We start from the raw sequence: 51,919 nt of genomic DNA, 5'->3' as shown, positions 1-51,919 counted from the left end.
CAAATTACTTTGGGTTCAGATATTAAGGTCTGATCCTTTAGCTGAATGACTCTCAATCCTCCCAATGAATGGAGGGATAATAACGAGAGCGGTAAGATCGTTGCACCAAACCCCGATGAAACGAGACCAAGTAACATAATTAAATCCTGACATTCGCACAGTATATTTGGTTCTATATCTAACCGTTGAAATTCATTGACAATTTGTCCATACGCACCTAAACCATAGTTTGGTCGCAGAAGAATCAATGGCAAATCGATGATTTCCTCTAACCAGCATTGTTCTGATCCACTCCACGTCCATTTTTCAGGCAAAACAAGCACATATGGGTCACTTTCCAATGTCATTTGAGAGATACTTTTTTCTGTTATTGGACTATTTGTTATCGCGATCTCAATCTGACGTTTAGATAACATTTTTAAGAGATGAATCGTTTCACCTTCCCATACTTTGAAAGTAAGACCAGGATTTTTCACACGAATATCTACCACCTTAGAAAGAATTAAAGATGCACAATAAAGATTGGATCCAACAGATAAAATCCCACTGGCGTCTTTCCTCAATTCTTGAACTTCAACCATTGTTTCATCAAGTTTATTTAAAAGTTCTTTTGCTCGAAGAAGTAATCTTTCCCCCTCCAAGGTTAAATTAAGACTTTTGTTATCTCGATCAAATAAAATGACGCCTAGCTCTTCTTCCATTTGTTTGAGTTGTCGGCTCAAAGGGGGTTGAGCAATATTTAATTTCTTTGCAGCGGTCGTGATCTTACCTTCTTCTGCTATAGTTACAAAGTATTTTAACTGTCGAATATCCAAGATGAACCTCCATCATACCCAAAAGATATAGTAAAAAGATAAAACAGATATTTTAAGTATTGATAAATTAAGTTTACACTAAGATGTAGTGTAATTCATAAGTTGAAGGAGTGTGACTTTGTTGTTCAAGAAAAATATCATACAATTTCCAAAGCTTTTATCGGTTGGGAATATATCGAATGGATTTGTGGCCTGGCTTTTTGGTTCAGCAGGACCATTATTAATTGTTTTACAAGCTGCTGCAAAAGGTCATTTGTCTGGTAGTATAACCAGCTCATGGATTTTCGCCATTTATGGAATGGGGGGACTCCTAACGCTCATCGTCTCCTTATATTATGGGCAACCCATAGGCTATGCCTTTTCAATACCTGGAGCCATTCTTGTCGGCTCAAGCTTAACCCATTATTCTTTCAACCAAGTGGTTGGTGCCTATATTATAACCGGGATCCTTATTTTTCTTTTAGGATTATCTGGCCTTGTTACAAAATTGATGAAGGCTTTGCCTATGCCAGTTATGATGGGGATGGTGTCAGGCGTCTTACTTCCTTTCGGAACTGAAATGATCGGCTCGGTTGTAAAAAATCCTTTACTCAACGGAATCCCGTTACTTGTCTTTCTTGCTCTTTCTTTTTTCTTACGATTTTCAAAAAAGTTTCCGCCTATATTAGGGGCGATCATTGCAGCAATTCTTTGTCTTAAATTTTTGCCGAACGTTTCTGTACAGCATCTCCATATAACAATGGGCATTCCCCATTTTATCATCCCATCATTTAATTTTTCCGTTGTAGGGGAACTTGTCATTCCATTACTCTTAACGGTTTTTGCCATACAAAATGCCCAAGGGATTGCTATGTTAGAGACCCATGGGTATCGTCCACCGATCAATGCCATGAGCAATTGGAGCGGAATCGGTACCATTATAAATGCTTTTTTTGGGGGCCACCCAGCCTGTATTGCAGGTCCCATGACGGGCTTACTTGTTAATAAAGAATCAGGCAAACTTGAACATAGGTATGTCGCTGCTATTGTATTAGGAGTATTATCCTGTCTATTAGCTCTATTCTCTCCAATAGCTTCGCAAATTCCACATGTCATTCCTGCCTCATTAATTCAATTACTAGGTGGCGTCGCCATGATTAGTGTACTGGTTGACTCTTTGAAAATGAGTTTCTCTGGTCCATTCAAATCAGGCGCCCTCTTTTCCTTTATAATCACAATCTCTGGGATCTCTATTCTCCATATTGGAGCGCCATTCTGGGGTCTGGTTGGAGGTACCTTGGCCACCGTATTCTTGGATAAACAAGATTTTTATAAATCCGAATCAAGTGACCAAAACAATGAAACTAACTTGAGTGAAGCTCTTTACAAGGACAAAATTTCCTAACACCGTTTCTTAAGACCTCGGATACATCTCATGACAAAAAAATGACACCTAGACATAGTGCAGTCTAGGTGTCATTTATTTCTTTGTATAAAATAAAAACCTCATTTCCCATCCCAATTCGCATAGCTCAATTGCACACTGGAAAACTATCTGCAAGAATTTAGTATTGTAGTATCAATTAATAAAATTAGAGCTTAGTTACTATAAATAATTAATCCCCCTAGAATTCCCGGTCAATTTAAGTGGCGGCTTTATGCATACCTTCATTACTTTGTCCTCAGCCCTTTCAATTTAGTATAATTGATATAGCGAAATTATTGATTGGAGAACCAATCTAGCGTGAAAAGGAAAACAATCCTGTGTTATTGAGCCCATAACGCTTATGCAAAAACTAAACCTTTGTACCACTTTACCGATTAATTACTGTTTGATAATAGGCTCACCAAGGGCTTGGAATGTTAAATCTTTCTCAAAAAAATATAGAAAGTAAAAAAGGAGAAATTGCGATGTCTGAGGCATATCAAGTGATAAGTTTCGTAGAAAATCAAAATATGAAAATTGAGGTTTTGGAGTATCAAAAATTAGGCGGGAATGATAATTTTTCTGTTGCTGAAAAGTTATTTTTTGCGCAAAAATCAAACATTAAATTAAGACAAGTAAGGATTACACTTAAAAACAGCTCCCTTACAGCTGAATCCGGTGCACTACAGTTTATGAAAGGGAATATTTCGTTAAAAAGTTTAGGAGGAACTAGTGCTAAAGGTTTCTTAAAAGGAATAGCCTCCAGTGTTTTAGCCAATGAATCCATGATTAAACCACAATACCATGGTAGCGGAATTATTTATTTAGAACCAAGTTTTAAACACTTTATGATCGTTGAACTTAATAACGAAGAAATCATTGCGGATAAGGGTCTTTTTTATTGCTGTGAATCGACTGTTTCTACCTCTGTTCAAGCAATGAAAAATATTTCTTCTGCCATTGCTGGAGGTGAAGGATTATTTCAAACAAAAGTATCTGGAAACGGATATTGCGTATTTGAAATTCCTGTTCCAGAAGATGAACTTGTGGAGTTTGAACTTCAAAATGAAATGGTTCAAGTAGATGGGAATTTCACACTTTTCCGAGTTGGAAATATTGATTTTACCGTTGAGAAATCATCAAAAAGCATTTTCGGTTCTGTTGCATCCGGCGAAGGTCTGCTTCAAACATTTAGAGGTACCGGGAAAGTCTTTATCGCACCAACGTTACCTGTTTATGAAAAGTTAGGATATATTTTAAACCAAGTGCCGTCATCAAAATAAAAAGGATTAGAAAGAAAAGAAAGCGACATGGACATACTCCTTCTGTTATTCAGCCGAACCGCCCATCCTTCTTCTCGCATCTCAAAACAGAGAAGTTGTATATAGAACAGTGTAAATCAGAAGTGGAGATACGACAAGCAATTGAGGATTATATCTATCACTATAATTACAAACGTATTCAAAAGAAATTCAATCAACGCGCGCCGATTGAATATCGACACGCGTTGGCTGCTTAGCTTTTTTATGCGGTCTACTTGACAGGGGTAAGACCATTTACTTATGGTACGGTTTACCGTAACAGATCTAATTGAGGTTCTTCCTTGTGTTTTTTCTTTCCTTGAGATTTCCAATTCAATAAATCCTACTTGTTTCACGTGAAACTTCTCAACTTACTCTATAATAACCACAAAATTATTGAAGAATCTCCACATAAGACATTTTCCGTAAATATCCCACTGGCAATGGAGTCTTAAAAGCAAATTGGGTGAATTGAACTAAGCTTCGATTCACCCAACTAATATGTTTTAGGTTATTAATATAAGATATCAATGATATTTTCTGAAAGACTGAAAATATAAGTATCTCATTTGTTCCCTCGAACTATTAATGGATCAAAATTGGACCAACTAATTCTTTTGGATTTTCCCCTAATGCTAACTTGCTAATGTTGACATAGGTTACTTGTTTATACTTTTTTAGAACCTGTTTTAATTCAGAGAATTTTTCGTCTGTTTTTAATTTCTCGATTTCACGATGGTAGATGGACATTACGTAGTCATCCAGGGACTTAGGGTAGAAATCACTTGTGTTTTCATCCATAATGACTGTGCCCATATACTGATATCCACAGTGCAATTGACGTGTTAGTTTTACGATATTGATAAATTTTTTATAAATAGAAGGTTTTGTTGCATGTAAGTTTTCGATAGCAATTTGTGCATTTTTCAATTCAGTGTAATTTGATTGTCTTATCATACTATCTTCCCCTTTGTTTCACTATTAATCCCATGGTTTATCTAGTGTAAGTCTGGCCACAAGTTCTTTATTTTGTGTTCTTTTTAACTTACGGATTTCTTCGCGCTCTTTTCCCGTTTCATAAAGAAATTTCTCTTCCTCTGTTTCTGGAATGACTCCAGGCACTTCCAACGGTCTTTTATTTCTATCTAGAGGGACGAAAGTAAAAAATGCAGTAGCAGCAATTCTTCGTTCCCCGGTTTCAAGATCCTCTGCAATCACTTTACAGAAAATTTCCATTGATTTTGTACCTGTATAGCTGACAAATGACTCGATACAAACTGAATCACTTTGTCGGATTGGTTTAATGAAATTAACGGAGTCTGTCGATGCAGTAACACATTCCTTTACCCGTGAATGCCTACGGGCGGAAAGCGTCGCGCAAGCATCCATCTTCTTCATCAGAACTCCACCAAATAATGTAGAATAATTGTTCAAATCGTTAATGAGCACTTGATCGGTTTGAACAACACGTGTTTTTTTTATTTTCTTTGCTTCCATTTATTTTCTCCCTATATATAAAATGTTTTTGAAGCGTTCGCTTCTCATACATCACAAAGGTGATTATAATATAACCACAGTGGAAAGGTACAATGCCAATAATATATGGAATTCATAACAAAACTATATGGAAGCGTTTTTGTCCTGAACATTAAAAGACAAGTAAAACTGTTCCAATATGAGGTGTACAACAACAATAACAGTTACAATACCAATACTTATTGCACTATTTAACACTCTTTCGTACAGGATTTAACAGGTACATTTTTATGTTTTATTACATCATATTCCAATTTAATTCTAGGTCCAGCACTAGAATTCATAAGAAAAACATGAAGAATAGAAAATTAACTGATCCTCATTTGTTCATTATTTCAGGAAATATCTAACTGGTTTAATTGAGATAACATCTCCCAACACTAAGAAAAGCGGAAGGTAAGTATGAAGAAATTGCTTAATATAGGGTGATAAAATGGAAGCCAAAAAAATTAGTGAAACGCGTGTAATTCATACCGATCAGGTGTTGCTTAATGATTTGAATAATTATGATACATTATTTGGCGGGGTTCTTATGAAGAAAATGGATGCATGCGCGACACTTTCGGCTCGCCGGCATTCACGAGTAAAACAATGTGTTACGGCATCGACAGACTCCGTTAATTTTCTTCACCCCATTCGGCAAAGCGATTCGGTCAGTATCGAATCATTTGTTTGCTATACAGGTAGAAGGTCGATGGAGATTTTCTGCAAAATAGTTGCTGAAGATCTTGAAACAGGGGAACGCAAAATTGCCGCTACAGCTTTCTTAACTTTCGTCCCTCTAGGTGAAAATAAAAGACCATTGGAAGTGCCAGAAGTTATTCCAGAAACAGACGAAGAAAAATATCTTTACGAAACCGGAAAAGAACGCGAAAAAATCCGTAGACTCAAAAGGGAGCAAAATAAAGAACTTGTATCCAGACTCTCACCGAAAAAAACATGTACTTAGGGGGTTGAAACATGTTAATCTCAGTAAATTATGAAGATTTGATTGACGCAAAAATGGCCATTGAACACTTAGGTGAAACAAAACCATCTATTTATCATATGTTCTTAAATATCATTGAACTAACTCGTAAACTTAATTTTGGATACCAATATATGGGAGCATTAATCATGGATGAAGACCCAAGCGAATTTAAGCCGGTAGGACAAGATGATTATATTTTGTCCGTCTATCAAAAGGAAATCGAAAAGTTAAAAAAGGACGAAAAATTTTCTGAACTAAAACAGTTGCTAAAAGAGTATGAACAAGTGAGTTATGCTAATATCAGCAAGTTAGCATTAGGAAACCCGCCAAGGGAACTAGCCGGTCCAACTGTGATTCATTAATAAAACGAGGCTGTGAGGAAATTCCCCCTCCCAGCCTCGTTTTGTTTGTAGACACGGCATAAAAATCCATTGCTGAAATCTTCTATCATAGATTATGAATCACGGTAAGGTTACTTCCGACAGCTTCACTTTTGCAAACCGGATAAATTCTTTCTCAACCTGTGACATGTACGCATCCGTTTTCCAGATCAATGCTAAACTCCATCGGATTGTCGGGTTGGTTATTGAGATTGTTTGAATATCATGTGTTAAATCCATACATATACTCTCAGGCAGCAAGGTAATACCCAGATTAGAAGCAACCATTTCTTGGATAAAATCTAATTGTGATGTTTCCGAAATAATGGTCGGTTGAAAACCAACTCCTCTGCATGCAGCAATAACCAGACTCCTTAATTCAAAATCTCGGTTAAACATAATAAAATTTTCTTCTTTCAGCTCTTGCAATGTCACTTCCTGTTTGCCGATAAAACGGTGGGAGGCGGGAATAACCAGTTTTAGTTTCTCATTAATAAACGTATAATAGTCAATACTTTCATTTTTGTCAGGGAGAAAGACAATACCAAAATCAAGTAAACCATTGATAATCTTCTGTTCAATTGGCTTTGATCCGTCCTCTTCCAATTGGAACGTAACTTCTGGATATTCTTGATGAAAAGAAGCAAGAAGTTTTGAGAAAAAAGTAGAATTGGTTACTGTAGGGAGCCCGATACGGATGTGTCCTTTTTTTAGCATTAACATCTTATCCATTTCCTCATCCAATTGCTGCAGCTGTTCTTCAATTTTTAATGCATGTTTTTTTAGGACACGTCCTGCATCGGTTAAGATCAACTTTTTCCTTGTTCGAACAAAAAGCTTTGTGCCAAGTTCGTCTTCCAATGATTTAATAGTTCTGCTGAGGGCAGGCTGCGTAATGAAAAGATTTTCTGCTGCACTGGTAAAACTACCAGTACGCGTAACTTCAATAAAAAATTGCAACTGTTTAATTTCCAATTATAATCAAACACCTTATTTTTCTTTTTTAAAGATAGACTAGTTTACCACAAATTTTTCTTTAAAGACAAGCACTTGTGTCATACCCAAAAGGGAAACATATTAAACCTTAAGCTTACTCATGAGCTGGCAGGCTTTTAATTAATTAATTTATATTAAAACCTCATTTATTTATGATACGGTTCATTCCGATTAATCCTAAACGCCCGATAAATCTGTTCTACTAAAATCAGCCTCATTAATTGGTGAGGGAAGGTCATTCGTGAAAAAGACAGCTGCTCATTTGAGCGTTTGATGACTTCATCACTCAAACCAAGCGAACCTCCAATCACAAAGGCAATCTTACTTTTCCCATAAGTAGCGAGCCTGTCTAAGTTTTTAGCCAGCTCCTCCGATGACTGAAGTTTTCCTTGAATCGCTAACGCAATCACATATGTATCTTGGCCGATCTTAGCTAAAATCCGTTCGCCTTCTTTATGCTTGACCTGCAGCATTTCCAGCTCACTTAATTCCTCAGGAGCCTTTTCATCTGCTACCTCTACCATTTCAACTTTTGCATAAGCAGATAATCTCTTTAGATATTCTTCAATTCCCTGCCGTAAATATTTCTCTTTTAACTTACCAACTGTTATGATCGAGATATTCACAATCCACAACCTTTTCAACTAAATTACAAACAGCTTACAAACAAGATATCCACAGAAGTTATCCACATATTCACATTTTTTATCCACATCTTGTATGGAATCATTTGTTCGCCACCATATATACAGCCCGTTTTTCGCAATATTCACAACTAGCAGTTGGATTATCCACAGATATTTGTGATAAAACTGGATATGTCTGATACTTATCCACAATATCATCTAATGCAATGTCAACGTGTTCTTCACAGCTATAGATCATTCTTACTCCTCACTTTCAAACAAAAATCATTATGATTATTTTTTGACCTCATCTATCATATCATACAAAAGAAAATGGGAAAGTGAATCGCCACTTCCCCAGATCAATGCTTATTCCAGTTTTTCGCCTGACAACGTTAAGGTAGTTTCTTTTAACTTTCCTTCACGATAATACTTTACCTTTAATTTCTCGCCGATTTTCTTTTCCTGATATAGATGTTTTCGAAGGTCGATTACATCATTTATTTTTTCCCCATCCATTTCCACAATCACATCCAGCTCTTTTAACCCTGCTTGGGCTGCTGGAGAATTGGCTACCACCTGGCGAAGGGCTACACCATAATTGACATCACGCGGTAATTTTAACGTTTGCTCTTGATAATACGCTGGTATTTCACTGACTGATTTTAAATCGACACCCATATACGGGCGTTTCACTACACCAAACTGTTCAAGGTCATCAATAATAGGTTTAGCCGAATTAATTGGGATGGAGAGACCAATTCCCTCAACGGCCTCCTGAGAAATTTTCATGGAATTTATTCCGATTACTTGTCCAGCCATATTGATTAACGCTCCGCCACTGTTACCAGGGTTAATCGCCGCATCCGTTTGTAATACCTCAGACTGCCAATCGACCACACCATCCTGATTGATATCCACTGGAATGGTCCGCTTCAGACCTGAAATAATCCCTTGGGTCACTGACCCAGAAAAAGTTGCCCCTAGCGGATTACCAATCGCAATAACGGGTTCTCCCATTTTCAAGCTGTCAGAATTTCCGAATTCCGCCACTTTTTTAATCTTCCCCGCATCAATTTCAAGCACAGCTAAGTCTGTCCATATATCACTGCCAAGCAGCTTTGCAGGAATTTTTGTTCCATCATCCAAGGTTACCTCTAGGCTCATCGCACCTTCTACAACATGATGGTTCGTCACGACATACGCTTTATTGCCTGCCTTTTTATAAATAACCCCTGAACCTGTCCCGGCTGATTCTTCTGAAGAATCACCACTATCCGACCAAAAGCTTGTAGATTGGATATTATTGATGCCAACAACAGCCGCGCCTGTTTTTTCAACAGCTTTTGTTGTATTTGTATTCACATCATATGAAACCTTTGTAACAACATTTTGTTGATTATCCGTATTATTCGTTTCAGCTGCTTGATTTTGATCTACAGCCAGTTTATAAGGCAATATTCCTTGCTTTGATAGAGTTGGGATGGAAAAAATCACTAGAATTGCCCCGATGATCGCACCAGCCAAGCCTGCAAAAAATACACCGCCTTTTCTGCCTCTCTGTTCACGATAGCGTCCTTGTGAATGATCATCATAATAGCCCATTAACACCATTCCCTTCTTCAAAAACATTTTCGCTCCTACTATCAATTATAATTGTTTTCCCTAAAATTACTAAATATAACAACCAACTAATAAAAAAATGAAGGTCTAAATGACCTCCATCTGATAAATTATACAGCTGTTAAAATGGTTGGGATTTTTGGATCCGTATCGTAAAGGTCAAACTGTTCACCGACCATTAAACCGCGGCTTTCTAAGGTTTGTGCAACCGCCATTTTCGCTAAATCCTTCATATTATTATCAAGGCTTAAATGGGCGAGATACACCCTTTTTGTCCGGTCACCGACCACATCACTCATGGCAAGGGCTGCATCTTCATTTGAAACATGTCCAACATCGCTTAAGATCCGACGCTTAATATTCCACGGATATCTGCCCATCCGCAGCATCTGCACATCATGATTGGATTCGAAGATGTAGACATCTGCATTTGAAATTGTACCCTTCATCCGGTCACTCACATAGCCCGTATCCGTAATCAGTACTAGTTTTTTTCCTGCATGATGAAACACATAAAACATGGGTTCTGCTGCGTCATGGGACACACCAAACGATTCAATATCTGTGGAACCAAAGCTCTTGACGGTTTCCATATTAAAAACAAATTTTTGCTCCGTAGGAATCACTCCTACAGAACTTTCCATGGCCCGCCATGTTTTCTCATTTGCAAAGACTGGCAAATGATATTTACGGGCGAGAACACCAATTCCCTTGATATGGTCACTGTGCTCATGTGTAACAAAAATGCCGGAAAGCTTGCTGATATCACGGTCAATCTGTCCAAAAAGGGACTCCATCTGTTTTCCGCTGAAACCGGCATCTACTAAAAAGGAATGTTCATCTGACTCTACATACAAGGCATTCCCTGTACTGCCGCTTGCTAGGATGCTATATCGTAACGACATTCTTTTTCACTCCACTTTACTATTTTCCTTGCTATTAAATTCAATGATCTGACCTTCAAATGCATTGACGAACAAACTTTCCTTATCATTTACCACGATACGCCAGGTTGGCGCCAATGCTTGGGATGCAGCAAGCTGAATAAGTGTTGAATAGCCAAGTTCAATTTTGGTGATTTTACTTTTTGGCTTTAATATACCTTTTTGATGCAGTGTTTCAATCGCCTTTAAAGGTGGAAGAAGCTCTTCCTTAGCCGTTAACTTTTGGACTTCTTCAAGATAGGTTTGCTGATAAGAAGTAATCTGATTATCCTCATTCACAGTAAACGTAATCATACCATTAATATTTTCATATAACGGATAGCTTTCATATTGTTGGAAGTAGGTAATCGTATGTTTCTTATCATCTTTTTCCCAAAATTGATAATGGTCACCGTAGAGAATATCTTCTTTTAAAAAAGAAGCTAGGTCAGCTGGTTGAAATTTAGAACCTAGCTGAATCGGATTATCCAGCGTGACCACAAGGGTTGAACTGGGCTCAACATTTGTGGCCCGCTGATCTTTCAATTTGGCCATATCTGCTTTTGTAAAGGTCTTAGGCTTAGCACTGAGATACTGATCTTTAATTGGGGTCTTAGGGAGCTCTACATATTTAATCTCATCTGCTTTTAATTTATCTTCAATGGAAGTCTCTGTTATGACCTCATATTTATTGGCATCCCGTATTTTCATGAATTGAAATAACAGATACACATCTAAGATCAAAAACGTAATAATAAAAATAGTTTTTATTTTACTCCAATCCATGTACGGTGCCACCTCCAAAGTCTCTCAGTGTAATCTGACCCCACGTTTTATCATATCGATAAAACCAAACAGGTTCTAAGAGAATCAGTTTATTCTCCTCCAAATCCCTTTCCATTCGATAGCCAAGGACTAGTTCTTCGAGGAGCTCAGGCTTAAAGTTCTTATTACTTTGTAAGAGCGTTAAAACTTCATGCCCTGAGGGAGGTGTAACTTTTTGCATTTCTGTTATTAATGGAAGGTCTAAAGTAATATTTGGGCGGACATATTTATTAATCTCGTCACGTCCCCATTCCTCGTTTATTTCTGAAAGTCCACTATCATTAAAGATAGGGTAGCCATCCGTACTGTATAAGCGAAAGGTAACAGATCGTTTGTATTCACTTTTAGAAACATAGCGAAACGGATCTGTCCAGCCGCCGTGTTCATTGACAAAATCAATACTTCTCTTAACTAAATCGTAGGAACTTTCAACAAAGCTATCGTCCGTTGTCGGATTGATATATTGCAGAATATTACTATCATAGTTAACTGTCATCTTACTAGAGTCATTCGTAAATTCCTCACCATGGGGTATCGAGCTTCTTTGAACAAAACTTGGATCGTCAAACAGAGCATCTTTGAATTCATCTGAATTAAGCGTTACAGGCAAATACTTATAGGTACTCATTTTAGTTTTATCCTCTGGGAGAAAGATCGTCCTTTTTTCAGATGCCTTATAGGCAAAAAACTTTGGATAATGAGCAGCATTTTTATAATATTCTCGATTAAACTCAGTTAAATTGGTTGCTAAAATATGACTCATATAGACCTGCTGAGATTCGGTGGAAGCAAAATAAACAATTCCGCTGCCTTTTTCCATATCATCCACATTGATGATAATCCGATTAAAATTGAAGGACGGAACTTTTTTTCCCTCGATATTTAAGACACTTCGATATAATTCAATTGGGACATCACCAGGAAAGATCAGTTCAGCTTTTCCGCTGCCCTGAATAAAACCATCTAGATTTCCAACCTTGTCGGTATATTTTTTCACATCAGTGATGGCCCAGCTGCTCATTTCCTTTATCAATTTTTCCAATTCATCTGGATTATTAGTCCCATAGTGCTGGCCCTTTACATGAAATAATACTTGATCAGGTCTGACAATTTTCGTCACTTCTTGTTTTTCATCCACTGTTACTTCTGCTACTGTCTTACTATTTTCCATGGTGTCATAGTTAGGCTGGTATGTCCAAAGATTCCACGTTAACAGAAGGCTCATTAAGACTAATATAGTTAATATTCCTGATTTAATATTCTCGTATCTCATGACCATTCATCCTCTTCAGACCGCTCGTATGGGAGTGAAAAGGAAATCTTTGTTCCTTTTCCTTCGGCACTTGTTGCCCAGATCGCCCCGCCATGAGCCTTAACCATTTCCTTAGCAATGGCAAGTCCTAGACCGGTACCACCCAATTTACGGGTCCTTGCCTTATCAACCCGGTAAAATCGGTCAAAGATTTTACCAATATTCTCTTTTGGAATTCCTACTCCTTGGTCAGAAACGCTGACGATAATTTTATCTTCTTTTTCTTTTATCGAAAAAGTAACCTGTCCGCCCTCAGGGGAATACTTTAAGGCGTTGGAAATAATGTTGTATAAAACCTGGGTCATTTTATCTTCATCTATTTCTACAAAGATTGCCTGAGCAGGAAGCTTTCGTTTAAAGGTTACATTTTGTTCTTTTGACATTTCAAACCGATCGATAATGCGGTCGTAAAAACCGACAAAGTTAACCCATTCCTTTGTCAGCTTGTAATCGGTACTATCCATTTTCGATAATTGGAGCAAATCATTGACAAGACGAATCATTCTTTCTGTTTCTGTTCTTGTTGTTTCTAAGAAGTTAGGAGCAATTTCTGGATCCTGCCATGCGCCATCTGCCAGTGCCTCTAAATAACTGCGCATAGTGGTAAGAGGTGTCCTTAATTCATGTGAAACATTGGCCACAAATTCTTTTCTCTCCGCATCAATCTTTTCTTGCTCGGTAATATCATGCAGTACACAAATTAAACCATTAACAAAGCCTGTCTCCTTTTGAATAATAGAGAAATTAGCTCTTAAAAAGTAGCGTTCCGATTTCGTACTATAATCTAAAATTAAGGAGTCATTTTCTTCAAGAAGGTCTTCAAATGTATTAGTATCATCTAAATCCAATAACTCAACAATTGGCTGAGATAAAACTGTTTCACGTGAAACATCCAGCATTTCGGCTGCTGGATCATTAATTAAAATGACACGGCCTTTCCGGTCAGTCGCAATAACCCCATCTGTCATGTAAGAAAGGACAGATGAAAGTTTCCTCCGTTCCCCTTCTGTCATGGCCTGGGCTTCCTGCAGCTTTTTTGTTAAGTGGTTAAAAGTAACAGCCAGCGTACCTATTTCATCCTGACCATATACCTTAACCTTACGTGAGAAATTCCCCTTTGCCATTGCCATTGCCTGCTTTTTCATATCGGCTATCGGCCTCGTAATGGTTTGGGCTAACAATATACCTAAAACTGCAGTAATTGATAAAGCAATCGCCGTACCAGTAGCAAAAATTCCATTAATGGTCTTCATCTGCTCGAACACATTTTCTATTTTTGCGACTAAATAGATGGCACCAATGACTTTTTTACCTGACTTGATAGGAGTGGAGAGGACCCAAATTCGATGTCCAGTCTGCCGGTCAATTTTGATCGTGCTTTGGTCTTCCTCTAATACCATAGACTGTTTTACCTGAAGCTCTGTTGTTCTTTGACCGACAACTCCTTGGTTCCCCGGCTGTGAGGTACCAAGTATTTTTAGGGACCTATTCTCAATCACTCGGACTTCCGATACATCACTATCACCCGCATCAAAGTCTTTAAGAATTTTTTTCAAATCCTCCTCAAGTGTTGGATCCTCTGGCTTTCGTTCCTTTTTCATTTCCTCAACAACATTATAGGCCAGCAAATCGACTCTCTGCTTGATCGAAGTTTGAAAGTTCGTCCGCAGCGTTTCTTCGAGCTGTCTTACAAAGTAAACGCCGATGATTTGCATCGCTACTAATATTAAGAGGACATAGATGAGGACAAACTTAACATGGATTGAGCGAAAGAAACCAACCTTTTTCATCCGTTCATTACTCCTGTTCAGGATTGCGCAAATAGTAGCCAACCCCGCGGCGAGTGACAATCCATGTTGGATGGCTTGGGCTATCCTCAATTTTTTCACGCAAGCGCCTAACCGTTACATCGACAGTCCTTACATCACCGTAATAGTCATAACCCCATACCGTTTGCAGCAGGTGTTCTCTTGTCATGACTTGGCCAATATGCTGTGCTAAATAATAAAGAAGCTCAAATTCACGATGGGTCAGTTCAATGGTTTCGCCTCGTTTTGAAACAACATAAGCATCGGGATGAATCACAAGTGAGCCAACCTCAATTTCATTCGTTTCATTTTCAGCGTCCGGCTGTGCTAAGATTTGATTATGACGGCGTAAGTTCGCTTTGACACGGGCAATTAATTCCCTTGTACTAAACGGCTTCGTTACATAATCATCTGCCCCTAATTCAAGACCTAACACTTTATCAATTTCAGAGTCCTTTGCTGTCAGCATGATAATAGGCATTTCATATTTTTTTCGAACTTCACGACATACTTCCATACCGTCGCGTAAGGGAAGCATGATATCTAAGAGGATTAAATCAGGCTGAATTTCCTCAACCAACTGAATAGCCTCATTTCCATCATAAGCACAATAAACGATATAACCTTCTTTTTTTAAGTTAAATTGTAAAATATCTGCAATCGGTTTTTCATCATCTACAACAAGTATCTTCTTTTCCATAAAATTACTCCTTTTCATTTAATTGAATAAGGCGGTGTGAACAAGCTCAAGCTTAAATCAGTTAAAAGTGAAAAATTTATATTTTGCTCAGAATGGTAAAACAGATTCGCTTTTGCGACGCTCCGCTCCTTTACCAATAAGTTTCTAGAGGTCATAGTCATACCTATTCTATTTTACTTTACCATTTTATAAGTAGAAATTCATCTATAAGTAGCAATTGGCAAATAAGGAAAAGCGGAAGCGCCATGACCACGAGCTCGTGCAGGGCATTATTCAAAACAAAATAGAAGAGCCTCTAGCAGTAAACTAGAGACTCTTACCATTAATGTAAATAAGATAGCGGGTTGACCAGACTCCCATTTTTATAAACTTCAAAATGAAGATGAACTCCGGTGGCGTCACCAGTTGCCCCCATAATTCCAATAGCAGTCCCTTTTGACACTGTCTGGCCTGCTTTGACATTTAAGGATGACATGTGCCCGTAAAGAGTACGGAAACCATTGTGATGGTCAATAATAATTTTGTTCCCGTAACCATTGCTCCAGCCGGCAAAAACCACCACACCATTATCAGCGGCCTTTATCGTCTTATTACTTGGTCTAGCAATATCAATGCCTTTATGCATTTTGCCCCAGCGCATGCCCTGCTTGCTGGATACATATCCGCCGACAGCCGGCCAGGCAAAGCTGCCCTCACCGCGCGAAGGGATTACTTTCGTCCCTTTTACTACAATATGATTAACAGGCTGGATAACATTTCGCTCATTGGACTGTTCTTTTTTAACAGCTGTACCGTTTTGTTCCGAAATCTGATAGGTAACCAGACGAGATCCATTCTGCCCAGGCTGCTTTTCCTTTGTTTCTCCCTTTGGTAAAGAGGCATCCTCAACCACTTGGTTAGCAAATGGAATCACTTCCTTTTGACTGACTTCCTTATCAACAATCACTTCAATAAACGGTTTTAGTTCTGTAACATTTAGTTCCTGACCAACCTTTAAGACGCTGTCCGCCTTTAAACCAGGATTTAATGCGATTAAATCTACCACTTTTAAGCCATGCTTATGAGCAATGGTTTCGAGGGCATCACCCGCTGCAACTGCATAATTCTTTTCCTCTAAAGTGCCCTTTTGTAAAAAGGTTACTGCATCATCAGCGGTCATAACCTTCTCTGGCGTAATATTCTTTTTCTCAATTGATACGCTCTTTGATAAGCGGACGTCTAATAAACGAGTTTCATTTTCTTGAAGAGGGGGCAGAACTGCATCTTTTTGTTCTTTCCTTGCCTCCAGTTCATTTAGTTGTCCTTCCGAAACATATTGCAGCTTGAGTTTTTTTATTACTTCTTCAGCAGAAGCTTTATTATCGAGATAAACCACCGGTCTCCCATCTATCATTATGGCTGATGATTCCGCCTCTAGCTGGAAGATATTATTAAAGTGATTAACTGTTTCTTGATTATTAGCTGTTGAGTTACTGACCTGCTCCGGTATGTATTGAACTTGTGGATCAATCTTTAAGTCAACGTTTGTAAACGATTTCTTTGCATTATCTACTTTCTCGGCAATTAATTTATTCACTACATTCTTATCTGTAACATTGCCAATGTAGGTACCATTTAAATATACATGATAGATTCTAGTTGAATTTGATGCTAAGGCTAAGGCAATAGGACCATTACTAAACGCAATCACCGATGCCGCCATAGCAGTAATGACCGCTGTTTTTAGCATTAAGTATTTATTTGTTTTACTTCCCTTATTCGAAAATAGCATTTTCTCCCCCTAAACCACGGTAAAATCTTTATTCGTCTTTTATGTATATCTAGTAAAGAATTTTCCCATATTTTTGACCATTATTACTTTAACATAGTTTTATTTTCATAGATTAATAGTCTTCATAATGTAACAAATTTGTATAACTGCTGACACTTTTTACATTTTCACGACACATTTCTAGTCATATTTTCATCATAGATTTGTCGAATTTGTTATTAGAAATGGGAGAATAATCCTTAAAGTAAAGAGGATGGATGGTAACATAGTAATATATTGGGTGGGTTGTGGGGTGAGGAGTTTGAATAGGGACGTGAGTAAGAAAAAGGCTTTTTTGTGGTAAGAACATTATAAAAAAATAAAAAAAGAAGCATGCATATGCAGCTTCTTTTTAAATGGCTCAGGACGGAATCGAACCGCCGACACAAGGATTTTCAGTCCTTTGCTCTACCGACTGAGCTACTGAGCCAACTAGTGGCGGTCTGGACGGGACTCGAACCCGCGACCTCCTGCGTGACAGGCAGGCATTCTAACCAACTGAACTACCAGACCAGATTAAATTGATCGTCAGCAAGGAAACCGTCCTTGCCAGTCACTTACTGACAATCAAAAGCCATGACCCCTACGGGACTCGAACCCGTGTTACCTCCGTGAAAGGGAGGTGTCTTAACCGCTTGACCAAGGGGCCATATATTGAATGTTATTTTGCTAGGCAAAAACTGGTGAGCCATGAAGGACTCGAACCTTCGACCCTCTGATTAAAAGTCAGATGCTCTACCAACTGAGCTAATGGCTCGTACTTTTTAACATCGTATCGTGACGACGCTTTTTATAATAGCATGGATGTTATAGCTAGTGCAATACTTTTTTAAAAGTTTTTTAATAAAGTTTGAAGCCCTCATAAAAGAGGGCCTCTCATTAAGAATGAATGTATCGTTTTTATCTTTGATAATTATCTAGCTGCAGCGCCTAGGGGCTCGGGGTCATAAGCCAATCCGTCAAGAAGGCTAAAGAGCAGCCTTCTCGCCGGCTTGTCTTATGCCTGTCGCCCCTGGACAAGGCGCTTTCGCTTTTATATTTGTCTCCAAGGGCTGCGGACTACATTTGTTTGAGTGCGATCTGGGCCGACAGAGAAGGTGGTTAACGGTACTCCTGTCAACTGGGTTACACGCTCAACGTAATGGCGGGCGTTCACAGGAAGCTCATCCAAAGATTTAACGCCAGTAATATCTTCGGTCCAGCCAGGAAGCTCCTCATAAATTGGTTCACATTGCGATAGGATTCTTAGATTTGCTGGATATTCAGTAATAACTTCATCTTTATAGCGATAAGACGTACAAATCTTTAATGTTTCAATGCCTGTTAACACATCAATAGAATTTAGAGATAAATCGGTTAAGCCGCTGACACGACGGGCATGGCGCACGACAACACTATCAAACCAGCCTACACGGCGAGGACGGCCTGTTGTTGTACCGTACTCGCGGCCTACTTCACGAATACGATTTCCAATTTCATTATTTAACTCCGTAGGGAATGGACCATCACCTACACGGGAGGTATAAGCCTTACAAACACCCACTACATGAGTGATTTTAGAAGGACCTACACCAGACCCAATGGTTACTCCACCTGCAACAGGATTTGAAGAAGTTACGAATGGGTATGTACCTTGGTCAATATCAAGCATAACGCCTTGGGCACCTTCAAATAGAACACGTTTGCCATCATCTAGAGCATCATTTAATACAACAGAGGTATCACAAACATATTTTTCAATTTGCTGCCCATACTCAAAGTATTCATCTAAAATATCTTCCTTTTTGAAGCCGTCTGTCTCGTAAATTCGTTCAAATAAACGATTTTTTTCTTCTAAATTCTGCTCTAACTTTTCTTCAAAAATCTCACGGTCAAGCAAATCAGCAATTCGAATCCCAACACGTGCTGCTTTATCCATATAGGCTGGGCCAATACCTTTTTTTGTCGTACCGATTTTATTTGCACCTTTACGTAATTCTTCTACTTCGTCTAATTTTAAATGATAAGGAAGGATAACATGGGCACGGTTACTAATCCGAAGATTATCCGTAGTTACACCCTTTTCATGTAAATACGCAAGCTCTTCTACAAGTGCCTTTGGATCAACAACCATTCCATTGCCAATGACACTAATTTTTTCTTTATTAAAAATCCCTGATGGTATTAAATGTAACTTATAAGTTTCACCGTTAAACTTGATGGTGTGTCCAGCATTATTTCCACCTTGATAACGTGCAATCACTTCTGCATTCTCAGAAAGGAAATCGGTAATTTTCCCTTTTCCCTCGTCTCCCCACTGTGTTCCAACAACGACTACTGATGACATGAATGGCACCTCCGAAATTTCTGCTTCTAATTTAATCCTACACATATTTTATCAATTTTAGCGGAGTAAAGTCAACAAAACACGAACATTTCCTATAACTCTAGAAAAATACGTTCGTAAATATATTAATATATGAAAATAAAAAAAGGATCAGCCAAATAGGCCTGATCCTTTGTAAAACAACTACGCGCCCGGAGGTTCGTAACGTGTCTCTAGGTTTACGAATTTGTTATATTCCTTTACAAAAGCTAATGCAACGGTTCCAGTTGGGCCATTGCGCTGTTTGGCTATAATGATTTCGATAATATTTTTATTCTCAGATTCCTTATCATAGTAGTCATCACGATATAAGAACGCCACGATATCAGCGTCCTGCTCAATACTACCAGATTCACGAATATCGGACATCATCGGACGTTTATCCTGACGCTGCTCAACGCCACGGGATAGCTGCGAAAGGGCAATAACAGGGACCTTAAGTTCACGGGCTAATTGCTTAAGTGAACGGGAAATCTCTGAAACTTCCTGCTGACGGTTTTCACCCGAACGGCCGCTTCCTAAAATCAGCTGCAGGTAGTCAATTAAAATCATACCGAGGCCATGCTCCTGCTGAAGACGGCGGCATTTTGAACGGATATCACTGATTCTAACCCCTGGAGTATCATCGATAAAGATACCAGAGTTTGAAAGACTGCCCATTGCCATTGTTAACTTGCCCCAGTCATCATCCGTTAAAGAACCAGTACGAAGTCTTTGCGCATCAATATTTCCTTCCGAACAAAGCATACGCATAACCAGCTGTTCAGCACCCATCTCAAGACTGAAGATAGCTACATTTTCACCTGTCTTTGTAGCCACATTTGCGGCAATATTTAAAGCAAAGGCCGTTTTACCTACAGAAGGACGGGCACCCACAATGATCAAATCATTACGTTGGAATCCAGCTGTCATTCTGTCAAGCTCAGCAAACCCCGTTGAAATCCCGGTAATATCGCCAACACGGTTATGCATTTCCTCGATATTATCATATGTTCGGACAAGAACATCTTTAATATTATGGAATGCTCCTGCATTCTTTCTTTGGGCCACTTCCATAATGCTTTTTTCTGCTTCACTTAAAAGTGCTTCTACTTCGTCTTCTCTAGAATACCCATCAGAAGCAATATTAGTGGCTGTACGGATTAATCTTCTAAGTAAAGATTTCTCCTCTACAATTCTAGCATAATACTCTATGTTAGCTGCCGTCGGTACAGAACCGGACAAATCACTTAAGTAACTAACCCCGCCTATATCCTCAATCAATTTAGCAGCTGCAAGTTCCTCTGTTACCGTCACAAGGTCAACGGCTTTCCCTTGATCATTTAGATCCAGCATAACATTAAAAATTTTCTGGTGAGAGGCGCGGTAAAAGTCCTCAGGAATTAATATTTCTGAAGCCAAAGTCAGTGCAGAAGGCTCTAAAAAGATAGCTCCTAGAACAGCTTGTTCCGCCTCGATATTTTGCGGCGGCATACGATCGGCTAATACATCATTCATCTATCAAAAACCTCCTAGCTTAGAAGGATAAATAACTATATTAAAAATATCATATATTTAAAAGAAAAAAGTGACCAGTTATAACCGATCACAAGTGAATTGCTACTTAAATTATTCTAACATGTTTTTTGGTACTTTCGTACTGGCAAATTTTCACCTTATTTGATTTCAGTTACTGAAACCGTTAACGTCGCAGTCACTTCATGATGAAGCTTTACAGGGACCTTTGTATGTCCTAATGTCCGAATCGCATCATCTAATTCCATTTTACGTTTATCAATTTTAATGCCATGTTTCTTTTGTAATTCTTCTGCAACTTGCTTGGTGGTAATGGAACCAAACAGTCTTCCGCCTTCACCGGCTTTGGCTTTCAGTTCAACGGTCGTTTTATCTAAAACTTCCTTCAGCTCTTTAGCCTCAGCAAGCTCTTGGGCAGCAGCTTTTTCTTCCTTTTTCTTTTGAGCATCAAGAGAACTAATATTAGCATTATTCGCCTCAATAGCCAGGCCTTGTTTAATTAAAAAGTTATGGGCATACCCATCGGCAACATTTTTAACTTCTCCCTTTTTACCTTTACCTTTAACATCCTTTAAAAAAATGACTTTCATTCTTTTTTCACTCCCTCAAAATAATCATCAATCGCCAGCTTTAATTGGACTTCTGTTTCATCAATTGTCAGCCCCGTCAGCTGGGTAGCTGCATTCGTTAAATGGCCTCCGCCTTTAAGGCTTTCCATAATCACTTGCACATTAATATTTCCAAGTGACCTAGCACTGATAGCAATCACGCCTTCGTCTCTTTTTGCGATAACAAAGGACCCAAGCACGCCATCCATCGTTAATAAGGTATCTGCAGCCTGAGCAATCACTACTTGGTTATACGGTTCTTGCTCTGAGCCTTTAGCAATGGCAATCCCATCACGATAGAAAGACACCGATTCAATTAACTTCGATCGTTTTATATATGTATCGACGTCTTCTTTTAAAAGCTTTTGAACAAGAATCGTATCAGCTCCATGGGCACGCAGATAAGAAGCTGCATCAAACGTCCGTGACCCGGTTCTTAATGTAAAGCTTTTTGTATCAACAATAATTCCGGCTAAAAGAGCAGTCGCCTCTATCATTTCAATTTTACTCCGTTTTGGCTGATATTCCAAAAATTCCGTCACAAGCTCAGCTGTTGAGGAGGCATAGGGTTCCATATACACAAGCAGAGGATTGGCAATAAACTCTTCACCGCGGCGGTGATGGTCAATCACTACAACATGATCTATTTTATTTAATAACCGTTCCTCAATCACCATAGAAGGCTTATGGGTATCAACAATGACAAGCAATGTTTTTTCGGTAGCAATTTCTAAAGCAAGTTCAGGGTCAATGAAGTAAGAATATAATTCTTCTTGGTGGCGTATTTCTTCCATTAACCTTTTTACTCCACTTTCCATCTCCTGCATATTAACAACAATATAGGCTTCCTTCTGGTTCATTTGAGCTACCTTATAAATCCCAATACTTGAACCAATTGAATCCATATCAGGGTTCTTATGCCCCATGATGATGACCTTATCACTAGCGATTATTAAATCCCTGATGGCATGGGAGATGACTCTTGCTCTCACTCTTGTCCGTTTCTCAACAGGGTTCGTTTTGCCCCCAAAAAATTTCACCTTGCCGCTTGGCAATTTAATGGCCACTTGGTCACCGCCTCTGCCTAGGGCTAAGTCAAGGCTGGATTGTGCCAGGGCGCCTAATTCGGGAAGGGAAGTTACTCCTGTACCAACACCGATACTCAATGTAAAAGTGACATTTTGCTTAGAGGTCATTTCTCTCACTTCATCGAGGATCGTGAACTTGCCTTTTTCAAGAATACGAAGAATTCTTTCACTAAATACCGCAATAAAGCGTTCAGATGAAACCCTTTTTAAATAAAGACCATTATCCTGGGCCCATTTATTTAATATCGACGTAACTAAATTATTAATGCTGCCGCGCATTTGATCATCCATACCCTGGGTAAGATCATCATAATTATCAAGAAAAATCGTTGCAATAACGGTTCGATCATCCTGATATTTTTTCTCAATCTCCGTTTGCTCCGTTACATCAAAGAAATATAGCAGCCGTTCTTCACGTTTATGAACAACCCGAAATTTTCTCTCATGAAGGGTAAAAACTTCTGTTTCTACCTCTTGTTTAATTAAAGGAATTAACGCATCTGCAACATCATAAAGTGATCTGCCTACTAATGTAACCTCATCAAAACAGGAGGAAAGATAAGGATTTGTCCACTCGATATAATACTCCTCATTAATCAGCATGATTCCGATGGGCATTTCCATCAGGGCTTCCTCGCCAACCTTTTTCACTCGATAGGACAGGGTAGAAATATATTTTTCCATCTCTTTACGCTCTCTGCGGTCAATGACTAACATATAGTAGAGGGGCACTAACATTAATAAAAACCCAGCGACGCTCAAAATCCAATTATATAAAAGGAGGATGATAAGCAGAATCACAGTAACGCCAATAAGCCCATAAAAAGGGTAACGAATTGACCGCTTTTCAAAAAATGCAGGCAAAGTCTTCAGCTCCTTGACGTTTTACTCTTTTTTGGAAAATCGCTTTCTAAAATCAAATCCTAAATCAGTAATTCCTAATATCATTATTATATAATGAACAATCGGTATGATGAAAGATAGAATTACAATGAAGACGGCAAAGCCTTTTCCAATCGAACGCTGATAAAAAATATAAAATAAACAAGCTAATCCCTGTAAAAATATAAACCATTCTAAAATAAATCTGGCATTAACAATGGCTAGATATAAATAGGTACCCTCTTCAGGATGAAATAATAAGTAGCCTCCTAATGCTGCTAAGTAATACCATAAGAGACTTTTTGGGAGCATAAGATTCCTAAATTTCCCCCATGATGGAGCCGCAACACCAAATCTTTTGGCAATAGGAAAACAAATCCACTGCGTAATAAAAGCATACACAATCGCCACCGTTATTAAATACCCCGGTGCCAAAGCCTTGATGTTTTTAATTAAATTAGCATTTTGCTCCTGCAAGAGTTTTATCTGATCTTCTTTACCTAATGCCTGCAGCATCGCCTGTGATTGCTTCATGGATTGTTCTAACATTACATTTAGCTCATGGATAAAATTGATATTCATAACCGTAACAAGTACAGTATAAGTAATGATCAATCCAATAATAAAGGTAAGTGTACCTCCTATTAAAACAGCTGAGCGGCTTTTTGTTTTTTGAGTTATATAGCCCATGACAACTCCAGCAGCACCAAATAGGACTATTAACCCCAGGCCTTGGAAGGAACTAGAGATAAACGAAATCAAAATAGCTGCAATAAAAAAGACAGCAATAGATTTCAGGTTATTTTTCGCCGAAAACATGATAAATGGCAGTGGCAGGATAAAAACACTGATTACACTTAAGGGTGGTATGTAGATGGTTATTAATAAAAATACAGTAAAGGCAGCTAAAAGAATAGCCCCTTCCGTTAAATTCCGGACATTTTTCACTTCAACACCTCATAAATAATTACATCTATTCTTTATTTTAGCCACATACTTGTTTTGATACAACTTTTGATAAAAGAAAAAGACAGTAAGGATGTCCTTACTGTCTTTCTAGCTTTACTTTATTATTCACCAGCCACGAATGGTAGTAATGCCATTTGACGTGCACGTTTGATTGCAACTGTTAGTTTACGTTGATATTTAGCGCTAGTACCAGTTACACGACGTGGTAAAATTTTTCCACGCTCAGAGATGAATTTTTTAAGTAAATCTACATCTTTGTAATCGATGCGAGTGATACCATTTGCTGTGAAATAGCACACTTTACGACGCTTTGCGCGACCGCCTTTACGTCCTCCTGCCATGAAAATTCCCTCCTTCATTGTTTTATTATGATAACGTTTAAAAGGTTACTTTAGAATGGAAGATCGTCATCAGAGATGTCAATCTGACCAGTTCCTGCAAATGGATCTTCATCCATGCGGGTAAACCCTTTGTTTTGATTTTGGTTTGGACGTTGATTCTGATTGCCGCTGCCATATGAATTACCTTGTTGTGGTTCCATAGGAGGGGCACCATAATAATCGTTGTTGCTTCTTCCGCCACCACCAGAAGACGACTTAGGCTCTAGAAATTGAACACTTTCCGCTTGAACCTCTGTAACGTAAACACGTTTACCATCTTGTCCTTCATAGTTGCGCGTTTGAATACGGCCATCAACACCTGCAAGGCTGCCTTTTTTCAGGAAGTTTGCCACATTCTCAGCAGGTTTACGCCAAACAACACAGTTAATAAAGTCTGCTTCACGCTCACCTGACTGACTAGAAAATGGGCGATTAACAGCTAAAGTAAAAGTAGCAACAGGAACCCCATTTGGTGTATAACGCAAATCAGGATCTTTTGTTAAACGGCCGACAAGAACGACACGATTCATCATCAGAATCAACTCCTTTTCTTTTGGTAAAATGTCCCACATGAAACATTTTATCAAGATATCTATAATTCTTAAGCTTCTTCTTTAATTACGATATGGCGAATGATATCTTCGCTGATCTTTGCAAGACGAGAAAATTCTTGTACTGCAGCAGCTGAAGATGTAGTTTTGGCGATTTCGTAGTATCCGTCACGGAAATCGTTGATTTCGTATGCTAGACGGCGCTTACCCCAATCTTTTGTTTCAGCAGTTTCCGCACCGTTTTCAAGAAGAATTGTGTTAAAACGCTCAACAAGAGCCTTCTTTGCTTCATCTTCAATATTTGGGCGGATGATGTACATGATTTCGTACTTATTCATCACAGTCACCTCCTTTTGGTCTAAACGGCCCACTTATGGGCAAGGAGCAATTATTAATTACTCACAAGTTAAGATTATAGCACAGAAGAAATTAAAAAGCAATGTCCTTCACCGTACTGCCACTTTTATTATAGAATGGCTTTTATAAAAAAAGGTGAAAGTTCCCACAGAGCTTAAAAAGAGGCCCCGCAATCAAGCAGAGCCTTGTCAATACTATACGTTAAAACGGAAATGAATGACATCGCCGTCTTTTACTTCATACTCCTTACCCTCTAAGCGGACCTTTCCTGCTTCCTTTGCCGCATTATGACTGCCAGCAGCCAATAAGTCATCAAAAGATACAGTTTCCGCACGGATAAATCCGCGTTCAAAGTCAGAGTGAATAACACCAGCACATTGTGGAGCTTTCATTCCTTTTCTAAAAGTCCAAGCACGAACTTCCTGTACACCTGCTGTGAAGTAAGTTGCTAAACCAAGCAGGCTGTAGGCAGCACGGATTAATTGATCTAAACCAGATTCCTCGATGCCAAGTTCTGAAAGGAACATCGCCTTTTCTTCGCCTTCAAGTTCCGCAATTTCTTCTTCTATTTTCGCACAAATCACAATAACTTCCGCATTATCAGCAGCAGCAAATTCGCGAACTTTTTGAACATATTCATTATCAGCGGGATCCACAATATCATCTTCACTTACATTAGCCACATAAAGAACAGGCTTAATCGTTAAAAGATGGAGACCTTTTACTAATTTCATTTGTTCGTCCGTGAAATCAACTGTACGAGCAGGTTTCTCTGCTTCAAAAGCATCACGCAGCATGGAAAGAACTTCAAATTCAGCAGCTGCATCCTTATCTTTTTGCTTGGCCAATTTTTCTACCCGGCTAATTCGCTTTTCCACTGATTCCATATCCGCTAAGATTAACTCAAGATTGATGGTTTCGATATCATCAATTGGGTCAACCTTACCTGATACGTGAGTGATGTTTTCATCTGCAAAACATCGTACTACCTGACAAATCGCGTCTACCTGGCGAATATGAGAAAGGAACTTGTTTCCGAGTCCTTCACCTTTACTAGCACCCTTTACAATTCCGGCAATATCGGTAAATTCAAATGCCGTTGGAACTGTCTTTTTTGGCTGCACTAGTTCAGTTAATTTTTGCAGGCGATGGTCCGGTACTTCAACAATTCCTACGTTTGGGTCAATCGTACAGAAGGGGTAATTCGCTGATTCCGCTCCTGCTTGTGTTATTGCGTTAAATAATGTCGACTTACCAACGTTCGGCAAACCAACAATACCAGCTGTTAAAGCCATTCACGTTCACTCCTAATATTCATCTATATAAAAATAAGTTCTTTTATATTAAAAAGCCTCTCACAATTATAAGGCAACTGTTATAAAAAATACAACTGCCGCTTTTGTGCGGCAGTTAGTTTGTTTTAATTCTTTCAAGGTTTACAAGACAGTCATAAAGTGTACTGCCAAGACCATTATCTGATTCCCGGCTCGAGGTCAGTTGATTAACAGAGCCGCCAAATTTCTTCCAAATACCTTCATCAATATTAATCGTATTAGGATGCGCCTTGACTAATATGGAAATATACCCCATCACTTCACCGCGGTCATTCCATACCCTTACATAATCACCGTTTGATAATCCCTGATCTTCTGCAATATTCGGGGCAATCTCAACTTTAAGCTTAAGGTTATCCCCTAAAAGGTGATAATTCTGCGAATGGTTCGAACGCAGTGGATGGATGGTCAGCAGCTGATAAGGATAAGTTTTGGCGAGCAAACGATTTTTCCACTTGGATTCGTTTGGAACAGCTAATGATAACAATCCGCTTTTGCCCTTTGACTGACCTATATGGGAAGTAAATTCAAATTTTCCTGTTGGAGTTTGGAATTTACGATTACGCCATGGTACCTTTTCAACTGGCAGTTCCATCGTGTGCAGCTCTTTTAATTTTTCAAGAGTAATGCCCGAATCTTCCAGCGGCTTCAAAGTCATCCTTAGCCATTCATCCCGTGTGTAGGCAAAATCCTCACCAAATCCAAGTCTTTCTGCCAGCTGTGTCCAAATCCATAAATCAGATTTCGCTTCTCCAGGGGCTGAAACCAGTTTGGGGCTATAATTTATATAGTGATGATACATAGAAGAGTAATAAAAATCTTCTTCTTCAAAAGCAGTGGTCGTCGGTAAAACATAATCGGCCATTAAAGCAGTATCGGTCATGAATTGTTCCAGCACCACAACTGTTGGCACAGAAGAGAACGCCTTTTCAACTACACGGCTATCCGGGACCTGAGTGAGAGGATTCCCACATGTCACCACAATCATTTCAATGGACGGGTCAGCTGCCTTTAAGATCTCTTCCGCCTGCTGCATCATTGAAAATTGGCGACTGTTTTGTTTACGCTGTGGAAGCGTTAACTCATCAAAAGCGAAACTTTGACCGACCTGGAGATTGGCATAATTGGCACCGCCTCCTCGAAGGCCAATATTCCCGCTAATAGCTGCAAGAGCATCAATTAACCGAATGGTATTGCCGCCATTTTCATATCGCTGCATTCCTAAACCCATATAAGTGGCAGTAGGCCTGTCACTGTACACAAGTGCTAATTGGGTGATCATCTCACACGAAACTTCCGTCATTTCACTAATTTTTTCTAGAGAAATACTATCAAGAAGCCCTGCTAAATCTTCGAATCCATGTGTGGATTGCTCAATAAAATCCCGGTCCTCTAGCCCAAGCCGGAGTATTTCCTTCATAATCCCAGCAGCCAATATTCCGTCCATTCCCGGTCTTACGGTAATAAAATCATCCGCTTGTTTGGCCGTCGCATTATAGAGCGGATCAATCACAAATAACTTAATACCTTGTTTTTTTGCTTCTAGCAATCTTTCATATAGGTGCATATTGGTTCTGGCGACATTTCGTCCCCAGATAACAATGTTTTTGCTGTTAATTATATCATCCGGTTCATGGCTGTAAGCATTGCCGAAATCCCACTTTTGGGCTTCAATCCCTGCCCCCCAGCAGAGCGAGCCATAAACTTGCGTTACCCCGCCATAACAATTAAAAAAACGCTGGTCTAAGTTTTTTAAAATTCCATTATTGGCATAGTCATGACTGTGCAGTACGGCAGTCGTCCCAACTGTTTGTTTTATTTCACGAAACTCCGCGGCTATTTCATCAAGCGCCTGTTCCCAAGAAATTTGTATAAATTCACCATTTACCTTTTTTAAAGGATATAAAAGACGCTGCTCGGAGTTTGTTCTTTTCTCCAGCATCCGCCCTCGTCCGCAAATTTTACCTCTAGTGATCGGATGTGTCTCATCCCCCTCGACTTTGACAACTTTGCCATCGTCAACTGTTATCTTAAACCCGCAGCTATCCCAGCAGTTTAGCGGACATGCAGCCTTACGTATTTCTGTCAACAACTCCACCCCCGTCTTCTATATTTCTATTAATTGACTAACATAATAGGGCTAAATAAAAAAAGAAGCATGAAAAATTATCCTTCATGCTTAACTAAAATCTTTTTCATTTTCCGTGAGAACTCTCTTCTTGGGATTAAAACACTATGACCGCAGCCCTCGCATTTAATTCGGACATCCATTCCCATCCGAATAATCTTCCAGCGATTGGTTCCACATGGATGTTGTTTCTTCATTTCAACAACGTCATTCAGGGCAAATTCCTTTTCCTCCATCAGTTTATCCCCCTTATACACTCGGCTCTTTTATACTTCCGTTATCCTTCGAATACATAACCATTCGTGGATATGGGATTTCAATTCCATGCCCATCTAAAGAAAGTTTAATATCCTTGCGCATTTTCCTTGCTACAGCAGCATGCTGCATTGGCAGTGTTTCTGCAACAATTCTCAATGTCACTTCAGACGGACTGAAGTTTTGAATACCTAGAAAATCAGGTACTCGAACCAACTCTTCATATTTTTCTGGCATTTCGTCAAGTAAGTCCTTAATAACCTGCTCAGCCTTATCAAGATCCTCTTCATAAGCAATTCCCACATCAATTATGGCTAAACTATTATTAAGTGAGAAGTTTGTTACTTCCATTATGTTTCCATTAGGTAAAATATGAACTTCTCCAGTCCAGCTTTTTAATTTCGTCGTTCTTAATCCAATCGATTGGACATTGCCTTCGAACTGTCCGATTCGAACATGATCGCCAACGGAAAACTGATCCTCAAAAATGATAAAGAATCCGGAAATGACATCCTTCACCAAGCTCTGGGCACCGAAACCGACTGCCAAGCCAACCACACCAGCTCCGGCAATTAGTGCTTTCACATCGATTCCCAGCACCGACAGGATCATCATAAAAGCAATAAAATAAACGACATAAGTAAGGATATTGTCGAGCAGTTTAGAGAGTGTAGCTTCCCTTCTTTCTGACGTGTTCAACGGAGAGAGGGTCCTGATTTTAAAAATATTATGAATCGCCAATTTGCCGATTCGGATTAGAATATTAGCAATCAGCATGATTACCATTATTTTAAGCAAGCCTTCGCCTATATTCAACCATGTATCTTCATTTTGATATTTATTGATAAGCTTTTGTATTCCTCTTTGTGTAATACTCATGAGTCACCTTCCTCAACCCTTTTTACCATTTTATTTTAACAATAATTTAATTTAGATAATAGCATTATGAATTTTCATTTTTTACCACTACGATGTATAGATTTTCAAAATTTTCCGTATACTAAGTAAAAAGTAGAAGCATCTGCGACAGCATCAGTATAAAAATAGGACTAATTATGTGCTAGGGAGTGGACGGAATGAATTTGAAGACTAGCTTTTTTGACAGGAGAAGCAAAGTAAGCATCGTTCATGATGAGTCTAACGCGGCTGAACAGCTTGCTCGTGAATTACTTCTGAACATCCCTAGTGTAACTCGACGTCCCATCGTATTTGTATGTATTGGAACCGACCGCTCCACAGGAGACTCATTAGGACCGCTGGTTGGAAGTATCCTGGAGGAGAAAGAGCTCCAATCGTTTTACGTTTACGGAACTTTAGATGAACCTATCCATGCAGTGAATCTTGCTGATAAGCTGCGGGAAATTAACACCATTCATGCCAATCCATACATAATTGGAATTGACGCCTGTTTGGGTCGGATAAAAAATGTCGGTGTCATCCAAATCGGATATGGACCTGTTAAACCAGGAGCAGGAGTTAACAAAGATCTTCCTGCCGTGGGTGATATTCATATAACAGGTATTGTCAACGTGAGCGGCTTTATGGAATTTTTTGTGTTACAAAATACCAGGTTAAATCTTGTAATGAGAATGGCCAAAACCATTGCATCCGGAATTGCTCAAGCGAGTCAGCTTTACCCAAAACAAAACTGGGCTGATTTAGATTGGATAGAAGAAGAAACAAATTAAAAGAGACTGACCCAAAAGGTGGTTGATGAATCATTTTTTACACTCTGTTGATTGGAGCCGCCTGGAGCGGAAATCAACAGACTAGATTAGTATATAAAAAAGATGTGCCCCTCAAACTTTTGGGGCACGCTCTTCTATTATAAAATGTGATGGTAATTATAGAGGATCGTGACAATAATCCCTGTGACCACAATTCCAGGAAGTAAATTCGCCACTTTAATCTTTACTATACCAGTTAAGTTTAAACCGATGGCAAAAATCATCACTCCACCTGTTGCCGTCATTTCAGTAATAAACTGATCCATCAATTCCTTGGGAACAAATTGATTTATTTGTGTAGCAAATAGGGCAATTATCCCCTCATAGAGTACCACCGGGACTGCTGAAAAGATAACGCCAATTCCAAGCGTAGTCGTTAAAATTAAAGCCGTAAAACCATCGATGATTGATTTTGTGTACAATACATCATGGTCACCGCGGATGCCGCTGTCAAGCGCACCTATAATCGCCATTGCTCCAATTACAAAGATTAAGGTTGCCGTAACAAACCCTTCAGAAATACTTCCTTTTCCATTCGAACCCACCCTGCGCTCAAGCCAGCCGCCTAAATCATTTAATTTATCTTCTAATTTTAATAGCTCCCCAGCGACTGCACCTACTACCAGACTAATAATAACGATCAGAAAGTTTTCACTCTTTAAGCCCATTTGTAATCCTAAAACCATAACAGAAAGTCCGATCGCATACATGACTGTCGTTTTCATTCCCTCTGGTATTCGATTTAACCATTTACCGAGAAGAGTTCCGACGACGATTAACAATCCGTTAACAAGTGTTCCTAATAAAAACATGCTTTTTTCTCCTTCTTCGCCACTCAAAATAATAATAGTTCTAACCTATCATGTTCCCAAATGAATGGGAAGATTTTTTAACAAAGAAAAACCCGCCAGGTGGCGAGTCTATTTATATATTAGAGTCCTCTTGGTCAAGCATTTCTAATATCCGCTCTAAATCCGCTTGGGAGAAAAATTCGATTTCAATTTTCCCTTTATTTTTCTTTTGGACAATATTTACTGTTGTTCCAAACCGTTCACGAAGAGAATGTTCATGCTGCTGTACAAATACATCCTTTTTCTTTTCCGGCTTTTTTGTTTCACGTGAAACATTTTCGTTTATTTGTTGTATTAGCTTTTCTAGCTGACGGACATTGAGTCCTTCACTGATTACCTTTTCAACTAATACAGGCAGTTTTGCTTTCTGTCTGAGTCCTAATAATGCACGGCCATGACCCATTGAAATACTTCCGCTTGAAATAAGTTCTTGGATTTTAGGAGGGAGGGAGAGCAGGCGGATATGATTCGCTACATGCGGCCGGCTTTTGCCTAAGCGTTTAGCTACTTCCTCCTGTGTCAGCTTTAACTTTTCTATTAAAGTTTGATAAGCTTGTCCCTCTTCAATCGGATTTAAATCTTCTCTTTGCAAGTTTTCAAGGACGGCTAGTTCCATCATTTGCTGTTCTGAAAGTTCACGGACAACAGCCGGGATGGTTTCTAGCTTTGCTTCCTTAGCAGCGCGGTAGCGGCGTTCACCAACGACAATTTCATAGCCTCTAATACTTTTGCGAACCACAATCGGCTGCAGGATTCCATGCTCAATAATAGAATCTCTTAACTCATCAATTGTTTCCTGCTGGAAGGTTTTCCTTGGCTGATAGGGGTTTGGACGAAGTTCCTTAAGCTTAATTTCTTGGACTGTCTCCTCTTTACTAGCTTCATTAAAAAAAGCATTCAATCCTTTTCCTAAACCTTTAGCCATTTGAGACCACTTCCTTCGCTAAATCTAAATAAACTTCAGCTCCCCTTGACTTGGCATCATAAGTAATAATAGGCTCTCCATGACTTGGCGCTTCACTTAAACGTACGTTTCTAGGAATAATAGTTTTATAGACCTTATCTTGGAAATATTTTTTTACTTCTTCAATGACTTGAAGCCCAAGATTTGTCCTTGCATCGAGCATGGTAAGCAGAACGCCCTCAATTTTCAAATCCTGATTTAAATGCTTCTGAACAAGTCTGACTGTATTTAATAATTGACTTAGCCCTTCTAAGGCATAGTACTCGCATTGTACTGGGATTAAGACTGCATCGGATGCTGTTAATGCATTAAGTGTTAAAAGGCCTAATGAAGGCGGACAATCGATAATAATATAATCAAATTGATCCTTTACTTCTCCCAGAGCCCGTTTTAGACGGACTTCTCTTGAAATGGTTGGGACCAATTCAATTTCGGCTCCTGCCAGTTGAATGGTAGCCGGAATCGCATACAAATTTTCAACAGAGGTTGCTTTAATGACATCCTTTGCTTCCACATCATCAACTAAAACATCATATATACACTGTTCCACTTCAGCCTTTTCAATACCAACTCCGCTTGTTGCATTTCCCTGCGGATCGATATCGACTAGTAAGACCCGTTTCCCTATGTATGCTAAGCAGGCACCTAGGTTGACAGAGGTTGTCGTTTTTCCGACTCCACCTTTTTGGTTTGCAATTGAAAGGATTTTCCCCACGTTGTCACCTACCCTAAAATTTAAAAATCGTAATCTTGCATTCTATCAAATGTATTAATTATCTCAATAATGGAAAGGAAAGTAAAATTTCCATTCCTTTATTTTACCATGATTTTAATAGCAGTTGGTTTTTTTCCTAAAAAAATTCCATTAGGCAATTTAGCTTATTTTTTCCAATACAAAAAAAGAAGAACCAAACATCACTCTGTCTAGTTCTTCTGTCATCTATGGATTTACTTTTTCTTCGGAATACGGATAGTAAATTGGTAAAATTCATCAAATTCTTCTTCTTCAGAGTCCAAATTAATCCCACTATCCGATACCATGGTAAGTGATTGCCGAATGGTATTAACGGCAATTCTCATATCCTTACTAAAAGCTTTGCGCTTCGGCTTTGGCTGTTGATTTTTTTGCTCAAGCAGACGGACAACACGTTCCTCCGTTTGCTTGACATTTAAATTTCTCTCCATCACTTCCTGCAATACGGCCACTTGTTTTTCCGGATCTTTAAGCGGAATAAGGGCACGGGCATGACGCTCCGTTATGACCTTGCTTAACAAGGCATCCTGAACAGGCTGTGGCAATTTTAGTAGACGGAGCTTGTTAGCTACCGTAGACTGACCTTTTCCAAGCCGCTGTGCTAATGCTTCCTGCGTTAAATTGTGCAGTTCAAGCAGTTTTCCGTACGCGATCGCTTCCTCAATCGGAGATAATTCCTCACGCTGTAAATTTTCAATCAGGGCTACAGATGCTGTTTCCGTATCTGAGAGATTTTTCACAATTGCTGGCGCTTCTGTCCAGCCAAGCTTTTTCATTGCCCGCCAACGGCGTTCTCCGGCAATAATTTCATATTTATCAGCAGCAAACTCTCGGACGACAATCGGCTGGATAATCCCATGTATATGAATCGTACGAGATAATTCTTCAATTTTTTCTTCATCAAATACCGTCCGTGGCTGGAATCGGTTCGGAATAATTTGGTTAATCGGTATTTTCTTGATCTCTTCGCTTCGTTCTATATTCAGCTCCTGCTCAACCTCTTGCTCTCCCTTTTCGCCGAGGCCAAAAAAGCGTGTAAATGAACTCTTCATCCCCAACACCACCTTTAAGAAACTCCCTATTACTTATTCTATATGCAAATAATTTCTTCCTGCCTGGGATACTATTTTTGTGAAAATTGTTATGAGCTAGTTAACGTAAGCCAGCCAAAAATGCAGAGGCCGGGGTTATTCAATTGGCGACTTGCCAGGTGTACCAGGCTTGCGCGGATACTTCTTTGGCGTCTGTTTTTCTTTTTTTATAATCAGAATGGTTCGTTCACTATCTTCCATTGGCAGGGTAAACGTATGAACCTTTTCGACCTTACCGCCAAGAGTCGAAATGGCTTTTTGCGCTGCGTCTAGTTCATCCTTTGCATGTAAAGCCTTCATCGCAAGAAAGTGGCCGCCTACTTTTACTAATGGTAAACAAAACTCGCTTAACACGGACATTCTAGCAACAGCTCGTGCTGTCACAACATCAAAATTTTCACGATAGAGAGGATTCACTCCAAAGGTTTCCGCACGATCATGAACAAAATGAATCTTCTCCAAATTTAAGACGTTGGCAAGATGGTTTAAGAAGGATATCCGCTTGTTTAATGAGTCAACTATTGTCACTTCAATATGTGGATAGACAATTTTTAACGGTATGCTTGGAAAACCAGCCCCGGCACCTACATCGCATAAATGAAAAGGCTCTGAAAAATCAAAATAGAAGGAAGCAGTGATTGAGTCATAAAAATGCTTTAAATATACGTCCGTCTTTTCAGTGATGGCAGTGAGGTTCATTTTTTCATTCCACTCTACCAAGGTTGTAAAATAGGTTTCAAACTGGTCAAGCTGTTTTTCAGAAAGGGAGATTCCCTTCTCCTGAAGGCTCGCTGTAAATTGTTCGATATTCATTAACAAATCTTCCTCACTAACTTTTCAGCATTGTTGCAGAAGAGCCTGCTTGTTTGAAAGCTCCTCCGCTTGTTTAACGTAATAAAGTTTTTAGTCTTCAAGAATTGTCCGGCTACAGCGTCTAGAGGCTCTTAGGTCTAGCCAATCTGTCAAGAAGGCTAAAGAACAGCCCTCTCGCCGGCTCGTCTGTACCCTTGCGCCTCTGGGAAAAATAAACTACTTTTTTCCTTGGGCAAGACGCTTCCGCCTTTCTTATTATTCGTTTGAAACCTTGGCAATCCGGCCTTGTTCGAGGTACACAAGCAGGATGGAAATATCTGCTGGATTAACTCCGGAAATACGGGATGCTTGGGCAATGGAAACAGGTTTAATTTTCTTAAGCTTTTGTTTTGCTTCTGTTGCTAGTCCGTTAATCGCATCATAATCAATATTCTCTGGAATGCGTTTGTTTTCCATTTTCTTTAGTCGTTCTACTTGCTGTAATGATTTATCAATATAGCCCTCGTACTTAATCTGAATTTCTACTTGTTCTTTGATGTCATCATCCAATGGACGTTCGCTGCTCGTTAATTTTTCTAATAACTCATATGACATCTCTGGCCGCTTTAATAAGTCAGAGGCGCGAATCCCGTCTTTAAGCTCACTGCCGCCAATGCTGCGAATCAGCTCTTGAACTTCAGCAGATGGTTTCAAAATAATGGACTGCAACCGTTCCCTCTCTGACTCAATCGCATGTTTCTTAACTAAAAATGCTTCATACCGTTCATCACGGATCAGGCCAATTTTATGACCTATCTCTGTCAAACGAAGGTCGGCATTATCATGACGTAATAACAAACGATATTCTGCACGAGAGGTCAACAAACGGTATGGCTCATTGGTTCCTTTTGTAATCAAATCGTCAATTAATACCCCAATATAGGCATCTGAACGGCTCAATATTAATTGCTCTTTGCCTAAAGCATTTAGCCCTGCATTAATCCCAGCCATGATGCCTTGACCGGCAGCCTCTTCATACCCGCTTGTTCCATTAATTTGGCCGGCTGTATATAAATTTTTAACAACCTTTGTTTCTAACGTAGGCCATAACTGTGTTGGAACAATGGCATCATACTCAATGGCATACCCAGCCCTCATCATTTGAGCATTTTCCAGCCCAGGAACAGTTTTAAGTATCTGCAGCTGCACATCTTCAGGAAGGCTTGTTGACATTCCCTGCACATAGACCTCTTGTGTATGTCTGCCTTCCGGTTCAAGGAAGATTTGATGGCGCGGCTTATCATTAAAACGAACCACTTTATCTTCGATCGATGGACAGTACCTTGGGCCCGTTCCTTTGATCATGCCGGAAAACATTGGCGAACGATGCAGATTGCTATCTATAATTTGATGTGTTTGATCATTTGTATAAGTTAACCAGCATGGCAGCTGATCGGTAATATATTTAGTCGTTTCATAGGAAAAGGCTCTTGGAACCTCGTCACCTGGCTGGATTTCCGTCTTACTATAATCAATGGTTTGGCTATTTACCCTTGGGGGTGTTCCCGTTTTAAAGCGGACTAACTCAAAACCAAGTTCCTCCAAGTGTTCAGAAAGTCTGATCGACGGCTGCTGGTTATTTGGACCGCTGGAATATTTTAATTCACCTAAGATAATTTCGCCTCGCAAATAAGTTCCAGTTGTAATAACTACTGCTTTTGATCGATAGATTGCACCCGTTTTGGTTATGACCCCTTGAACCATTCCATCTTCAACAATCAATTGTTCGACCATACCTTGTAGCAGGGTTAAATTAGGTTCTTCTTCGAGTGTTTTTTTCATTTCATGTTGATAGGCAAATTTATCCGCCTGTGCCCTTAAAGCTCGAACTGCAGGGCCCTTACCAGTGTTCAACATTCTCATTTGGATATAAGTTTTATCAATATTTTTACCCATCTCCCCGCCTAGAGCGTCAATTTCACGGACAACAATCCCTTTGGCTGGTCCGCCGACAGACGGATTACATGGCATAAAAGCCACCATATCTAAGTTAATCGTAATCATTAAAGTTTTAGCACCAAGTCGCGCAGCCGCAAGTCCGGCTTCACAACCGGCATGCCCCGCACCAACGACAATCACGTCATAATTTCCTGCATCGTATTGCATGTGTTTCCTCCTTTTCCGTACTATTACGGAAACATTGCTTCTCCTAGCCCCATTCTTTACCTATAGAATGAAAACTACGCTTTTTTTATTATCCTGTCCAGAACGGGCGATAGTAAAACGAACGCCCGCATGGATTTCTATTTTCCTAAACAAAATTGTGAGAAGAGCTGGTCAATCAGACTTTCATGAACACTATCGCCGATAATTTCACCAAGCAGCTCCCATGTCCGAGTCATATCAATTTGAACGATATCGATGGGAACACCCATTTCAACACCCTCAATCGCATCCTCTATCGTTTGAAGACTTTGATTCAATACCGCTATATGGCGGGTGTTTGACACATATGTCATATCTCCTGCTTCAATAGATCCAGAGAAAAATAGGGAAGAAATGGCTTCCTCTAAAGCATCGACACCGCGTTCTTCCAATAAAGAGGTCGTCACCAATTTATGATCTTTAGCGAGTTCATGGACCCGCTCCATATCAATTTGCTGCGGCAGGTCTGTCTTGTTTACAATAACAATAACATCCATTCCCTTGACTACTTCAAACAGATTCACATCTTCCTCGGTGAGTTGGTCTGAATAATTCAGAACCAGTAAAATCAGGTCAGCTTCTTTTAAAACCTGACGAGAACGCTCAACACCAATTCGTTCGACAATATCTTCCGTTTCCCGGATTCCCGCTGTATCTAATAATCGAAGGGGAACACCGCGGACATTTACATATTCTTCAATGACATCCCGAGTTGTTCCTGGGATATCCGTAACGATTGCTTTATTTTCATGAACAAGACTATTTAATAGAGAAGATTTCCCAACGTTCGGCCGGCCAACAATAACTGTTGATAGGCCTTCCCGCAATATTTTCCCCTGCTCAGAGGTTTGCAATAGTTTTTGAATTTCTTCCCGCACATAATGGGCTTTTTCTAATAGCAGCTTATGTGTCATTTCCTCGACGTCATCATATTCCGGATAATCAATATTTACTTCCACATGGGCTAGGACCTCTAAGATTTCCTGCCGTAATCTTCGAATCAAATTTGAAAGCCGGCCTTCCATTTGCCCAAGGGCCACATTCATGGCTCGATCTGTTTTAGCCCGGATTAAATCCATAACAGCCTCAGCCTGTGATAAGTCAATCCGTCCATTTAAAAATGCACGTTTCGTGAACTCTCCTGGTTCAGCTAATCTTGCTCCATATTTTAACACCTGCTGGAGCACTCGATTGACAGAAACGATTCCTCCATGGCAATTAATCTCGACTACATCCTCTTTAGTGAATGTTTTTGGCCCCTTCATAACCGAAATCATTACCTCTTCAATGACTTCACCACTTTTCGGATCCAGCAAGTGCCCGTAGTGAATGGTGTGACTAGAAACATTGATAAGCTGTTTCCCACCGATACCCTTAAACAGCTTGTCTGCTATTATGATGGCATCATCACCACTCAGGCGGACGATCGCAATCGCTCCCTCTCCCATTGGAGTGGAAATGGCCGCAATTGTATCAAACTCCATTTATTTCACCTCACATTTAAAAATTCAATCTATTTATTGTATGGGTTCGAATTTTATATCCAAAAAAATAGAATACCACATCAGTTTCTGTTAAAAAAGCAAACAACTCGCCTAAACTTATCCACAATCTCCAATTGTTCTTTTATTATTTTAACTTATCAACATGTGAATAACAATAAGAGGAGATCCCCTCTTTTATTTTGACCATATGTAAAAGTTATCAACAGACTTACCTTTTCTGTTAATTTGGCTGTTATTGCTGTTTAACAGATCCTATAAAAAAGCAGCACAAAAAAAGACACTCTACAAGGTAGAATGTCTTCGATTATTTTTACTTTTTATCTTTTCACTGGAGTAATAATGATAAATCGATGCGGTTCCGATCCGTCTGAGAGTGTTTTAACACGTCTGTTTTCAGATAAAGCGGTATGAATAACTTTACGCTCGTACGAAGGCATAGGTTCTAAAGTTACATCTTTCCCCGTCTTGACTGCCTTGCTGGCAAGACGATGGGCCAGTTGAATAAGTGTTTCACTTCTTCGGTTTCGGTAATCCTCAGCGTCTAAAATCACGGTTAGATATTGATTGGAAAAGCGGTTTATGACTAATTGCGTTAAGTATTGAAGGGAGTTAAGTGTTTGCCCTCTTTTTCCAATTAAAAGAGCAATCTTTTCACCCGTCATTACAAAGGTCACTTGTTTTCCCTCGCGTTTAATTTCAATTTCCGCAGGGGCTCCCATTTGTTCACTAATTTGTCTTAAAAACTTTTTCGCCTCTTCAATTGGATCCAAAATAACCGTCACTTTAACTACAGCCGGCCTTGATCCAAAAATACCGAAAATCCCTTTTTTGCCTTCATCGATTATATCTACTTCTGCGCGGTCTTTGGTGGTATTTAATTGAGCTAAAGCTGATTCTACTGCTTCTTCGACAGTTTGTCCTGTAGCAGTTACCTGTTTCACTTTTTTGCTCCTCCCGCATTACCGGCGGCCTGCGCCCTTAGGTCCGGTCCTTTGATAAAATAGGTTTGTACAATCATGAATATATTTCCGACAACCCAATACAATGAAAGGGCTGCAGGGAAACTAAACGCAAAGAACACAATCATAATCGGCATCATCCAAAGCATCATGGCCATTTGTGGATTTTGCTCTTGTCCTGCCATCATCATTTTTTGTTGGATAAAAGTCGTTATTCCAGCAACAATTGGCAGGATATAATAAGGGTCCTTTTCTCCGAGATCAAACCATAGAAAATTATCTGAAGCAATTTCTCTGGTTCTAGAGATGGCATGATAAAAACCAATTAAAATTGGCATTTGCACGATTAATGGGAAACAACCTGCCATTGGATTGACACCGTGCTTTTGAAAAAGTGCCATCGTTTCCTGCTGAAGCTTTTGCTGTGTCTTTTGATCCTTAGAGCTGTATTTTTCACGAAGTGCCTTCATTTCCGGCTGCAAAGCCTGCATCGCCTTAGAGCTTCTGGTTTGCTTGATCATAAGCGGCAGAAGCACTAAGCGAATGAGAAGAGTTACCACAATCAGTGATAATCCATAGCTTCCCCACAGCAAATGGGCCCCTTCTTTTATTAACCATGACAAGGGATAGACTATATATTCATTCCAAAACCCTGTACTTTCTGATGTAATTGGCTTTTTGATTTCACTGCAGCCCGTTAAAAATAAGAATACAGATAGAACGCCGAACAAAAGTAATATTCGTTTTTTCAACCAAAATTTCCTCCTTACCTGTATATTACTTGGTATGTAATCATTTCCTTAAATCATTCCAGCAATTTTTCATGACATCTATTTTATTGCACTTCACTTTTCATTTTAGCATTTTTCCTAAGACAATGTCGTCACCGTTCTGGTTATTTTAACTATTTTCTAAAAAATTTAGTTCTTCTTCAATACTTTACCAACCTTCAGCACATGGGTAAGACTTTTCTTCACTTCAAAAAAATCCATTTCAGCCACTGGTTTTCTGGCAATAATAACATAGTCGTTTCCCATCGCTAGTTGTTCCTGGAGTTCAAAAACAGCTTGTCTCACATAGCGTTTAATTCTATTTCTGGTAACAGCATTTCCTATCTTTTTACTTACAGACAATCCGATTCGAAAAAAGTCTTGTTCCTCTTTTTCTAAGGAATACACTACAAATTGCCGGTTCGCAAACGATTGGCCCTTTTTAAATGCAGCTTGAAAATCGTTATTCTTCTTAATTCGGAATTCTTTTTTCATAAAAAAAACTCCTTCATCTAATTTTATAAAAAGTAAAACTTGAAAATTGTCCAGCTCCAGCGCCTAGGGTCTCGGGGTCATAAGCCAATCCAGCAAGAAGGCTAAAAAGCAGCCTTCTCACCGGCTCGTCTTATGCCTGTCGCCCCTGGTCAAGGCGCTTCCGCTTTTCTAACAGCGCTTCCACTATAATTGAAAAAAAGACCACTGAGACGTTCAGTGGCCTAAGCTGATAATACTTTTCTTCCTTTTTGACGACGGCGAGCAAGAACCTTACGGCCGTTTGCTGAGCTCATGCGACTGCGGAATCCGTGAACTTTACTATGTTTACGTTTATTTGGTTGATATGTTCTTTTCATATATGACACCTCCCTGAGGAATAGCTATCAAGTTAAAACCTAATTGACAGTCTTACTTATTATAAAGACGACCACTTGCAATTGTCAACAACCCTCTTAAGATTATTCCCTATTTCCAATATTTTTCGGTATGAGTTTTTCTCATACTAGAAATTCTATCGGTAAGATGTCGATCGTTTAATAAGTAATTGAATACTTACCGATCCGCTTCCGATTTTCGGTTCTGTCTAGCTCTTTTTCGGTGCTGTGGATAAAATTTCGACATTATTTTTATTATCCACATACGATATTGACAGGTTTTACACAAACCGTCAGGTTGTGGACAATTTCTATGCACATAATGTTACAGTTGTGGATAAACTACGAAAAAGCATTGCACCTCTTGCAATTATTTGTTATTATATTTGTGTTTTCACTCTGAATAACTTCATGACAGATATAGTGTTATCCACAAATTGTGGATAACATGTGGATAGTTTATCCTAGCGTTCTGTAAAAACTTGTCCACAAGCGGTGGATATTGTCGAAACTCCACTTTACTTCCTTATTATATATTTTTCCACAATCATCGTTTTGTATATTTATAAATTAATAGGTTGTACTGACGGTATAACCGATTTTTCATGGACATTTGCCCATTGAAAAATATGAGTTGGGAGCTAGACAGTAAATAAGTGAGTGTCAGTTAAGATAAATGTTTTTATAAAGAGAAAAAGGAGGGATACTAGTTGGAAAATATTGCGGATCTTTGGAATGCAGCGCTGGCCAATATCGAAAAAAAGATAAGCAAGCCTAGTTTTGATACTTGGCTTAAGTCTACAAAGGCCCATTCTCTTCAAGGTAATCTTCTGGTGATTACCGCTCCAAATGAATTTGCGCGCGACTGGCTTGAGGAGCGATATTCCCAGTTAATCTCAGGAATATTGTATGAGATAACTGGTGAGGAGCTATCTGTAAAGTTTATAATTCCGCAAAACAAAAATGAAGCAGATAATGACGTCCAGCTGCCGCCTAAAAAGGTCAAAAAAGATGATGACCATGCCGAATTCCCGCAGGGCATCTTAAATCAGAAGTATACCTTTGATACTTTTGTTATTGGTTCAGGCAACCGTTTTGCCCACGCAGCCTCCCTTGCGGTAGCCGAGGCACCAGCAAAAGCCTATAATCCCTTATTTATCTATGGGGGTGTAGGATTAGGAAAAACTCACTTAATGCATGCAATAGGCCATTATGTTTTAGATCATAATCCAGCTGCAAAGGTAGTTTATCTATCATCTGAAAAGTTCACGAATGAATTTATTAACTCGATTCGTGACAATAAGGCAGAGAGTTTCCGCAATAAGTATCGAAATGTCGATATCTTACTTATTGATGATATTCAGTTTTTGGCCGGAAAAGAATCAACCCAGGAAGAATTTTTCCATACTTTTAATGCCCTGCATGAGGAAAGCAAACAAATCATTATCTCAAGTGATCGCCCGCCTAGAGAAATTCCAACCTTAGAGGACCGGCTGCGTTCGAGATTTGAATGGGGACTGATTACCGATATTACTCCCCCTGATTTAGAAACGAGAATTGCCATTCTTCGAAAAAAAGCTAAGGCAGAAGGTTTAGATATTCCTAATGAAGTCATGCTTTATATTGCCAACCAAATTGATTCGAACATCCGTGAACTTGAGGGTGCGCTGATCCGCGTGGTGGCCTACTCTTCTTTAATTAATAAAGATATAAATGCCGACCTTGCTGCAGAAGCATTAAAAGATATCATCCCAAGCTCTAAGCCTAAGGTGATTACCATCCATGAAATTCAAAAAGTAGTTGGGGAGCATTTTAGTATAAAATTAGAGGATTTCAAAGCAAAAAAGCGGACAAAGTCTGTAGCTTTTCCGCGGCAAATTGCGATGTACTTATCACGTGAATTAACGGATTACTCCTTGCCGAAAATAGGAGAAGAGTTCGGAGGCCGTGACCATACAACCGTCATTCATGCACATGAAAAAATTTCAAAGCTCCTCCAAACAGACTCAACTTTACAAAAACAAATGAAAGAACTTCATGAGCTATTAAAAATATAGATAAATTTCTTTGTTCAAACTGTGAATAACTTCTTCGAATCTATACACAGTCTGTCCACATGTGGATAGGCTGTGTTTCTATTGAAAATTCGAGTTATCCACATACTAACAAGCCCTACTAGTACTTCTACTAATTTTTTAAAAAATATTATTATATGTTACAGCAATAAAAATATGCATAAAACGGAGGATTAAATGCGATGAAATTTATCATCCAGCGGGACCGACTAGTTCAAAGTGTTCAAGATGTAATGAAGGCTGTCACATCCAGAACAACGATACCAATCTTAACGGGGATTAAAATTGCAGCAACAGTTGAGGGAGTTACTTTAACTGGAAGTGATTCAGACATTTCCATTGAATCGTTTATTCCAAAAGAGAATGCTGGAGATGAAATTGTTGAAATCAAACAAACAGGTGCTATTGTCCTCCAGGCGAAATTTTTTAGTGAAATTGTTAAGAAGCTTCCCACTGATACGGTTGAAATTGAAGTCTTAGGATCGTTACAAACCGTAATTCGTTCTGGTAAGTCAGAATTTAATCTTAATGGTCTTGATGCTGAGGAATATCCACATCTTCCGCAAATCGAAGAGAACAACAAATTGCATATTGCAACTGATCTATTAAAAGCCATGATCCGTCAAACACATTTTGCGGTGTCCACCTCAGAAACACGCCCCATCTTGACAGGTGTAAACTGGCAGATTGAAAATGAGGAACTAACCTGTATTGCAACAGATAGTCATCGTCTTGCTCTAAGAAAAGCTAAGATTGAATCAGAAAGTCATGAAAATTATAATGTGGTCATCCCTGGAAAGAGCTTGAATGAATTAAGTAAAATTATTGATGACTCGAATGAATTAATTGATATTGTCATTACAGAGAATCAAATTTTATTTAAAGCCAAGCATTTATTATTTTTCTCAAGATTATTAGAAGGAAACTATCCTGATACTTCTAGATTAATTCCGAATGAAAGTAAAACCGACGTAACCGTCAATACGAAAGAATTTCTACACGCCATTGATCGTGCATCCCTATTGGCACGCGAAGGTAGAAATAATGTGGTTAAGTTGTCCACATTTGAGGAAGGAACTCTTGAAATATCTTCAAATACACCGGAAATCGGGAAGGTAGTAGAGGAAGTTCAAAGCCAGTCTATAGATGGTGAAGAGTTAAAAATTTCATTTAGTGCAAAATATATGATGGATGCGCTTAAAGCGCTAGAGGGCACAGAAATTAAAGTAAGTTTTACTGGTGCGATGCGTCCATTTGTCATCCGTCCGCTTCATGATGAAACGATCTTGCAGCTTATTTTGCCAGTAAGAACGTACTAATGATTAAGATTTACAACCAATAGGCCACCAGTAATATGGTGGCTATCTTTATGCTTCCAGATAGGACCTATTTAGGTGCCCTGCTGCGGTAGTAAACCGTTTGCTTTTTATTTTTTTCGAGATTCCTTTGTGTCAAACTAATTTTTTTAGTAAAATAAAGTATTGGGACCATTTTAGAAGTGAGGTTGAATATGATGCCTGAAAAAATTAAATTGGATACCGAATATATTACATTAGGGCAATTTTTAAAGCTGGCTGATGTAATTCAAACAGGCGGTATGGCCAAATGGTTTTTGAGTGAGCATGAGATATTTATCAATGGTGAGCAAGACCAAAGAAGAGGAAGAAAGCTTCGCGTTGGTGACAAAATCCAGATAGCAGGTTACGGGGAATTTGTGATTAGCGAGTAGCTAAAGGATGTTGTTGCCATGTATATAGAAAAATTAGCACTTAAAAATTATCGAAACTATGACGAGTTATTCGTAGAGTTTGAAAATAAAGTAAATGTCATTTTAGGTGAAAATGCCCAGGGGAAAACAAACGTAATGGAATCCATTTATGTGTTAGCTATGGCCAAGTCTCACCGGACATCGAACGATAAAGAACTTATTCGCTGGGACCAGGATTATGCTAAAATAGAGGGTAGGGTTCAAAAACAACACAGCTCACTGCCTCTCGAACTGATCATATCTAAAAAGGGGAAAAAAGCAAAATTCAACCATATTGAACAGCAAAAGTTAAGTCAATATGTGGGTAATATGAATGTCGTCATGTTTGCACCAGAGGACTTAAATATTGTGAAAGGAAGCCCACAGGTCCGAAGACGGTTTATTGATATGGAAATTGGCCAGGTTTCGCCGATTTATTTACATGATATGAGTCAATATCAAAAAATTCTCCAACAACGCAACCATTATTTAAAAATGATGCAGATCAAAAAACAAAATGATCCAACTATGCTCGAAGTCTTAACGGAGCAATTTATTGACATGGCTGTGAAAGTCGTTAAAAAGAGATTTGAATTTCTGAAATTACTCGAAAATTGGGCTAAACCTATTCATCAAGGAATTTCAAGAGGCTTGGAAACACTTGAAATTATGTATAAACCTTCAGTAGAGGTATTAGAAGACCAAGATTTGTCGAAAATGATAGAAAGCTTTCAGGAAAAATTTTCTAAAGTGAGAACAAGGGAAATGGAACGAGGAACGACCCTGTTTGGTCCCCATCGTGATGACTTATTGTTTTTTGTTAATGGAAGGGATGTTCAAACCTTTGGTTCCCAAGGGCAGCAGCGAACAACGGCCCTCTCTGTTAAACTTGCTGAAATTGAATTGATTCATAATGAAATTGGGGAGTATCCGATTCTCTTGCTTGATGATGTTTTGTCCGAGTTAGATGATTACAGGCAATCCCATTTGCTCAATACCATTCAAGGGAGAGTTCAGACATTTGTCACAACAACAAGTGTGGAAGGAATAGATCATCAGACATTAAAAGATGCTTCAACCTATATCGTGCAGGCAGGCACCATAGAGAAGGTTAATTGAGGTGGGCCAATGTATATTCACATCGGGGAAGACTTAAATATTAGGGCAAAGGATATTATCTCAATCTTAGATAAAGAAAGTGCCAATCAATCACCATTGGTGAAAGAATTTTTAAAACAGCAAAGTGAACGAGTCATTAACTTGTCTAAAAACCCCTATAAATCAGTCATTATTACATATGACAAGGTTTATTTATCCCCCATTGCTTCAGGAACATTAAAGAAACGTTCAAATCAATTGAGTATACATGAATTTTAATATAAATTTTTATGCTTTAGTTTATTTAGAGATATTTTTGTTAGAAGGTGCAGGTGAACGAGTATGACTTTGGAACAAAAAGCAGTAGAGGGAGCATACGGCGCAGATCAAATTCAAGTCCTGGAGGGACTTGAAGCAGTACGGAAAAGACCTGGTATGTATATTGGTTCAACAAGCGGAAAAGGACTACATCATCTTGTTTGGGAAATTGTTGATAATAGTATTGATGAGGCCTTGGCAGGCTACTGTGATGAAATTAATGTCATCGTTGAAGAAGATAATAGTATCACGGTAAAGGATAATGGCCGTGGAATACCAGTTGATATTCAAGAAAAGATGGGCAGACCAGCAGTCGAAGTTATCATGACTGTCCTTCACGCCGGTGGGAAATTTGGCGGTGGAGGATATAAGGTTTCCGGAGGATTACATGGTGTAGGTGCATCTGTTGTTAATGCCCTATCTACTGAACTTGTGGTCAATGTCCATCGTGACGGTAAAATTTATGAGATTAAATTTGAACGTGGTGCCGTATCTTCTGAACTAAAAGTAATCGGAACTACGGACAAAACTGGAACGATAACTCACTTCAAACCAGATGGAGAAATTTTCACTGAGACATTGGTCTATGAATATGACATACTTGCGACTCGATTGCGTGAACTTGCGTTTCTTAACCGCGGGATCAAAATCACGATTGAAGATAAGCGTGTTGAAAATAAACGGAATGAGTACCACTATGAAGGTGGTATCAAATCATATGTTGAACATTTAAATCGAACAAAAGAAGTTGTCCATGAAGAACCAATCTACATGGAAGGAGAAAAAGACGGCATAAGTGTTGAAGTCGCGCTCCAATATAACGAGGGTTATACAGAGAATATTTACTCCTTTGCTAACAATATTCACACCTATGAAGGTGGTACACATGAATCAGGTTTTAAAACAGCTTTAACAAGAGTGATCAATGATTATGCTAGGAAGAATGGGATATTCAAAGAAAGTGATCCAAACCTTTCAGGTGAGGATGTTCGCGAAGGAATCACAGCGATTGTTTCGATCAAACACCCTGATCCTCAATTTGAAGGACAAACAAAAACAAAGCTTGGAAATTCAGAAGTCAGAGCGATTACTGATACTGTGTTTGCAAGTACCTTTGATAAATTTTTATTAGAAAATCCGGCAGTTGCAAGGAAAATCGTTGATAAGGGTTTGATGGCTTCAAGGGCAAGGCTTGCCGCCAAGAAGGCTAGAGAATTAACTCGCCGAAAAAGCGCCCTAGAAGTTTCCAGTTTGCCAGGGAAATTAGCGGATTGTTCTTCCAAGGATCCTTCTGAGAGTGAATTATACATCGTTGAGGGTGATTCTGCGGGAGGGTCTGCTAAACAAGGACGTGATCGTCACTTCCAAGCCATTTTACCGCTTCGAGGAAAAATTCTTAATGTGGAAAAAGCACGGTTAGATAGAATCCTTTCTAACAATGAAGTGAGAGCGATGATTACGGCGATCGGGACTGGAATTGGGGAGGAATTTGATATCTCCAAAGCACGTTATCATAAAGTGGTCATAATGACAGATGCTGACGTTGATGGAGCACATATACGTACCCTTCTTTTAACCTTCTTTTATCGATTTATGAGAAAAATTTTAGAAGCCGGTTATGTTTATATTGCTCAGCCACCGCTTTATAAGGTACAGCAAGGGAAACGAATTGAGTACGCTTATAATGATAAAGAACTTGAACGGATCTTTGCGGAGCTGCCAGCTGCACCAAGACCCAATATCCAACGATATAAAGGTCTGGGTGAGATGAACCCGGAACAATTATGGGATACCACTATGGATCCAGGTAATAGAAGTATGCTCCAAGTAAGTCTTGAAGATGCAATCGAAGCAGACGAAACCTTTGATATGTTAATGGGTGAGAAGGTAGAACCACGTCGTAACTTCATTGAAGAAAATGCTCAATACGTAAAGAATTTAGATATATAAAAGGCGGAGGGAGGCAGGTAATATGACGGAAACACCTAATTCAAAAGTAAGTGAAATTAATATTAGTCAGGAAATGAAATCATCCTTTCTTGACTATGCGATGAGTGTTATTGTTTCTCGTGCCCTTCCAGATGTACGGGATGGGTTAAAACCAGTGCATCGCCGTATTCTATATGCCATGCATGACCTTGGCATCCATGCAGACAAACCATATAAAAAGTCTGCCCGTATCGTCGGGGATGTTATCGGTAAATATCATCCACATGGTGATTCTGCTGTTTATGAAACCATGGTCCGGATGGCACAAGATTTTAACTATCGTTATATGCTTGTTGATGGTCATGGGAACTTTGGGTCTGTTGATGGTGACTCAGCGGCTGCGATGCGTTATACAGAATCAAGAATGTCCAAAATTTCCATGGAACTATTAAGAGATTTAAACAAGGATACTATCGATTATCAAGACAACTATGATGGTGAGGAGAGAGAGCCGGTTGTTTTGCCAGCACGTTTCCCAAACCTTTTAGTAAATGGGACAACTGGGATTGCCGTAGGTATGGCAACCAATATTCCACCGCACCAATTAGGGGAAGTCATTGATGGAGTTTTAGCAGTAAGCCGCGATCCGGAAATCACTTCGCAAGAATTAATGGAAATTATTCCTGGGCCGGATTTTCCTACAGGCGGGATCATTATTGGCCGTAGTGGGATTAGAAAAGCATATGAAACAGGCCGCGGTTCGATTACCATCCGTGCTAAGGTTGAGATTGAACAGAAATCCAACGGTAAAGAAGTCATTATTGTTAATGAGATTCCATATCAAGTAAATAAAGCGAAATTAATTGAAAAAATCGCCGAGCTAGCACGCGATAAAAAAATTGAAGGCATCACCGATCTCCGAGACGAATCTGACCGCCGTGGAATGCGGATTGTCATTGAAGTCCGAAAAGATGCGAATGCCAATGTTCTTTTAAATAACTTATACAAACAAACTGCCCTGCAAACCAGTTTTGGGATTAACACATTGGCACTAGTAGATGGACAGCCAAAGGTGTTAAGTCTAAAGCAGTGTTTAGTTTACTATTTAGAGCATCAAAAAGTGGTTATTCGCCGGAGAACACAATTTGAATTAAACAAAGCAGAAGCCCGTGCCCATATTTTAGAAGGGTTAAGAATTGCACTAGATAATTTAGATGCCGTTATTACTTTAATTCGAAACTCTCGTACAACTGATATTGCCCGTGAAGGCTTAATGACGCAGTTTAATCTTTCTGAAAAACAGGCTCAAGCCATCCTTGATATGCGTTTGCAAAGATTAACAGGATTAGAAAGAGAGAAAATCGAGGAAGAGTTCCAAAGTTTGATGAAGCTTATTGCTGAACTAAAAGCAATTTTAGCTGATGAAGAGAAGATTCTTGATATTATTCGTGAAGAATTACTAGAAATTAAAGAACGTTTTAACGATAAGCGCCGGACGGAAATTGTCATGGGCGGCATCGAGAATATCGAAGATGAGGATCTGATCCCTCGAGAAAATGTTGTTATTTCGTTAACTCATAATGGTTATATTAAACGCCTCCCAGTGTCCACTTATCGTGCGCAAAGACGAGGCGGCCGTGGTATACAAGGAATGGGAACAAATGAAGACGACTTTGTTGAACACTTAATTACTACCTCGTCCCATGATACGATTCTATTCTTTACTAATAAGGGTAAGGTGTATCGGTCCAAAGGTTATGAAATACCAGAGTACAGCAGGACAGCTAAAGGAATTCCTATTATAAACCTGCTGGGTATAGAAAAAGGAGAATGGATCAATGCGATTATTCCTGTTGAGGAATTTGTAGACGATTGGTTCTTGTTCTTTACAACTAAAGAAGGAATTTCTAAACGTTCACCACTTTCTTCTTTTGCTCATATCCGTAATAATGGTTTAATTGCCTTAAGTCTGCGCGAAGGGGATGAATTAATCTCTGTTCGTCTGACTGATGGGACCAAACATATTATTATTGGGACTAAGAAAGGTATGCTAATCCACTTCCCAGAGACAGATGTAAGGTCAATGGGCCGTACTGCAACAGGGGTGAAGGGAATTACCCTTGATTCCGATGATGAAGTTGTGGGAATGGAAGTAATAGAGGAAGATAATGATGTCCTTATTGTAACTAAAAACGGTTATGGAAAACGTACACCTGCTTCGGAATACCGCATTCAAGGCCGTGGCGGTAAAGGAATTAAGACCTGCCATGTCACAGATAAAAACGGAAATCTAGTATCAATGAGGGCTGTAACTGGTGAAGAAGATCTCATGCTAATTACAACCGGCGGCGTGCTGATCCGTACCGATGTTGCAGGTATTTCACAGATGGGTCGAAATACACAAGGTGTAAAATTGATCAGCCTGAAAGAAAGTGAAAACGAGTTTGTCGCAACTGTTGCAAAGGTTGAAAAGGAAGAGGAAGAGGAGCAGACAGCTGAAGAAATTTCAGATGATAGCAACGAAACAATCCTCGACGAAGGTCAAGATGACAGTCTTCCTGAAGGTGAAGAGTAATATGGATAAGAGGAGCACTTACATGTGCTCCTTTTATTATGCCAAAAAGGGAAGGAATTTTAATAAATTTTAAGATATTTTTTAAATAGTGTTGACTTAAATTGATATGGGTGATATATTAATTAAGTCGCTTCGGGGCGACGGATTGTTCTTTGAAAACTAAACAAACAAAAACGTCAACAAACAATAATATTCGTTTCTTATGAAACGAAGCCAACGTAACAAAAT

The 51,919-nt window shown here is 39.2% G+C and carries 49 protein-coding genes and 4 tRNA genes; 13 read left to right on the top strand and 40 right to left on the bottom strand.

Going from position 1 to position 51,919, the window contains the following annotated elements; all coding sequences use genetic code 11:
- The coding region (locus V7266_RS02010) for a LysR family transcriptional regulator (RefSeq protein ID WP_335465548.1) at window positions 1-815 on the bottom strand (815 nt) is incomplete at its 3' end.
- Window positions 816-936: 121 nt separating this feature from the next.
- Here V7266_RS02010 and V7266_RS02005 point away from each other — a divergent pair.
- From V7266_RS02005 to V7266_RS30685, 3 genes are all read left to right on the top strand, one after another.
- Window positions 937-2,199, top strand: coding sequence for a benzoate/H(+) symporter BenE family transporter (locus V7266_RS02005; RefSeq protein WP_335465547.1), 1,263 nt, complete (start codon window positions 937-939; stop codon window positions 2,197-2,199).
- Window positions 2,200-2,654: 455 nt separating this feature from the next.
- On the top strand, window positions 2,655-3,503 hold the full coding sequence (locus tag V7266_RS02000; RefSeq protein ID WP_335465546.1) for an AIM24 family protein: 849 nt from the start codon (window positions 2,655-2,657) through the stop codon (window positions 3,501-3,503).
- Window positions 3,470-3,739 (top strand): IS3 family transposase, encoded by a 270-nt coding sequence (locus V7266_RS30685; RefSeq protein WP_420491295.1) that lies wholly within the window; start codon window positions 3,470-3,472, stop codon window positions 3,737-3,739. Before V7266_RS02000 ends, V7266_RS30685 begins: the two co-directional genes overlap by 34 nt.
- Before the next feature lie 367 nt (window positions 3,740-4,106).
- Here V7266_RS30685 and V7266_RS01995 read toward each other — a convergent pair whose 3' ends face one another.
- The gene (locus V7266_RS01995; protein ID WP_335465545.1) at window positions 4,107-4,478 is read right to left on the bottom strand and encodes a hypothetical protein; all 372 of its coding nucleotides are present in this window, start codon (window positions 4,476-4,478) and stop codon (window positions 4,107-4,109) included.
- Window positions 4,479-4,502: 24 nt separating this feature from the next.
- Window positions 4,503-5,018 carry an acyl-CoA thioesterase gene (locus tag V7266_RS01990; RefSeq protein WP_335465544.1) on the bottom strand — a complete coding sequence of 172 codons (516 nt, stop codon included), beginning with the start codon at window positions 5,016-5,018 and terminating at the stop codon, window positions 4,503-4,505.
- A 472-nt stretch (window positions 5,019-5,490) separates the two neighbouring features.
- On the opposite strand from V7266_RS01990, the gene V7266_RS01985 reads away from it, so the two are divergent.
- Both V7266_RS01985 and V7266_RS01980 read left to right on the top strand, forming a co-directional pair.
- Window positions 5,491-6,006 (top strand): acyl-CoA thioesterase, encoded by a 516-nt coding sequence (locus V7266_RS01985; protein ID WP_335465543.1) that lies wholly within the window; start codon window positions 5,491-5,493, stop codon window positions 6,004-6,006.
- An 11-nt stretch (window positions 6,007-6,017) separates the two neighbouring features.
- On the top strand, window positions 6,018-6,389 hold the full coding sequence (locus V7266_RS01980) for a hypothetical protein (RefSeq protein ID WP_335465542.1): 372 nt from the start codon (window positions 6,018-6,020) through the stop codon (window positions 6,387-6,389).
- Between the two features lie 99 nt (window positions 6,390-6,488).
- On the opposite strand, the gene V7266_RS01975 is transcribed toward V7266_RS01980, so the two are convergent.
- The 26 genes from V7266_RS01975 to V7266_RS01850 all read right to left on the bottom strand — a co-directional run bounded on the left by V7266_RS01975 (window position 6,489) and on the right by V7266_RS01850 (window position 30,341).
- Window positions 6,489-7,382 (bottom strand): LysR family transcriptional regulator, encoded by an 894-nt coding sequence (locus V7266_RS01975; RefSeq protein ID WP_335465541.1) that lies wholly within the window; start codon window positions 7,380-7,382, stop codon window positions 6,489-6,491.
- Window positions 7,383-7,549: 167 nt separating this feature from the next.
- Window positions 7,550-8,029 carry a 23S rRNA (pseudouridine(1915)-N(3))-methyltransferase RlmH gene (gene rlmH, locus V7266_RS01970; protein WP_335465540.1) on the bottom strand — a complete coding sequence of 160 codons (480 nt, stop codon included), beginning with the start codon at window positions 8,027-8,029 and terminating at the stop codon, window positions 7,550-7,552.
- A gap of 100 nt (window positions 8,030-8,129) precedes the next feature.
- Window positions 8,130-8,288, bottom strand: a complete 159-nt coding sequence (locus V7266_RS01965) for a CxxH/CxxC protein (protein ID WP_335465539.1) — start codon at window positions 8,286-8,288, stop codon at window positions 8,130-8,132.
- A gap of 110 nt (window positions 8,289-8,398) precedes the next feature.
- Entirely contained in the window at window positions 8,399-9,634 is a 1,236-nt protein-coding gene (locus tag V7266_RS01960; protein ID WP_335465551.1) for a S1C family serine protease, read from the bottom strand.
- Window positions 9,635-9,762: 128 nt separating this feature from the next.
- Window positions 9,763-10,557, bottom strand: a complete 795-nt coding sequence (locus tag V7266_RS01955) for an MBL fold metallo-hydrolase (protein ID WP_335465538.1) — start codon at window positions 10,555-10,557, stop codon at window positions 9,763-9,765.
- A gap of 6 nt (window positions 10,558-10,563) precedes the next feature.
- Entirely contained in the window at window positions 10,564-11,361 is a 798-nt protein-coding gene (locus V7266_RS01950; RefSeq protein WP_335465537.1) for a two-component system regulatory protein YycI, read from the bottom strand.
- Window positions 11,348-12,673, bottom strand: coding sequence for a YycH family regulatory protein (locus V7266_RS01945; RefSeq protein ID WP_335465536.1), 1,326 nt, complete (start codon window positions 12,671-12,673; stop codon window positions 11,348-11,350). Before V7266_RS01945 ends, V7266_RS01950 begins: the two co-directional genes overlap by 14 nt.
- A complete protein-coding gene (gene walK, locus V7266_RS01940) occupies window positions 12,670-14,502 on the bottom strand; it encodes a cell wall metabolism sensor histidine kinase WalK (protein WP_335465535.1) in 1,833 nt (610 codons plus the stop codon). Before walK ends, V7266_RS01945 begins: the two co-directional genes overlap by 4 nt.
- 7 nt (window positions 14,503-14,509) lie before the next feature.
- Window positions 14,510-15,220, bottom strand: coding sequence for a response regulator YycF (gene yycF / locus V7266_RS01935; protein ID WP_335465534.1), 711 nt, complete (start codon window positions 15,218-15,220; stop codon window positions 14,510-14,512).
- 322 nt (window positions 15,221-15,542) lie between these two features.
- Window positions 15,543-16,991 carry a M23 family metallopeptidase gene (locus V7266_RS01930; RefSeq protein WP_335465533.1) on the bottom strand — a complete coding sequence of 483 codons (1,449 nt, stop codon included), beginning with the start codon at window positions 16,989-16,991 and terminating at the stop codon, window positions 15,543-15,545.
- Window positions 16,992-17,387: 396 nt separating this feature from the next.
- A tRNA-Phe gene (locus tag V7266_RS01925) sits at window positions 17,388-17,460 on the bottom strand.
- Window positions 17,461-17,466: 6 nt separating this feature from the next.
- A tRNA-Asp gene (locus tag V7266_RS01920) sits at window positions 17,467-17,543 on the bottom strand.
- A gap of 64 nt (window positions 17,544-17,607) precedes the next feature.
- Window positions 17,608-17,679, bottom strand: a tRNA-Glu gene (locus V7266_RS01915).
- A gap of 32 nt (window positions 17,680-17,711) precedes the next feature.
- Window positions 17,712-17,787, bottom strand: a tRNA-Lys gene (locus V7266_RS01910).
- Between the two features lie 276 nt (window positions 17,788-18,063).
- Complete coding sequence (locus V7266_RS01905) at window positions 18,064-19,356, bottom strand: adenylosuccinate synthase (protein ID WP_335465532.1); 1,293 nt, start codon at window positions 19,354-19,356, stop codon at window positions 18,064-18,066.
- Window positions 19,357-19,539: 183 nt separating this feature from the next.
- Entirely contained in the window at window positions 19,540-20,892 is a 1,353-nt protein-coding gene (dnaB, locus tag V7266_RS01900; protein ID WP_098530226.1) for a replicative DNA helicase, read from the bottom strand.
- 158 nt (window positions 20,893-21,050) lie between these two features.
- A complete protein-coding gene (gene rplI, locus V7266_RS01895) occupies window positions 21,051-21,500 on the bottom strand; it encodes a 50S ribosomal protein L9 (protein ID WP_335465531.1) in 450 nt (149 codons plus the stop codon).
- Window positions 21,497-23,470 carry a DHH family phosphoesterase gene (locus V7266_RS01890; protein WP_335465530.1) on the bottom strand — a complete coding sequence of 658 codons (1,974 nt, stop codon included), beginning with the start codon at window positions 23,468-23,470 and terminating at the stop codon, window positions 21,497-21,499. The genes rplI and V7266_RS01890 overlap by 4 nt, the downstream gene beginning before the upstream one ends.
- A 21-nt stretch (window positions 23,471-23,491) precedes the next feature.
- The gene (locus V7266_RS01885) at window positions 23,492-24,436 is read right to left on the bottom strand and encodes a YybS family protein (RefSeq protein WP_335465529.1); all 945 of its coding nucleotides are present in this window, start codon (window positions 24,434-24,436) and stop codon (window positions 23,492-23,494) included.
- Window positions 24,437-24,558: 122 nt separating this feature from the next.
- Window positions 24,559-24,798: a 30S ribosomal protein S18 gene (rpsR, locus tag V7266_RS01880; RefSeq protein WP_007088219.1), complete on the bottom strand. Its 240-nt coding sequence runs from the start codon at window positions 24,796-24,798 to the stop codon at window positions 24,559-24,561.
- A gap of 50 nt (window positions 24,799-24,848) precedes the next feature.
- A complete protein-coding gene (gene ssb, locus V7266_RS01875) occupies window positions 24,849-25,370 on the bottom strand; it encodes a single-stranded DNA-binding protein (protein WP_144566168.1) in 522 nt (173 codons plus the stop codon).
- A 68-nt stretch (window positions 25,371-25,438) separates the two neighbouring features.
- Window positions 25,439-25,726 (bottom strand): 30S ribosomal protein S6, encoded by a 288-nt coding sequence (rpsF, locus tag V7266_RS01870; RefSeq protein ID WP_098530221.1) that lies wholly within the window; start codon window positions 25,724-25,726, stop codon window positions 25,439-25,441.
- Window positions 25,727-25,939: 213 nt separating this feature from the next.
- Window positions 25,940-27,040, bottom strand: a complete 1,101-nt coding sequence (ychF, locus tag V7266_RS01865) for a redox-regulated ATPase YchF (RefSeq protein ID WP_335465528.1) — start codon at window positions 27,038-27,040, stop codon at window positions 25,940-25,942.
- Window positions 27,041-27,155: 115 nt separating this feature from the next.
- On the bottom strand, window positions 27,156-29,168 hold the full coding sequence (locus V7266_RS01860) for a molybdopterin-dependent oxidoreductase (protein ID WP_335465527.1): 2,013 nt from the start codon (window positions 29,166-29,168) through the stop codon (window positions 27,156-27,158).
- 77 nt (window positions 29,169-29,245) lie between these two features.
- A complete protein-coding gene (locus tag V7266_RS01855; protein ID WP_098530218.1) occupies window positions 29,246-29,443 on the bottom strand; it encodes a DUF951 domain-containing protein in 198 nt (65 codons plus the stop codon).
- A 13-nt stretch (window positions 29,444-29,456) separates the two neighbouring features.
- On the bottom strand, window positions 29,457-30,341 hold the full coding sequence (locus tag V7266_RS01850; protein ID WP_335465526.1) for a mechanosensitive ion channel family protein: 885 nt from the start codon (window positions 30,339-30,341) through the stop codon (window positions 29,457-29,459).
- A 197-nt stretch (window positions 30,342-30,538) separates the two neighbouring features.
- Here V7266_RS01850 and yyaC point away from each other — a divergent pair, with 197 nt between their 5' ends.
- Window positions 30,539-31,150: a spore protease YyaC gene (yyaC, locus tag V7266_RS01845; RefSeq protein ID WP_335465525.1), complete on the top strand. Its 612-nt coding sequence runs from the start codon at window positions 30,539-30,541 to the stop codon at window positions 31,148-31,150.
- Window positions 31,151-31,287: 137 nt separating this feature from the next.
- Here yyaC and V7266_RS01840 read toward each other — a convergent pair whose 3' ends face one another.
- The 11 genes from V7266_RS01840 to rpmH all read right to left on the bottom strand — a co-directional run bounded on the left by V7266_RS01840 (window position 31,288) and on the right by rpmH (window position 41,931).
- Entirely contained in the window at window positions 31,288-32,001 is a 714-nt protein-coding gene (locus tag V7266_RS01840) for a DUF554 domain-containing protein (RefSeq protein ID WP_335465524.1), read from the bottom strand.
- Window positions 32,002-32,113: 112 nt separating this feature from the next.
- Window positions 32,114-32,965, bottom strand: a complete 852-nt coding sequence (locus V7266_RS01835) for a ParB/RepB/Spo0J family partition protein (RefSeq protein ID WP_335465523.1) — start codon at window positions 32,963-32,965, stop codon at window positions 32,114-32,116.
- Window positions 32,958-33,719 carry a ParA family protein gene (locus V7266_RS01830; RefSeq protein WP_101650089.1) on the bottom strand — a complete coding sequence of 254 codons (762 nt, stop codon included), beginning with the start codon at window positions 33,717-33,719 and terminating at the stop codon, window positions 32,958-32,960. The genes V7266_RS01835 and V7266_RS01830 overlap by 8 nt, the downstream gene beginning before the upstream one ends.
- 233 nt (window positions 33,720-33,952) lie before the next feature.
- Window positions 33,953-34,810, bottom strand: coding sequence for a nucleoid occlusion protein (noc, locus tag V7266_RS01825; RefSeq protein WP_335465522.1), 858 nt, complete (start codon window positions 34,808-34,810; stop codon window positions 33,953-33,955).
- A gap of 135 nt (window positions 34,811-34,945) precedes the next feature.
- Window positions 34,946-35,662 carry a 16S rRNA (guanine(527)-N(7))-methyltransferase RsmG gene (gene rsmG, locus V7266_RS01820; protein WP_335465521.1) on the bottom strand — a complete coding sequence of 239 codons (717 nt, stop codon included), beginning with the start codon at window positions 35,660-35,662 and terminating at the stop codon, window positions 34,946-34,948.
- A 255-nt stretch (window positions 35,663-35,917) separates the two neighbouring features.
- Window positions 35,918-37,807 carry a tRNA uridine-5-carboxymethylaminomethyl(34) synthesis enzyme MnmG gene (gene mnmG, locus V7266_RS01815; protein ID WP_335465520.1) on the bottom strand — a complete coding sequence of 630 codons (1,890 nt, stop codon included), beginning with the start codon at window positions 37,805-37,807 and terminating at the stop codon, window positions 35,918-35,920.
- A gap of 137 nt (window positions 37,808-37,944) precedes the next feature.
- Window positions 37,945-39,330 carry a tRNA uridine-5-carboxymethylaminomethyl(34) synthesis GTPase MnmE gene (gene mnmE, locus V7266_RS01810; RefSeq protein WP_335465519.1) on the bottom strand — a complete coding sequence of 462 codons (1,386 nt, stop codon included), beginning with the start codon at window positions 39,328-39,330 and terminating at the stop codon, window positions 37,945-37,947.
- 338 nt (window positions 39,331-39,668) lie between these two features.
- Window positions 39,669-40,292 carry an RNA-binding cell elongation regulator Jag/EloR gene (jag, locus tag V7266_RS01805; protein ID WP_335465518.1) on the bottom strand — a complete coding sequence of 208 codons (624 nt, stop codon included), beginning with the start codon at window positions 40,290-40,292 and terminating at the stop codon, window positions 39,669-39,671.
- Entirely contained in the window at window positions 40,289-41,062 is a 774-nt protein-coding gene (gene spoIIIJ, locus V7266_RS01800; RefSeq protein WP_335465517.1) for a YidC family membrane integrase SpoIIIJ, read from the bottom strand. Before spoIIIJ ends, jag begins: the two co-directional genes overlap by 4 nt.
- 168 nt (window positions 41,063-41,230) lie before the next feature.
- The gene (gene rnpA, locus V7266_RS01795) at window positions 41,231-41,575 is read right to left on the bottom strand and encodes a ribonuclease P protein component (RefSeq protein ID WP_335465516.1); all 345 of its coding nucleotides are present in this window, start codon (window positions 41,573-41,575) and stop codon (window positions 41,231-41,233) included.
- A 221-nt stretch (window positions 41,576-41,796) separates the two neighbouring features.
- Window positions 41,797-41,931 carry a 50S ribosomal protein L34 gene (gene rpmH, locus V7266_RS01790; RefSeq protein WP_063255153.1) on the bottom strand — a complete coding sequence of 45 codons (135 nt, stop codon included), beginning with the start codon at window positions 41,929-41,931 and terminating at the stop codon, window positions 41,797-41,799.
- A gap of 728 nt (window positions 41,932-42,659) precedes the next feature.
- On the opposite strand from rpmH, the gene dnaA reads away from it, so the two are divergent.
- From dnaA to gyrA, 7 genes are all read left to right on the top strand, one after another.
- Window positions 42,660-44,006 carry a chromosomal replication initiator protein DnaA gene (gene dnaA / locus V7266_RS01785; RefSeq protein WP_335465515.1) on the top strand — a complete coding sequence of 449 codons (1,347 nt, stop codon included), beginning with the start codon at window positions 42,660-42,662 and terminating at the stop codon, window positions 44,004-44,006.
- A 200-nt stretch (window positions 44,007-44,206) separates the two neighbouring features.
- Complete coding sequence (gene dnaN, locus V7266_RS01780) at window positions 44,207-45,343, top strand: DNA polymerase III subunit beta (RefSeq protein WP_335465514.1); 1,137 nt, start codon at window positions 44,207-44,209, stop codon at window positions 45,341-45,343.
- A 194-nt stretch (window positions 45,344-45,537) separates the two neighbouring features.
- Window positions 45,538-45,753 (top strand): S4 domain-containing protein YaaA, encoded by a 216-nt coding sequence (yaaA, locus tag V7266_RS01775; protein WP_335465550.1) that lies wholly within the window; start codon window positions 45,538-45,540, stop codon window positions 45,751-45,753.
- Between the two features lie 18 nt (window positions 45,754-45,771).
- The gene (gene recF / locus V7266_RS01770) at window positions 45,772-46,890 is read left to right on the top strand and encodes a DNA replication/repair protein RecF (protein WP_335465513.1); all 1,119 of its coding nucleotides are present in this window, start codon (window positions 45,772-45,774) and stop codon (window positions 46,888-46,890) included.
- A gap of 9 nt (window positions 46,891-46,899) precedes the next feature.
- On the top strand, window positions 46,900-47,148 hold the full coding sequence (gene remB / locus V7266_RS01765; RefSeq protein ID WP_335465512.1) for an extracellular matrix regulator RemB: 249 nt from the start codon (window positions 46,900-46,902) through the stop codon (window positions 47,146-47,148).
- Window positions 47,149-47,211: 63 nt separating this feature from the next.
- On the top strand, window positions 47,212-49,137 hold the full coding sequence (gyrB, locus tag V7266_RS01760; protein WP_420491294.1) for a DNA topoisomerase (ATP-hydrolyzing) subunit B: 1,926 nt from the start codon (window positions 47,212-47,214) through the stop codon (window positions 49,135-49,137).
- A gap of 22 nt (window positions 49,138-49,159) precedes the next feature.
- Window positions 49,160-51,691, top strand: a complete 2,532-nt coding sequence (gene gyrA, locus V7266_RS01755) for a DNA gyrase subunit A (protein ID WP_335465511.1) — start codon at window positions 49,160-49,162, stop codon at window positions 51,689-51,691.
- Window positions 51,692-51,919: the final 228 nt, after the last annotated feature.

Source organism: Neobacillus drentensis, assembly GCF_036965645.1.
Lineage (GTDB): Bacteria > Bacillota > Bacilli > Bacillales > Cytobacillaceae > Neobacillus > Neobacillus drentensis_D.
This window is presented reverse-complemented; position numbering and strand designations above follow the sequence as displayed.

Excerpts from the sequence above, each read along its gene's own strand:
- V7266_RS02000 (WP_335465546.1), top strand. The coding sequence starts at position 2,655 with ATGTTAAATCTTTCTCAAAAAAATATAGAAAGTAAAAAAGGAGAAATT.
- V7266_RS01995 (WP_335465545.1), bottom strand. The coding sequence starts at position 4,478 with ATGATAAGACAATCAAATTACACTGAATTGAAAAATGCACAAATTGCT.
- V7266_RS01990 (WP_335465544.1), bottom strand. The coding sequence starts at position 5,018 with ATGGAAGCAAAGAAAATAAAAAAAACACGTGTTGTTCAAACCGATCAA.
- V7266_RS01985 (WP_335465543.1), top strand. The coding sequence starts at position 5,491 with ATGGAAGCCAAAAAAATTAGTGAAACGCGTGTAATTCATACCGATCAG.
- V7266_RS01980 (WP_335465542.1), top strand. The coding sequence starts at position 6,018 with ATGTTAATCTCAGTAAATTATGAAGATTTGATTGACGCAAAAATGGCC.
- V7266_RS01965 (WP_335465539.1), bottom strand. The coding sequence starts at position 8,288 with ATGATCTATAGCTGTGAAGAACACGTTGACATTGCATTAGATGATATT.
- V7266_RS01960 (WP_335465551.1), bottom strand. The coding sequence starts at position 9,634 with ATGGGCTATTATGATGATCATTCACAAGGACGCTATCGTGAACAGAGA.
- V7266_RS01955 (WP_335465538.1), bottom strand. The coding sequence starts at position 10,557 with ATGTCGTTACGATATAGCATCCTAGCAAGCGGCAGTACAGGGAATGCC.
- V7266_RS01950 (WP_335465537.1), bottom strand. The coding sequence starts at position 11,361 with ATGGATTGGAGTAAAATAAAAACTATTTTTATTATTACGTTTTTGATC.
- V7266_RS01945 (WP_335465536.1), bottom strand. The coding sequence starts at position 12,673 with ATGAGATACGAGAATATTAAATCAGGAATATTAACTATATTAGTCTTA.
- walK (WP_335465535.1), bottom strand. The coding sequence starts at position 14,502 with ATGAAAAAGGTTGGTTTCTTTCGCTCAATCCATGTTAAGTTTGTCCTC.
- yycF (WP_335465534.1), bottom strand. The coding sequence starts at position 15,220 with ATGGAAAAGAAGATACTTGTTGTAGATGATGAAAAACCGATTGCAGAT.
- V7266_RS01930 (WP_335465533.1), bottom strand. The coding sequence starts at position 16,991 with ATGCTATTTTCGAATAAGGGAAGTAAAACAAATAAATACTTAATGCTA.
- V7266_RS01905 (WP_335465532.1), bottom strand. The coding sequence starts at position 19,356 with ATGTCATCAGTAGTCGTTGTTGGAACACAGTGGGGAGACGAGGGAAAA.
- dnaB (WP_098530226.1), bottom strand. The coding sequence starts at position 20,892 with ATGAATGATGTATTAGCCGATCGTATGCCGCCGCAAAATATCGAGGCG.
- rplI (WP_335465531.1), bottom strand. The coding sequence starts at position 21,500 with ATGAAAGTCATTTTTTTAAAGGATGTTAAAGGTAAAGGTAAAAAGGGA.
- rpsR (WP_007088219.1), bottom strand. The coding sequence starts at position 24,798 with ATGGCAGGAGGACGTAAAGGCGGTCGCGCAAAGCGTCGTAAAGTGTGC.
- ssb (WP_144566168.1), bottom strand. The coding sequence starts at position 25,370 with ATGATGAATCGTGTCGTTCTTGTCGGCCGTTTAACAAAAGATCCTGAT.
- rpsF (WP_098530221.1), bottom strand. The coding sequence starts at position 25,726 with ATGAATAAGTACGAAATCATGTACATCATCCGCCCAAATATTGAAGAT.
- ychF (WP_335465528.1), bottom strand. The coding sequence starts at position 27,040 with ATGGCTTTAACAGCTGGTATTGTTGGTTTGCCGAACGTTGGTAAGTCG.
- V7266_RS01855 (WP_098530218.1), bottom strand. The coding sequence starts at position 29,443 with ATGGAGGAAAAGGAATTTGCCCTGAATGACGTTGTTGAAATGAAGAAA.
- V7266_RS01850 (WP_335465526.1), bottom strand. The coding sequence starts at position 30,341 with ATGAGTATTACACAAAGAGGAATACAAAAGCTTATCAATAAATATCAA.
- yyaC (WP_335465525.1), top strand. The coding sequence starts at position 30,539 with ATGAATTTGAAGACTAGCTTTTTTGACAGGAGAAGCAAAGTAAGCATC.
- V7266_RS01840 (WP_335465524.1), bottom strand. The coding sequence starts at position 32,001 with ATGTTTTTATTAGGAACACTTGTTAACGGATTGTTAATCGTCGTCGGA.
- V7266_RS01835 (WP_335465523.1), bottom strand. The coding sequence starts at position 32,965 with ATGGCTAAAGGTTTAGGAAAAGGATTGAATGCTTTTTTTAATGAAGCT.
- noc (WP_335465522.1), bottom strand. The coding sequence starts at position 34,810 with ATGAAGAGTTCATTTACACGCTTTTTTGGCCTCGGCGAAAAGGGAGAG.
- rsmG (WP_335465521.1), bottom strand. The coding sequence starts at position 35,662 with ATGAATATCGAACAATTTACAGCGAGCCTTCAGGAGAAGGGAATCTCC.
- mnmG (WP_335465520.1), bottom strand. The coding sequence starts at position 37,807 with ATGCAATACGATGCAGGAAATTATGACGTGATTGTCGTTGGTGCGGGG.
- mnmE (WP_335465519.1), bottom strand. The coding sequence starts at position 39,330 with ATGGAGTTTGATACAATTGCGGCCATTTCCACTCCAATGGGAGAGGGA.
- rnpA (WP_335465516.1), bottom strand. The coding sequence starts at position 41,575 with ATGAAAAAAGAATTCCGAATTAAGAAGAATAACGATTTTCAAGCTGCA.
- rpmH (WP_063255153.1), bottom strand. The coding sequence starts at position 41,931 with ATGAAAAGAACATATCAACCAAATAAACGTAAACATAGTAAAGTTCAC.
- dnaN (WP_335465514.1), top strand. The coding sequence starts at position 44,207 with ATGAAATTTATCATCCAGCGGGACCGACTAGTTCAAAGTGTTCAAGAT.
- yaaA (WP_335465550.1), top strand. The coding sequence starts at position 45,538 with ATGCCTGAAAAAATTAAATTGGATACCGAATATATTACATTAGGGCAA.
- recF (WP_335465513.1), top strand. The coding sequence starts at position 45,772 with ATGTATATAGAAAAATTAGCACTTAAAAATTATCGAAACTATGACGAG.
- remB (WP_335465512.1), top strand. The coding sequence starts at position 46,900 with ATGTATATTCACATCGGGGAAGACTTAAATATTAGGGCAAAGGATATT.
- gyrB (WP_420491294.1), top strand. The coding sequence starts at position 47,212 with ATGACTTTGGAACAAAAAGCAGTAGAGGGAGCATACGGCGCAGATCAA.
- gyrA (WP_335465511.1), top strand. The coding sequence starts at position 49,160 with ATGACGGAAACACCTAATTCAAAAGTAAGTGAAATTAATATTAGTCAG.